The sequence below is a fragment of the Streptomyces incanus genome (assembly GCF_042656345.1).
Lineage (GTDB): Bacteria > Actinomycetota > Actinomycetes > Streptomycetales > Streptomycetaceae > Streptomyces > Streptomyces incanus.
In genome coordinates this window covers 9,197-63,228 of sequence record NZ_JBHSPC010000032.1, presented here as the reverse complement: position 1 = coordinate 63,228, position 54,032 = coordinate 9,197, and the positions used below count along the sequence as shown (strand labels likewise).

The following is a 54,032-nucleotide window of genomic DNA, read 5'->3' as shown; positions in this document are numbered from 1 at the left end:
CGATCGCCCCAGAGGAACTGCAGACCCTCACCCTCGCCCTGCGCGGGCACCTCGAGCTGCTGGTCGTCGACGTCGAGGTTGCGGCCCGTAGCCTGCCCGCGGACGGCGCGCCCAGGGCGTGCGTCATGGCCGCGGCCGGCGAAGCCCGCATGCGTCTGCGGCTGGGCGCCGGAGACAACCCCGCCGTGCGCATGTCCGTCGCGATGCGGCTGGCCCGCTCCGTCAACGCACTGTGCACCCACCTTGAGCGGCTGACCGTCCGCCAGCCCTAGCTCCCGGGGCCCGCCGGCGGACGCCCCGGGCCAGCCACCATGCCCCCGCTGCTGGCTCACCCCGACGCCAGTAGCGGGAAGGAGCGGCCGCCCTCGCCTCCCCCGTGGCGGGGCGGCCGCATCCAACAGATCTCCGTTCCGGCGGAGTGTCCGCAGTTGGTCACCACTGGGAGAACGCGCCAATATGGCGGATCTCCCACCAGAAGGGTCACACCGATGAAGCGTCTCATCGCTCGTGTCTGGCGCGCGATCCGCCCGATCCAATGGCGTGTGCTCTGGTTCGCCCATGCCAAATTCATGGTCGGCGTGACCGGCATCGTCCGCGACGATCAGGGCCGCGTGCTCCTCCTGCGTCACCGCATGTGGCCCGAAGGTCGCCAGTGGGGTCTGCCCACCGGCTACGCCCAGTCGGGCGAAGAGTTCGGCGCCACAGTCGTCCGCGAGGTCCGCGAAGAGACCGGCCTCGAGGTCAAGGCCGGCCGCCTGGTGCACCTGCAGTCGGGCTACCGGCTGCGCGTCGAAGTCGCCTACGAGGCACACCTCGTCGGCGGCGACATGAAGATCGATTCATTCGAAATCCTGGAGGGCAAATGGTTCTCCCCCAGCACGCTGCCGCACGGGATGCAGGACTCCCACCGGCAACTCATCACCGGCTCGACACCGGCCTGATCCGCCTCGCGCCGCACGAGACGCTCGTCGGAGACTGCGCCGCGGTCGCCGACGCTCTCGCCGCGTGGCGCACCGATCCGACGACGCTGGTCGCAGCACACCCCGCTCATGTGTTCCGGCCCCTGTCGGAGCGGCTCGACCGGTGGCGGGCGGCGGGCGTCGACGTGGCGCCGTTCCACGCTGGCCTGTACCTCGCCCGCAACCGCTACAACCAGCTCGGCCTGCGGCACATGCTGCCGCTGGACCGGGTCCTCGTCGGCGCCGAGTCCACCCACGGCGGCGCCTTCGGCGGATTCCATCACAGGGATCAGGGCTATCGGCACCTGCAGATGGCGGCCCTGATCACCATGTACGGGCCGATGCAGCAGGACACGCCCGCGGATCCCGGGCTGGCCATGATGGACGTGCTGCGCGCCTACGCCCATGACTGCCTGCACTATGGCTCTGCCCGCCGGTACGTCCTCGTGGACGGCCAACCGACGCGCACCCAGTACGGAGTCAACTGGCGGCGGCCCAACGGCCGGACGTACTCGGCCGCCGACCCGCAGGACGCTTCGCACACCCGCAACTTGGGTGTCGTCATGGAGGGCGCCTGCGACCGCGAGGCACGGCGGATCACCCGCCACATCGCGGCCCGCTACGGGATCACCGGCCCCAGCTCGCCGGCCGACCCCGGCTGGTGGGCGTACCGCGACGTCACCGGCCAGCTCAACGACGGCGAGCCGCCGGCGATCGATGGCGAGGCAGGCGCCTACGTGACGTCGATGGGCCGCTATGAGCGCGGCGTGAATCGCCGGTACGCCGCCTGGCTGACCGAGTTCGGCTCGGGCGAATCCGAGGACCTGCACGACCTGGTGCTCACTGCCACGGTCAACGGAGACAGCAGCAGCCTGTGCCACTGGCTGGACAGCAGGCACGGACCGGGAACGTTCAGCGGCGCCTTCCAGGCCGACGGCTACTTCGCCCTCGGCGCCTAAGCCGCGGCCCGACCCCGTGCCCCGTCGGGGGCGGGCCGCAGCCACGAGAGGCCCCCAGGCGCTCCTCTGGCGCCCGGGGGCCTCCCGCTTGCCCCGCTCTCACCTTCGGGGCGTAGGCGCGTCCAGGGCCGCCTCAAAGCCCCGGACTGCCCTGGTCTCAGACCACCACCGTTCGGTTCAGCATGTCGTCCATGGCCAGCGCGTCGAGGACGCTCTTACGGGAGGCGACCTCGGTGACCGCGGCGCGGTAGTGGAGGTGCCGGTCGCCGCCGTTCTTGATGGTCTGGCTGTTGCTGATGCGCGTGGCGGTGGCTGCCGCGGTGGCGCGAACAGCCCCGGCCATGCGGACGGCTGCAGCCCGAGCCTGCGGGACGGTGGCCTCCACGCCGCGGGAGAAGCCCAGTCCGGTGAAGCGGCCCAGGCCCTCGAGGACTCGGGACGGCGACTTGATCTTCAACTCGACCTTGATGGTCTTCTGGATCGCCTTGGCGATCTTCGCCATCTGTGCCTCGATGGCCTTCTGCGTGGAGGCGAGGCCGGTGAGGTAGCCCTTGCCGGAGTTGGCGCCCGCGTCGTACATGGCGTCGGCGGCGTCCTTGCCGAACGCCGTGGTGGCCTTGTCGATGGATGCCTGCACCGTGTTGATGCTCTTCAGCTCGGCCGGTGTCGCGTCGACGAGGGCCTGAGCGTAGGCGGCGCCCTGCTCCGGGCCTGCGCTGATGAGCTGCTGCAACAGGCTCTTGTTGAGGCCGCGCTTGTTGAGGAGCTGCAGGTTCTTCCCGAACGTCTTCAGCTGTCCGAGGCGTACCTTCAGCCCGCCCAGGATGCCGCTCGCGTCGAACGTGTTGCCCGCGTTGGGCAGGCCGGTCATCGACGTGAATCCGGTGGCCTGCTCCGTGGCACTCTTCGCGAGTTCCTTCGCCGCCGTGATCTTCGCGGCGATCGCATCCCTCTGCTTCGACAATGCCTGGAGCTGTGCGTTCGTCTTGCTGATCTGTGCGAGGAGCTTGTTGTCCAGGGTCGTCTTCACGCCCTTGAAAGCATTCTTCACCGCCGTCGCGACGCGGGTCATGGCCGTGTTGATGGACGCGGCCGTACCCGCCAGGGACTTGAGGAAGTCCCCGCCGACGCTCGCGGCGAGCGGTCCGGTGTCGATGCGCTTCCCGGCGACCTTGATGACCCCGCCCTTGGCGTAGCCACCCGAGCCGAGCCCGCGGTTGACGCGAACGATGCCGCCCATCGCATACCCGCCCGGCCGGTTGTACGCCCGGCCCAAGCTGCCATAGGTGCGCAGCGCGTACCGCATCGAGGCGTACACGTTCGCCAGCGGATCCGTGCTCACCCCGTACAGCTTCGGCCCGGTGCCCTTGTAGCGGCCGGCGAACGCCCGGAACGTCGGCTCGATCACCTGCATCAGGCCCACGGACGGAGTGCCCCGCTGCCAGTTACTGTCCGTCTTGTTGACCGCGCGCGGGTTGCCGCCGGACTCCTGGTTCATCCGCCGCAGCGTCGTGTTCACCAGGGACATGGACTGATTGAGCTGCCCCAGAGCGGTACGCACCGTGCCCGCCCACCGCTGCACACCCTTACCGCCGACGTCCCCGCCACCCGACAGGTAGCCCATCGGGTCGACGGTGCGCCCGTTCACCCTGGCTTCGAAGTGGAGGTGCGGGCCGGTCACGTTGCCCGTCGCACCAACCGCGCCGACCCTCGTGCCCTTCGTGATGCCGTCCCCTGCTTTGGCGACCATCGACGACATGTGCGCGTACAGGGACGCCAGCCCGCCGCCGTGGTTGATGGTGACGTGCTTGCCGTAAGGCCCGCCGTTTTGGGCCGTGGCGACGGTGCCGCTGTCGGCGGCCACCACCCGCGTGCCCGTCGCCGCCGGGAAGTCCAGACCCGTGTGCCGACCGCTGGACCACATCGACCCGCGCTTGCCGAACGGAGTGCCATACGGGGCCTTCACCGGCTTCATCCACTGCCCGGACGCCTCCGGGATGTCCTCGCCCCGGATCCACTCGATCGCCTCGTCGATCAGATGGATCGGGGCCTGGCCGATCATCCCGGGATACGTGTTCTTGTTGTCGCCCAGCGCCTTGAGGATGCCCTTCTTGACGGGCTTGAAAGCCGTCTCCGCCAGGTCCGCGAAGCCGCCGCGAACCGCGTCGGCGCCCGCAGAGAGCGCGTCCCCGACCTTGCCCGCGATGCCCGATCCGACGCTCCGGATGCCGGAGAAGATGCCGCCCTCTGCGAAGCCGCGGAACGGGGCCAGGGAGCGGCCGGCCATCGCCGCCTGGTTCACCGCGAACAGCCGCGCCCGCTCATACGGATCCCGCATCGCCTCGCTGACGTACACGCCCTCCCCGCGCCGCATGGGCACGAGCTGGTCGTCGCCCTGACGGAACGTCGAGTAGCCCGGCAGCACGCCACCGCGGGCGAAGCCCTTCGGCATCGGCATCTCGTCAAGGGAGCCGATGTTGGGCAGCTTGGCGGCCGTGGCGTTCCACACCGCAACGACGCCCTTGTTGTAAACCGTCTCAATCCAGAACTTAATGGGCGCCTTGACCAGGTCCTGAATGCCCTTCCACGCCTTACCGACGCCGTCTCGGATTTCGCGGAACATTTCCTTCAGTCGGTCGCCCCAAGAGGCGATCCCTTCCCGCACCAGCCGCCGCGCCTCGGAGGCAATCGACCGGACCCGGCCCCAGAAGTCTTCCCAGATCTTGACCGCGCCGTCCTTCAGGTCGCCGAAGAAGCCGACGACATCGTTCTTGATGTCGCGGGCGATGCTGGTCAGCCACTTCCACAGCTTCTTGAACCAGTTGAAGGTGCCGTTGACGATGTCGGGGATGATCGAGTGGCCGAGGAGGATGTCGAACAGCTTCTTGAACTGGTCGACGACCCACTTCACGGCGACTGTGCACGCGTCGACGAACTTCGTGAACCAGCCGATCACCGTGTTGACGATCGGAACGAGGAACTTGATCGCCCCGCCCAGCACCTTGGTGAGGAGCCCGGCGAGCATGACGATCAGCGGCATCAGTGGGGTGAGCACCTGCATGGCGAGCGTGATCAGCGACAAAGCCAGCTGCGTCAGCGGCGGGATCAGCGGCAGCAGGGCCGGATAGAACTGCGCGAACACGGGGGCGAGCTGGGCGAAGAGATCGCCGAACATCTGCACGGCGGGGATCAGCGCCATGATGACCGGAGCAAGGAACTCGACGACTGCGCCAAGGATCGTGATGAGGTTCTTGCCCATCAAGTCGATGACCGGTGCGACGGCTTCGAGGATCACCCCAACCAGGTCACCGAGCGGCTGCAGCAGCGGCAACAGCAACACCGCCACGTCGGCGAACACCCTCGCAATGTCGTCGAGGATCGGCATCAGCGTCTCGATGACGGGCAGCAGGGCCTTGCCCAGGGACTCAAGGACCGTGGCGAGGATCGGCCCCAGATCCTCCGCCAGCTTCTGCATGATGGGGGCGGACGCCGCGAGGATCGGCATCACAGCCTGGATCGCGGCCCCGAGCCCGCCCGCAACAAGCTTCGCGACCGCATTGAGCGCCTTGAAGATCGCCGTCAGCGCCGCCTGTACCTCGGGCATCTCGACGACGCGGCGGATCTCCTTGATGGCCGCCCCGATGACGCCGAAGAAATCGCCACCCGCGGCACCGGCCGCCTTGAAAATCCCGGCGAAGATTCCGCCCAGGTCGGCGAGGACTCCGCCGAACTGCACGGCCACATCCAGGGCGGTGGAGATCGCCTTCTCGAGGCGGCCGTCCTCGAAAGCCTTGCCCAGCTTCTTCATGGTCCGGTCCATGGCCTCGCCGATGCCACCGGTGATCCGGTTGAAGGCGGGCTGTGCGGCCACGGACAGCTGGGCGAAGCCGGTGACCATCTGGCCGGGGACGCGGGACAAGTTGCCGAGGTTCTGGCGCAGCCCGTCGAAGACCTTGCCGAGCGTCCCCGTCTTCTCCAGGTTGGACACCGCGCCGAGGGCGTTCTTGCCCATCAGGTTGAGCTGATCCGCGGCGCCCATGAGACCCGTGCGGACCGTGGGCAGGATCTGCGTACCCACCTGCTGAAGGCGGGCGCCGAGCCCGGAGAACAGGCTGTCCTGGACGTCGAGTTTCATGTCGCGCCAGGCGGGCGCCATCTCCCGCAGCGTGTTGACGAAGCCCCGCGCGTTCGGACTGAGCTTGTCCATCGCCTCGGAGAACTTCGTCGTCTGCGCGGCAGCATCCTCGTGCGCTTCGGCGATCTGCCGGACCGCGTCGGCGACGGCCCGCTGCGCGTCGGCGATCTGGCGCTGCCCGTCCACCTGCGCCTCAGTAACACCCCGCTGCGCTTCGACCAGGGCCCGCTGCCGGTCGGCGACCTGCTCGTCCGCGTTGGCGATCTGCCGCTTCGCGTCGGTGACCGTCTTCGAGCCCTCCACGCCGGCCTTGTTCGCGGCGGCCGTGTCCTTCTCCAGGCGGGTCATCGCGATGCGCTGGTCCTCGACGGACTGCAACGCCCGATCCCGGGCGAGTTCGGCCTGCTGGATCTGTAGCTGGGTGGCTTCCGGGTCGGAGCGGATCGCCTGCAGGTCAAGTTCGGCCTGCTGGACTGCGAGGGCGGCCTCTTCCTCGGACAGGCGGCCAGCCTTCAACTGCTGGTTCATGTCCTGGAGGTCGCGGATCGCCTGCTGGCGTGCGGCGGTCAGATCCTGCTGGGCGCGGCGGGCATCACGCTGGGCGCGGGACAGGTCGCGTTCGGAGTCGGTGACCTTCTGCTGTGCCTGCTCGATGCGCTGGGCGGCCTGCACCCGGGCGTCCTGAAGGGACCGCTGCGCGCGAGCCAGGGAGCGCTGCGCGGTCTCGACCTGCCGGGTCGCGGTCGCCGCTTGCTTGGCTTCACTCGCCACCGGATTGAACGCCGCCTTGATGGCGTCACCAACACCAGACGTACCGACCTTGATGGCGGCGAAGGAACCGATCAGCAGCCCGAGAGCCGGCGCAGCCGTGGCGGCGAGCGGACCCATCTGCGCGATGACGGAGCCGAGAGAAGCGATCGCAGGCAGCGCGGACAGGGCCGCCCCGGCGAGCATGGTGATCCGGCCGCCGAGCATGCCGATTCCGCCGGCGCCTCCCCCGCCGCTACTGCCGAGGCTGCCGAGCCCGGCCGTGAGTGCGCCGAGGCCGGTCGACCGGACCCGGATATTGGCGGTGCGGTCCCGGGCGGCATGGTTGAGGGCCGTGTTCGCGGCGGCCGTGTCCGCGCGGGCCTGCACGGTCATCTGCCTGCGCCGGGTCAGGTTGGCGAGGGAGTCCGCAGCGACGCGGGTGTCGACGTCGACACCGATACGGACCTGGCGGCGCTGGGTGAGGTTCTTGATCTCCTGCGCACCCACCCGCGTGTCGACGCTCGCCCGGATGTTGACGACGCGGTCGGCGCACAGCTTGTCGAGTTGCTTCTTCGCCCGGTCGTGCGCCGCCTGCTGAATCTTCGGCAGGACGTCGACAGTCCGCTGCCCGAGGAGAGCGTCGAGCTTCGTCTTCGCCGTCGCCTCGTCGACGTCCACCGACACCTTGACCTTGCGGTCCCGGGTGAGCCGGTCAAGGGCCGCCGTGGCGGCCTTGTCGTCGAGATCAGCAGTGACGGAGACGGTGCGGTCCGCGGTGAGCTTGTCCAGCTTCGCCTTCGCCGACCCGGTGTCGAGGCCGATGTCGAGCCTGATCGTGCGGGCGGCCGTCAGCTTGTCGAGGGCGGTCTTCGTCGCCGCCGTGTCGAGGTCCAGGCCCACCTTCACGACCGGCTTCATCTTCGCGACGGCGCCCCGCACCTTCGCGGTGATCGTGTCAGCGATGACGTCGCCGGCCTTGATGGCGCCCGGCCGGACCGCCTTCGGCAGCTCCTCGAGCAGGGCTGGCCCGACCTTGGACGTGTCCGGGGTGATCGATACCCGCGTCCGTCCGACGACGGTTGCCTCTGCCATGCCCGCACTCCTGCCATTCGAAGGCGGTGCCCGCGTCCCAGGACCGACCCAAAGGAGAACGCGGGCACCTAGCACACGAGTGTATGACCTAGGAGGTCATTTAGCCTAGGATTCAAAGTCTGGAAGGGCGGTACGCGATGGAATCGAAGGCGCTCATACGGGTTCGGCGCACACCTCCGCAGGGCCTCGGGCCGATGCTCCGGGCAGCACGGGAGCGGGCAGGGCTCGGCCAGCGAGAGGCGGCCCGCCGGACCGGCCTCACCCATGGCTACCTGTGGCTGCTCGAGAACGGGCAGCGCACGCCGTCCATGGCGGTCGCCGAACTCCTCGCCGACGCCCTGGCCCTGACGCTCGAGGAGTGCAAGCAGCTGTACGCCGCCGCGGTCGACGACGCCGGCCGCAGCCACCCAGCCCGCGCCAGCGCATGACCATCGCGCCATCGAACCGAGGAGAGCCGCCATGGCCCGAACGAACCTGCCCTACACCCAGCTCGCCCCGAACAGGCACAACGCCGACCCGGCCGGCACCACCATCGACGCCACCCTCGTCACCAACGGCGTCGTCATCAACGCCGCCGACTTCGAACGCACCCTCCTGCGCGTGAGGAACACCGCGGGCAGCAGCAAGACCGTCACCGTGCGAGCCGGTGACAGCAGCGCCGCATGGATGGCCGCGCAGGGCGACCTTGCCGCCCCCGTCGCCGCCGACAACGGCGAGACGTTCCTCGGCCCGTTCACCTCGGCCCGCTTCCAGCAGGCTGGCGGGAAGCTGCACGTCGACTTCCAGTCCGGCACCACCGGCACGATCACCGCACTGAAGCTGCCCCACCTCATGTGACCGCCGCATGGGGCAGCATGACGAAGGGGTACACGCCAGCGTGTACCCCTTCTGACTTACTTCCCTCGAGGAAGCCTGTTGCGGCTCACAGGCCCATGACGGGGTTGTCCTCCCACGGGTCGCCTTCGTCGAAGTAGCGGGCCAGGGAGGTCGAGTTGTCCGCCCATCCGCCCTGCCGTGCGATGCGGACCATCGGCGCCCCGCCGCGCTGGGCTGCCGTGGCGAACCCGCGGCGCAGCGAGTGGCCGCGCCACCGCCCCTCGAAGCCGGCCGCGGTCGCCAGGCGCTCGATGACGTCGGAGGCGGCATCCGCGGTGAGCCGGCCGGACGGGTCCCCGATCGGCTCACCGTGCCGCACCATCGGCGGAGCGATCCGGCCGTGCCGGTCGATGCGCACGAACAGCGGGCCCTCGGTACGGCCCGCCTCACGCATCGCGGCGATCAGGGACCGCAGCGCACGCACCGGACACGTCGCAGGGCTCTTGCCGTAGGGAACAGCCGACTCCGTGAACTTCCGCATCTTCACCCGGTAGATCGACAGCAGGTATCCCTCGTCGCATTCAACAGGTTCGCCGATGTCGATGCCGACCAGCTCCGAGGACCGGGTCGCCGCGGAGTACCCGAGCAGCAGCATGGCCGCGTCCCGCTTCCCGATGAGCGTGTCCCGGTCGATGGTGTCGAGCATCTTCCTCAGCGCGGGCGGCAGCGCGGCCTTCACCTGGCGCTGCTTTCCGCCGGGCTTCTTGTCGAGGGCAAGCTGGTGCTTGTACCCGGCGATGACCGTGCGGGCGCCCTTCGTCTCGGGCTTGGGCAGGTTCAGTTCGGCGTGCATCGTGCTGATCGCCGACAGCATCCGTTCCAGCGAGCTCGGCGCGGAGGGGCGGCCGGTGCGGGGCCGCGGGGTGAGCGTCAGGTGCGTGACGTACTCGACGAGGAGATCCTGTGTCGCGGGCAGCGGCTGTTCGCCCCGCTCCGCACACCACCTGATGAACGCCTCGCGGTCTTCGCGGTACGCCCTCCGGGTGGAGTCGGCGCGGCCGGCGGCGAGCGCGGCTTGCGCCTCGGGCGACAACTGCCTTCGTGCGGGCAGGCTCGCCGGTTCGCGGCGCTCGATCTCTGTCATGAACTCCCCCTCGAACGAAGCCCGTTCAGGCTCCAGAGAATAAAGATTATCAGGAGCCAGAGTGATTCCCTAGGAGGTCACCCCCCAAGACGCGAAAAGGGCCCGCCTGGTGGACAGGCGGGCCCTTTTCGTATCCCGTGGGGGCTAGGTGGTGGCGGCCGTCTCGAGGGCCTGGGCCTGCAGGAGCGTCAGCGTTGCCGCCCGCGGATCCGGCGAGCCCTCACCCTCCATCACCGCATCGAGAGCGCCCACCCAGCCGTGAGCCAGCCCGATCACGACCGAGCCGGCCGTCTCCGGGTCCACACCGGCCAGCACATCCGCCATCGCCTGCGAGTCGTCACGGGCCGCCGCCAGACCGAGCGCCAACACCAGGCGCTGAACCTCCCCGACGTCCGGGCCGCTCACAGCTCCGCCCCGCCCGCCGGCTGGCCGCTCGAGCCCTCGGGGTGCGCGGCGTCGTAGTCGACCAGCTTGCCCTCCGCCCGGAACTGCGCCAGATCCTCCGAGGACATCAGGGCGACGTGCTCGTCGCCGAACTGGAAGTTCGCCCGCGCCGGCGCCTCCGGCTCCGGCTTCACCGGATCGTCGTCGCCCGCCAGGTGCGCCACCAGCTGGCCCGCGTTGAGCGCCGCCACCTTGCCCTCAGCCGGCAGGGCCGCAACCTCGGCCGCGGACAGCTGCACGACCGGCCTGCCGGTCGCCGGATCCGTCGGCACCGTGTACGGCCGTGCGTGCGACGTCGGCGCGTTCATGTAGTCGCTCAACTGCCCGGCGCGCTGCGCCCTGTCGATCTCCGACGGCGACATGCCGGCCAACTGCTGCGCGTTGATCTGCTCCGGCATCAGGCCGCCTCCCCGCTCTCCACCGCGGCGCGCGCCGCCACCACCAGGGGCTGTGCCAACCCCGTCGTCTCCTCCACACTCCGGGCCTCCGCCCGCGGCAGCCCAGTCAGGACCAACTCGACCTCGTGATAGCCCATGAAGTTGCTGGACAGCCTGGACAACTGACGGAAGGCACGCACCCGCGAGAGCCGACCCACCACCCGGGTCACCATCGACTCGGCCTGACAGTCGCCCGCCACGAACCGCTCACCGTCCACCTGAACAACCACCTGCGGCGGCCCAGCCAGGACGTTGCCCTTCATGCCGAGCCGCTCGAACACCTCCCGATGCCGCACGATGGCGGCCTCACGGGCGTCACACACCGCGGCAAGGTCATCGAGCGCGACCAGAGCCGCCCCGTACTTCTGCGCGATCACCGCCACCGAGCCGGCCGCCAGGTCGGCGCGCGCCGCGTCGAGGGCACGGCGGCGCTCGTCCTCGAGGGCCTGCGCCTCCGCGGCCCTCAGCTGCTTCTCCGCGCGCTCCTGCTGGAGCGAGGCGAGGCGGAGCAGGCCGTGCTGCTGCCCCAGCTCCAACGCCGCGACTTCCTCATTGCCCTCACGCACACGCTCTTCGAGCGCCTCGACCAACGACACGGCCTCCCGTCGCTGCCGCTTCGCATCGTCCAGCCCGGCCTGCGCCTCGATCAGTCCCTCACTCATGCCGCCGCCTCCGCCTCAGTGATCAGCCATTCACGGCCGACCCGGCGGGCCGGCACCCGGCCCGCCTTCGCAAGCCGACGCGCGTACTGGACGGAACAGCCGTGCCGCTCAGCCCAATCACCTGCGCTGACCTCCACACTGGCCGATCCCGCAACACCGGTTTCGCCGGGGAAACCGCCAGGGGTGCGGACTAGCTCGCACCCTTTCTCGTCGTCGGCGCGGGCCGCCCCGTACAGCGCCCAGAACGTGGCGTAGACAGCAGGGGAAGGCGTGCCACCGTTCGCCTGGATTTCCGCCGTCAAGTCCCGCGCCAGACGCCTGAGTACATCGCCCGCAACCGACGCCGGTATGACGACCGAGCCGTCCGCCCGCAGCAGCCGAGCCGCACCCGGGGGCAGATCACGCCGCACCATCAGAACCCCCTCCGTCCAGCTGCCGCAGCATGCGTGCCGCAGCCGGCGAACCCTGCCGAACCAGCTTCCGCAACGGCCGCCGCAACGCCGCCTCCTGCCTGGCCCGCGCCTTACGGTTCCGCTCCGACCCGGCCGCCGCTGCATTCGCATCCGACGCCAACCGAAGCAGAACCTCCGTCGCTTCCGCCGCGATCACCGGCACCCGGGCCAGCGTCTCCGCATCACTGCGGTGGCCCTCCCGCAGCAGACCGCGCAGCGCCTTCCGGTACTGCGCCCATGCCCGGTCGAGTTCGTCCCTGCCCTCGAAGGGCGCCGGCCGCCGGCCCGGCTGCTGCGCGTTGTCCTGGGTTTCAGACATCAGAATCTCCTCGTGCATGCGCAGGCGCCTGCGCGCGTGTTGGGCCGGTACCGGTCCCCCGGCCTGCACCCTTCACGGGCCAGCCGGGTGTCGGGGTGTCGTTCGTGAGGTCCCTCGAGGGCCTGGCAACCGTGGGCGTATCCCCACAGTTGGGTTGAGACGTTGCCGTCTGGGCAACAACTGGGCCGTCAGCCGTGGGCGTATCCCCACGGCTGGCCTGGTGCCGGAGCCGTGCGGCGTGCCGTCGTGCGAGGCCGCGCTGCCTGGCTGCGGCGAGTTCTTGACGCTGCCGCTGTTCGCGGTCGCGGCGGGCTCGGGCGGCTTCTATCTGGGCTTGTACGCGGTCCTCGACGGACGCGAGGGCCGCGGCGATGAGCTCGGCGCTGCTTGCGCTGCTCATGGTCTCTCCACGTTCCGGGCGGGGGCTGAGGGAGACTGGGGATGTAGGCCGGGCCCGAGTCCCGCGGGCCCGGCCGGTGTCGTGCGGGTCAGATCAGTTGGGGCTTGTGGATGATGCGGACCGAGCTACCGCCGGCCGCAGGTGCCTGCATCAGGGAGGTGACGGCCCTGAGCTCCCGACGTCGCTGCTCGAGCAGGGCGTCACTGTGGCGGATGTCGGACTTGATGGCGGTCAGGGCGCCCTGCAGGTCGAGCAGTTCGCGCGGCGCGGCCGGCTGGTCGCGGAGGGCGTGCTTCAGCAGGGCCGGCCGGTCGCGCACGAGGACGAGTTCGGGTGTGCGTTCCACCCAGCCCAGGCGCTCGAAGTCCTGCAGGGTCTGACCGAACGCCTTGGACGTCTTGTTCTTCCTGGTGCTGATCTGCTCCCCGCGGGTCCGGCGCTGGCAGGCCACGGGGCCGCGCTGCTTCGTCTCACCCGCGGGCAAGAGTGCTCGGAGGGTGCTGCGCTGGACGGCGTCCATGCCGAGGGCGGCCAGGGCGAAGGCGAGTGTCCGTCGGACACCGGGCGTCTGGTGCTGGTCGATCTGCGAACCGGCGTGGTTGGTCACTGCTGCTCCTACAGGTCCTTGTCGTAGACGGACTCGTCGGTGGGGTCGCGGTACGGCTGGTAGCCGCCGCCAAAGCCGTTCTGGTAGACGCTCCGGTCTTGGGGGAGCTCGTAGTTGCGGTGGCCGTTGCGGGCCACCATCGGCGGGGATGCGGTGGTGACCGCTTCCTCGGCTGCCAGTTGTCGGGCGAGGTCCATCCAGCCCTTGACGCGTCGGTCGCCGGGCAGGACGTCCTCGCCGACCTTGTCGGGGTGGCAGCGGGGGCAGGGCTCTTTGGTGAAGCTCATGGGGTCGGTGCGGAACCGCACGTTGTACTGGGCGGCAGGGTTGGCCCTGACGCAGGTGTCGCACACGGGCGGCAAGCCGGGCTTGCCGCTCTGCTGCACGGCGTCGGGGTGGCAGTCGGGGCACGGCCCGCCGAGCGGTGCGGTGCGCAGGCTGACGTCTGCGACCGCCCGGGGGTCGTGGAAGCAGTCGGGGCCGATCGGCGGCAGTCCCGCGGCGACCGCCTCGGCCTGGCCGGAGTCGGGCAGCCGGTCGGGGTTGAGCCGGTGCAGGTACAGAGCAGCAGCAGAGCGGACGTTGGGGTCGTCGGAGATGTCGAGATACCGGCGGAGCCCGCGCTCCGACCAGCCGGCGGTGAAGGCGGCAGCAACGAGCGCGCACAGCTGCTGCTGCTGCCGCTTGTCGAGCACCTTGCCCCGAGAGTCGAGTCGGCTGACGAACGCCTCGGCCCGGGTGCGGTTCTGGTCTTTGTCTTCTGAAGAAGAATCCCCGCCGCCGCCTCCTCCCTCCTCGGTCGTGTCGATGTCGGCTCGGCTCGAGGAGTCCTCAGCCACGGGGGTGGTGGAGGAGGTGCTTGATGAATTACTACGTGATGGAACTACGTGATGGGGGAGCGCCTGGGCGCTCCCTTCAAAACCGGAAACGCTCCCTTCAAAACTCGGATCGCTCCCTTCAAAAACTCCGGACGCTCCCTTCAAAGGATCGGGAAGGGAGCCGTCAGGCGCTCCCTTCAAGGAAGGGTCCGGAGCGTTGAAGGGAGTCTCAGGCGCTCCCTTCAAAGAGTCGGGGTCGACCGGGGAGCCGTCAGGCGCTCCCTTCAAGTCCTCTGGGGAGTCTCCAGGCGCTCCCTTCAAAGGATCCGAGGCGCTCCCTTCAACCCCGGCAGCCCGGAACGGAGGCGCTCCGAGGATCTCCATGCGGCGCTCCCAGACCGGCTGAGGCACCGAAGCGGCGTACACGGACGCGCGCACGATGGTGGTCCCGTTGGGGCCCCGGCGGGCCCCGCCGCGGGCCACCTGGATCAGCCAGCCTTCGGCGACGGCCCAGCGCAGCAGCTTCGCCCACGTCTTCTCGTGCGGACCGAACATGGCCAGGCCGGCGTTCCCGGGCCGGACCCTGCCGCCGTCGGCGCTCATGAACACGCCGATCGGCAGCAGCTTGAAGTTCGTCGGGGGCGGGACGCTCATCAGCATCAGCCGCTCCCACTCGAACCGACCCACGCGAACGGGGTCCTTCTCGTCGCTCACTGGCCACCCCCGGCCTGCGGGTTGCGGCTGGGCAGGTCAACCTGCCGGCCGTTGATGTAGTGGCGCCACCAGCCGGGCCGTCCGGGTATGGCGACGGGCGGCCAGCCAGGGGCGGCTTGTACAGGACGTGTGGTCACGTGCGGTCCTTCGCGAGATGCGAGACGGGGCGGGGGCAGGCGTCCCGCGCGGACGTTGGGCAGGTTGCTGGTTAGTGGAAGTCCCGCAGGTGATCGGGGATCGGCCCCAGGTGGACCTGGTGCCGCGCTACTTCCGAGGACGGGACCGGCTCGGTCATGTCGAGCTCGATGCCGTAGAGCCGGGTGCGGGAAGTGATCCCAACGGAGCGCGAGGCCAGCCGCAGCGCGGGGCTCACGTTCCGCCGGATCTCGGCGCCCCACGGGCCTGCGAGGGCCATCCGCAGGGCGACCTCCCAGTTGCACACCCAGATGTCGACCTCTTCGCCACTACTGGTAGAGGCGCGGAAGGACGCGACGCGCGGGAGTCGGCCGGATCGTTCGGCGTGGCGGAGTTCGGCGTCGCGGATCTGTTCCCACTCGGCGAGTGTGAGGCCGGTCGTCCGCTGCACGTTGTGGGCCATGAAGGCTTCGTGGTGGGTCGCGTGGTCGCCGCCCCACATGAGCTGTACCTCGCCGAGCCCGAGGAAGTTGGTCATGTAGCCGGGGTCGGCGGGGGTGGCGCCGTAACGGTCGGCGAGGTCGAGGAAGGCGAAGACCGGGCGCTGTTCGGCCTCGGTCGTCTCGCCGGCCGCGATCGCTTCGCGAAGTGCATCGCGGAGCATCTGCGACTTCGACTTGAGGGAGGGAGGAGGGGCGTCGTGCCCGGCGGCATCGTCTGCCATGATGAGGTGAGTCCTTTCGTTGAAGCCCTGGGTCGCTGGCGAGCGATGAGCCCGGGGCTTCGGCGTGTCTGGGCTGGGGCCCCTGCCGCGCTGGTGCTGAAACACCGGCGGCCTGGTGGGGGCCGTTCTCATGCGGCGTCGTCGGCTGCGGGCTGGTCGAGGGTCGGCGCGAAGATGTCGCGGAGCTGGACCTTCTCGCTGTCGGTCAGCGGACCGCGGGCGCGGACGGCGCGCTTGATGAAGTCGGCGGCCGACTCGTCCGGCATCGGGCGAACCCAAAGGGTGCCGTCCTCGACGTACATGTAGGGCCGCTCGTCGCTGGTCATCAGGCGACCTCGGTGACTTCGTGCCGCTCTGCGAGCCAGTCGAGCACCGCGCTGAGCGGGTACCGCACCCTGCCGCCGCGGCCCGGCGACAGCTTCGTGTACCGCGGGCCCATGCTGCTAGCCCGCCAGTTGGCGAGCGTCTTGGGGGAAACGTTGATCATCTCTGCCGCTTCCTGCGGCCTGAGCTGCTTCTCTCCAGGCGGGTCGGCCATCAGCCGTCCGGGCATGACCATCTCCTTTGATTGTCGGACGCATCACTTTGATGCGTCGACGAATCGAGAGTATCCCCGACTTGCCCGCGTATCAACTCTGAGTTGTGCACGCATCATTTCGATGCGAAGGTGGGCGCGTGGCAGACGAGAAGAAGAACCCTCTGGGGCCTGTCGGTGAGCAGGTCCGGCGCAACACGGCCCGGCTGCGGGAGGCGCGCGGCCTCACCAAAAAGGATCTGTCTGACCGGGTGACAGAGATGGGTAGGGCGGTCCCGCCGCTGGGCGTCTCCCGTATCGAAGCCGGTGCCCGCCGTGTCGACGCGGATGACCTCGTCGCCCTCGCTGTGGCATTGAACGTCTCTCCGCTCACGCTGCTTCTGCCCGATGCGTGGGATGACGAGTCCGTATGGCTGGCGGATCGGAAGCGGGTGCAGTCCCGCACGGCGTGGCTGTGGGGGCAAGGGCTGGCGCCGGCCGAGGACATGCCCGCAGCCGTGGAAGATGAGTCTGCGGAGACTGTGCAGCAGCGGGGCCGTGACTACTACAAGACCGAAGAGGAGTTCCGGGCACTCGCCCTGCCGACGGAGCGCCGCCGCGCGGCCGAGCATCCCGCCAACCGGGAGGCGCAGGACTTGGCGGAGATGGTGTCCCGTCTCGTACAGGTGGCCGGAGTGTCCGTGGGCGGAGAGTCACCGTCCGTGCGGCGTGCACTCCGGGCCGCGCGCCTGCGGCTGCGGAAGCTGGACGCCGAGCTCGAGCAGATCGAGATCACGGCCGATGACCTCGATCGCCTCAGTCAGCCGGATCAGTAGACCGGCAGTCGATCACCCGAGAGCCCCGCCGAAGTCGACCCGGCGGGGCTCTTTCGTGTCTCGGGGACTGACCTCCTAGGGGATCACTCTGACTCCTGAGAACATTTCTTCTCTGTAGTCAGGATGCGTGGCTAGGAAGGGAGTTCGCGGCCGTGCCATCCGAGCTCGACCGTGGTGTGGTCGAAGCCGGGCCCGCGGCGGGACGACGGGTGGATCCTGGCCCGGAACTTCAGGGCCTCGAGGGCGCGCCGCTTCTGCTGCACGGTGAGCGCCGGCCACTTCTCCCGCGCCTGTTCCCCCATCAGCCCGTCGAGGGCGGTCAGGTCGATCGGCTGCAGCCGCCGCGCCTCCGCCCGCGCCTCCTCGATCTGCCGGCTGAGCTTCTGCGTGATGCGGCGCATCATCTCCCGGGTGATGGCGCCGTCCGCGTAGTCGTCGGCGGCCTCGCTCTGCCGCAGCCGCAGCGCCTCGGCTCGCTCGATCGCGGCCAGGGCGCCGGACGTGTCGCCCTTGAAGATGTCCGCGGCTTCCGGGTCGGCGAGGATCTCGACGGCGATCGACTCGATGTGCCGGTCGAGGGCTTCCTCGTTCCGCCCCACGCACCCCTTCTCCGCGCACACGTAGGTCGGCCGTTTGATGCCGCGCTTCGAGTTGCCGCGCATCGCGACGCTGATCGGGCCGCCGCACGGGCCGCAGGTGCAGACCTCCCCCCACGACAGCAGGTGCATCCGCTGCCCGGGGCGCTCGCTACCGCCTGCCCGCTCGGCGAACAGGTCGGTGATCCGGGCGTGCTGCTCCTCGCTGATGAGCGCGGGCCAGGCCGCCGGGTAGTCGGCGCCCTTGTAGGAGCGGATCGCAACGTTCACCTTCCGCGCCGCGATCTTCTTGACGCTGGACTTTGACCAGCGTTGCCCGTCCTCGGTCTGCCCCAGGGCCCGCCGCTTGCGTTTCTGGCCGGCACCCGGGGCGGGGATGCCGCGCTCGTTGAGGTCGAGCGTGACGGCGATGACGGAGTCACCGGAGAGCAGCCGCTTGACGATCTCGCGGACGACGGCGGCCTGCTCGAGGTGTTCGACGTCGCGGAAGCCGATGACGCGGCCGGCGTCGTCGTGCTCGTACACGCGGCGCCAGCCGTAGGCGACGGGCCCGTTGGCGCGACCTTCCTCGGCCCGCTCGAGGGCGGCCCGCGCGACGCGCTCCGACTTCACCTCGGACTCGGCGGTGTCGGACTCCCCCAGGTTCGCGAGCTGCGAGCGGTCGGACGCCTTCGCCATGTTGAAGTAGCCGCCGCTCTCGAAGGCGACGAACGCCTTGACCGCCCGCAGGTCCTCGATGGCCTGGGCCCGCTCAACGCGGCGCCTCCACAAGCGGGACGGGTGGTAGGCGCCGATGATGACCCGCACGCCGGGCTGCCGGGCCGCAGCGAGGGCCGCGGCCATCATCGCGTCATACTCGGGGCGTTCCTCGCCGGTGTGGGCGCTGACGTCGTTCTCGGTCCATTCCCCGGCGATCTCGCCCCCCAGATCGTCGGCGGCCCACCGTCGCAGGTCTTTCATCTGCCGGCCGACACCGCGACGCTGTTCCCGCGGGTCTTCGGAGATGCGGGCGTAGAGGAAGATGAGGATGCGCAGCTGGGCGACGAGTGCAGTCATGGCTAAGTGTTACCCACCCAGCGCCCCCGGGATTTCCGGGCGGTGTGGGCAACACCCACAAGGACCCGGAGGCGTTCGCCTCCCTGATCCACGACGTCGAGACGAAGATCTTCGACGTGCTCCCCGACGAGACCTGGGTCTACCCCGGGCACGGCGACGACACCACGCTGGGCGCGGAGCGCCCGCAGCTTCCCCGGTGGCGCGCGCGGGGCTGGTGAGCGGCGGCCGGGTGTCCCGGCACAGGCGCCGGCCCGGGTGAGCCCCGTCCTCCAGAGCGGGTTTCAGGGGGCGCCGCCCCTCAGGGCCTGTCCGGCGGATCACGCCGAAGGCGCGGGGGCCGACACGCCCACCCCCCAGCGGCGTTGTCGTCGGTTGCCGACTCCCCCGAGCTCTCGGCTTCTCTCCCCCACTCTCGGCTTCTCCCCCACTCCCGACTTCGCTCGAGCGGGGGACCCCCATGAGCAGGGGGCACCCCCTGGCGTCGACGCCCTCCTCCGCCGTGCGGCGGCACGCATCAGCCCCCACTCGCCCCAGCCGGGCGGATACCGCCCCTTGCCTCCGACTCGAGCCGCCGGACAGGCCCTACGCCCGTGCCCGTCCGGTGCCGGCCAGCGCCGCGATCCGCTCCACCGCGAACACGTACCCCTGCACCCCGCATCCCGCGATGACCCCGTCGGCCCGCAGCGAGACGTAGGAGTGGTGCCGGAAGGACTCCCGCCGGTGGATGTTGGAGATGTGGACCTCCACCACGGGCAGGCCGTCGCAGGTGTTGAGGGCGTCCAGGATGGCGACGGAGGTGTGCGAGTAGGCACCGGGGTTGATCACGATGCCGCAGTGGTTCAGCCTCGCCTCGTGGATCCGGTCCACCAGCTCGCCCTCGTGATTGGACTGTCGCAGGTCCACCGTGCCTCCGTGTGCGCCTGCCGCCTCGGCGCACAGTTCCTCCACGTCGGCGAGCGTCTCGGAGCCGTAGATCTCCGGTTGCCGCTGTCCGAGCAGGTTCAGATTGGGGCCGTTGAGAATCATGATCGGGGCATCGGCCAGGCTGCGGTGCACAGTTCCTCCGGTCCGTTCGGAAAAGGTCGGGAAGAGTCGGAAAGACGTCACAAAGAGAATGAAGCGGGTTTGCGGCAGCCGTCACCGGGACGCCGCTCGGACCGGTCTATCACGGTCCGGCGGGCGGCTTCCCCGGGCCCGATATGCCAACGGAACCGCCTCCGGGTGGTGGTGCGCCGGCGCGTGGGTCCGCGCCTGACACGCCCCCGCCCGGAGGCGGTTTCGGAGTCGGCACTACGGATTGATCGCCAGTTCGAGATAGGCCGCGAGGATCACCAGGTGCACCCCGCCCTGGAGTGGTGTGGCCCGGCCGGGGCGAACGGTCAGGGCGCCGACCACCACCGTCAGGGTGAGCAGCACCATATGGGTGTTGCCAAGGCCCAGGACGAGCGGGCCGGAGAGCCAGAGGGAGGCTATCGCGACCGTGGGGATGGTCAGGCCGATGCTGGCCATCGCCGAGCCGAGCGCGAGATTCACACTGGTCTGCACCCGGTTGCGCTGTGCCGCGCGCACTGCGGCGATGGTCTCGGGAAGCAGGACCAGCAGCGCGATGATCACACCGACGACGGCGTGGGGGAGGCCGGCCGACTTGACACCGGACTCGATGGCGGGCGAAACGCCTTTGGCCAGGCCGACCACCCCGACCAGGGCCAGGCCGAGCAGCCCGAGGCTGATCATGGCGGTGCGGGTGGAGGGCGCGTCCGCGTGGTCGTCCTCCGGCTCCACGACCGGCTTGGGCTTGCCGGGCTTGACCACGGGCAGGAAGTAGTCACGATGCCGGACGGTCTGTGTCGTGACGAACAGGCCGTAGAGGATCAGCGAGGTGACCGCGGCGAAAGTGAGCTGCACCCCGGAGAATTCCGGGCCCGGCTTGCTGGTGGTGAACGTCGGCAGCACCAGGGTGAGGCCCGCCAGTGTGGCCACCGTGGCAAGCGCCGCGCCGGCGCCTTCCGGATTGAAGGTGGCCGTGCCGTGACGCAGCGAGCCGATCAGCAGACTCAGGCCGAGGATGCCGTTACAGGTGATCATCACGGCCGCGAAAACGGTGTCCCTGGCCAGGGACGCGGTATCGGGTCCGCCGTCGATCATCAGGGTGACGATCAGCGCGACCTCGATGATCGTGACGGCGACCGCGAGGACCAGTGAGCCGAAGGGTTCACCGACCCGGTGGGCCACCACCTCCGCATGGTGCACCGCAGCCAGCACGGCTGTCGCCAGCACCACGACCGCCACGGCGATGACCGCGCCGGACAGTTCGCTTCCCCAGGTCAGAGCCAGGAGAACCACCGCGAGCACGGGCACGAGGGTCGTCCATCGCTCGCCGATCGTTCTGATCCAACCGATCATGCGCGGCTCTCAGCCGTGAAGGAACCCTGGCCTTCGGTCACTCGCCGCCCTGTGGACTCACTTGTCATACTGATCACTTTCACATCCACGCCATCACCAGATACCAGTGCGTGCGAGCGGTCCCGCCGCTGTCCGGCGGCCCCGCTCCCTTGCATGACCCTTGTCGTTCCGAGGTTGTCGTCGTCTCGCATGATCTCCTCTGCTGGCTGGAGGGACGGTCCCTGACGGACGGCAGTGAGCGTGACCGACATACCTTCCGCCGGTTGTTGTGGTGTGCTCCGGCACGAGACGGGCAGATGCCGGGAGCGGTGCGCGACTCCGCGTCGCGCCCGCTCCCGGGCCTTGCCTGTCCGTCTCCGGACGGACGGGTCAGACGTCGATGCTGTCCTTGTCGGGGCCCTCGCCCCGGCCCGTCCCGGCCTGGTCCTTCAGGGCCTGCTGCTTGGAAGCCCTGAGGCTGGTGAGCGTGGTGACGACGAGGACGCCGCAGATCACGCCCAGCGACACCGGGATGCTGATCTCCGGAACATGAACCCCGGACTCGTGCAGCGCGTGCAGCACCAGCTTCACACCGATGAAGCCGAGAATGATCGACAGTCCGTAGGACAGGTGGACCAGCTTCCGCAGCAGACCGCCGATGAGGAAGTACAGCTGCCGCAGCCCCATGAGGGCGAACGCGTTCGCGGTGAACACGATGTAGGGGTCCTGGGTCAGACCGAAGATCGCGGGGATCGAGTCGAGCGCGAAGAGCACGTCCGTGGTGCCGATGGCGAGCATCACGACCAGCATCGGGGTCATGACCCGCTTGCCGTTCTGCTCGATCCACAGCTTGGTGCCGTGGTACCGGTCGGCCACGCCGAACCTGTGCTCGGCGGCCTTGAGGAGCTTGTTCTCCTCGAACTCCTCGTCCTCCTCGTCGGAGCGGGCCTCCTGGATGAGCTTCCAGGCCGTGTAGATCAGGAAGGCACCGAAGATGTAGAAGACCCACGAGAAGCTGGCGATGATCGCGGCGCCCGCGACGATGAAGATCGTCCGCAGCACCAGGGCGATGAGCACACCGACGAGGAGCACCCGCTGTTGGTACTGCGACGGCACCGCGAACTTCGCCATGATCAGGACGAAGACGAACAGGTTGTCGACGCTCAGTGACTTCTCGGTGATGTAGCCGGCGAAGAACTCTCCTGCGGGTTGTCCCCCGCCGAAGACCAGCAGGCCGAGCCCGAAGAGCGCGGCCAGGACGATCCAGACGATGGTCCAGATCCCGGCTTCCTTGATGGAAACCTCGTGCGGCTTGCGGCCGATGAAGAAGTCGATCGAGATGAGGGCGACAAGGCCCACGATGGTGAGGACCCAAAGGGTCGAGGAAACTTCCACTGCGCCTCCGGCAGATACGTCTCACGGAAAATGTCAGCGTCGTCGCTGCCGGAGGTCTCTTCCACCCAGGTCTTCAGCGCTTGTGAGCACCAGAACAGACCCATGGGCCGACGCCCCGGGATCAGGTCTGATCCGTATTGACGGGGTCGCCGCACAGACAGGGAGTACTCCCCTCCGTGCGCGAAACTTTACCTTCATCACCAAGGTTTGGTAAAGAGCGAGGTAAAAGAAATCCCAAAGCACCAGGTGGGAGGCGGTCGTTCGAGGACATGGTCCAGGAGATGGGACGCCGTTGCGGCGTTTACGGACGCTCGGTCACGGGTCCCCGGTCAGGGGCGCCATGCCCGGCGGGCCTCGGCCACCCGGGTGAGCACCTGCTGGAGGACCTGGCTGCCCGGGGGCACGAGTGGGGGCTCGTACGTCCAGGCGTGTCCGACCCACGGGTCGGCCAGATGACTGTCGGCCACCGGGGTCAGCCGCAGCAGGGAACGCCACAGGGGGTCGAGCAGCGGACCGTATCCGGCGGACTCCTCCCGGTCGGCGACCATCATCAGGTGGACGCCGACGGACGGGCCCTCGTCGGCGAGGTAGCGCAACTGGTTCACGGCACGGTCGTCGAAACCGTGCGGGAAGTCGTTGACGATCAGCAGCTGCTGGGAGGTGTCGAAGCCGGGCGGCAGCGCGTCGGCGGCTCCGCCGCGCAGCGCCATCTGCACCAGGTCGACCTGCTGGGTGAGCCGGCCCAGGACATCCGCGACGCCCGCCGCGCCCTGTGCGGGCGGAGCCGCCAGCACACCGCTCCGCGTCAGCGGTACCAGCGACTGCGCGCCCGCTCCGGCCGGGTCGACGACGTGCACGGTGAACTCGCCCGCCGGGTAGACGGCGAGCAGGCGTGCCGCGTGTGTCACCGCCGTCTCCATCGCGAGGCGCCGCATGTCAGGAGCATCGGTGAACGACTCGTCCAGGGCGTCGGTGCGGCCGCTGTCGATCCACAGGCCGCGCTCCAGCGGCAGCCGGAGCAGCATGGGGATGCGGATCCGGTCGGCCTCGGGCAGCCGGAGGTCACCCAGCCGCAGCGCCATGGGAATCTCCATCGGCACCCGGTAGGCGTGCCAGACGGGGTTGTCCCAGCGGGCGTACGCCGGGGGCAGGGCGGGTTCGACGACCTCGGCCTCGGCGACGAGCTGGGCGAGGTCACGGTCGAGGGCCTCCCTCGCCCGGTCGACGAGCTGGGCCTGCCGGGCCCTGGCCGCCTCGCGCGCGGCGTCGCCCTGACCGCCGATCCGGCTGCGCGGGTCGGACAGGACCTGCTCCAGCTCCTTGTCCATGCGGGACTCGGCGAAGTCGACGGCGCTGCGGTAGGCGGCGGTGGTGCGGGCCAGGTCCTCGAACATGCCCCAGACCTGGTTGTAGAGCCGCTCCTCCATGGACCAGCCGGTCGCGTCGCCCGCGACGGGCTGCGCGGGCTGTCCCGGCGGGGCCGGGGGCGCGGTCGGCGGGGGCGGCGGGGCGGCGTTCTGCCGGCGGGGGTGGCTGTAGTCGATCGGGCCGCCGGCCGTCGCCGCGGACGGATCCGCGGCTCCCCCGGGGTACGCCGGATGCGGTCCGTCCTGGCCCGGCGATCCGGCCGGCTGACCGCCGTACGTGGACGGCACGGGGCCGGGGACATCCTGGGGTGCGGTGCCGGCGCTCTGGTCGGGGTGGTGGGCCGGGGTGGCCGTCCGGCGGGAACGGTCGCCTTCGGAGGGGCGGGCAGGTGGCGCCTGCACGGAGCGGGCGAGGCCCCGGGTGACCGCTTCCTCGATGTGGTCCGCGAGCTGCTGTGCCCGGGGCAGTGCCTGGTCGGTGAAAAGTTCGGCCAGGCCGCCGGCGTACCCCTGGCCGACCGCGCGCACCTTCCAGGCTCCCTGGCGCCGGTAGAGCTCCAGGGCGATGACGGCCGTTTCGGCTTCCAGGCCGGTGATGGTGTAGCTGGCCACTTCGGTGCCGTCCAGCCCGGTGACCGCGACGAAGGGCGCGGCGACGGCGCCGAAGCGGGTGGGGCCGTGGCCGCCTGCGAGGGCGGGCAGGGCGAGCAGCACGCTGACGCGGTGGATCGCGTCGGCCAGGGCGTCCAGGTCGACCGCGAGCCGGTGGTCGGCCGTGGCCTGCCGCGACACCTCCAGGCCGGGCCGGGTGGGCGCGCCCGGGTGGGCCACCCACTCCACCCCGTGGATCCTGCCGTCCTCGTCGCCGAGCGCGGCCACGGTCACGACCGGCGTGCCGGCCGAGACCCGGATCTCGAGACGGGACTGGGAGAGGGGGTGGTTCTGTCCCCGCACCAGCTCAGCCGTCATCGCCCTCGTCCCCCTGTGTCGCGTGCTTCGCGTGTGTCGCTCGTGTTCTGTCGTGTGTGACGCGCCGCCGGTGAGCGGCGCCCGGACCGTCACATGTGACGGTCCGGGCGCCGCTCACCGGCCCCGACGGGGCAGGCCGACGCTTCAGGGCTGCGGGTACTCGACCGGGTGCCGCTGCGGATGCTCAGAGCACCGGCAGGATCGCCGGCATGAGGTCCTGGAAGGTGCGGCCGTTGGCCGGGTTGCCGAGGGCCGTCATCGTCCAGCCCGTGCCCGAGCGGTGCACCTTCGCCATGAGCTGGGCCGTGTAGGCACCGCCGCCGGCCAGCGTGTAGCGGGCGAGCTCCTGCCCGTTGGTCTCGTCGACGAGACGGCAGAACGCGTTCTGCACCTCCTGGAAGGTCTGGCCCGTGAAGGAGTTCACGGTGAAGACGATCTGGTCGATGTGGACCGGGACACGGGACAGGTCGACGAGGATGGCCTCGTCGTCGCCGCCCTGGCCGACGCCGCCGACGAGGTTGTCACCGGTGTGGCGTACGGAGCCGTCGTCGCTCACCAGGTGGCGGAAGAAGACGACGTCGACCGGCTGCTTGTCCGCGAACAGGACGGCGGAGGCGTCCAGGTCGATCTCCCGGGTACGCGAGCCGAACAGGCCGCGGCGGGGGGCTGCCTGCCAGCCGAGACCCATACGGACCGCGGTCAGGCTGCCGCCGTCGTTCTTCTGCAGACTGATGGCCTGACCCTTGGTCATGTTGACGGTCACGCGCTGATTCCCCTCTCGGACTTTCCCCTGTTGCCGCGAAACCGCGGATGCCCAGAACCCTACGCAGGAGCGCCGACGGTGACGCACCCCGGTTCGCACTTTGTGTCGGTCTTGCAACACAGCCCGTGCCGGGCGGGCACCGGGCCGGCACACGGCGCCGTCAGGACAGACCCACCTCCCGCATCTGCCGCAACTCCTTCTTCATCTCGGAGACCTCGTCGCGCAGCCGGGCCGCGATCTCGAACTGGAGGTCCGCGGCGGCGGCCCGCATCCGCGCGGTGAGCTCCTCGATCTGCTCCGCGAGCTCCGCCGCGGGCCGGTCGGTGGGCACCGGCTCGGCACCCTTGGCCCTGCCCTTCGCGCCCTTGGCCGCCTTGGTGCCGAGGGCGGGCACGGGGGCCTTGGTCCCGCCGCCGTCCTTCTTGCCCTGGCGGTAGCCGGAGCCCAGCAGTTGCTCGGTGTCCACGTCCTCGCGGGCGATCTGGGAGACGATGTCGTTGATCTTCTTGCGGAGCGGCTGGGGGTCGATGCCCTTCGCCCGGTTGTAGGCGACCTGCTTCTCCCGGCGGCGGTTGGTCTCGTCGATGGCCTTCGCCATCGCCGGGGTGATCTTGTCGGCGTACATGTGGACCTGGCCGGAGACGTTGCGCGCGGCGCGGCCGATGGTCTGGATCAGGGAGGTGCCCGAGCGCAGGAAGCCCTCCTTGTCGGCGTCGAGGATCGCGACCAGGGAGACCTCGGGCAGGTCGAGTCCCTCACGCAGCAGGTTGATGCCGACGAGGACGTCGTACTCGCCGCTGCGCAGCTCCCGGAGCAGCTCGACGCGGCGCAGGGTGTCGACGTCGCTGTGGAGGTAGCGCACCTGGATGCCGAGTTCGAGGAAGTAGTCGGTGAGGTCCTCGGCCATCTTCTTGGTGAGCGTGGTCACCAGGACGCGCTCGTCCTTCTCGACGCGCGAGCGGATCTCGTGCACCAGGTCGTCGATCTGGCCCTCGGTGGGCTTGACGACGACCTCGGGGTCGACCAGGCCGGTGGGGCGGATGATCTGCTCGACGACGCCGTCCGAGCGGGAGAGCTCGTACTGGCCGGGGGTGGCCGACAGATACACGGCCTGGTCGATGCGCTCCTGGAACTCCTCCCATTTCAGCGGGCGGTTGTCCAGGGCGGAGGGGAGCCGGAAGCCGTGGTCGACGAGGGTGCGCTTGCGGGAGGCGTCGCCCTCGTACATGGCGCCGATCTGCGGCACGGTGACGTGCGACTCGTCGATGACGAGGAGGAAGTCCTCCGGGAAGTAGTCCATCAGGGTGTTCGGCGGGGAGCCGGGCAGACGGCCGTCGAAGTGCATCGAGTAGTTCTCGACGCCGGAGCAGCTGCCGATCTGGCGGAGCATCTCGAGGTCGTAGGTGGTGCGCATCCGCAAACGCTGGGCTTCCAGGAGCTTGCCCTGCTTCTCCAGTTCGGCGAGGCGCCCGGTGAGCTCCTTCTCGATGTCGTTGACCGCCCGCTCCATGCGTTCGGGGCCGGCGACGTAGTGGGAGGCCGGGAAGACGTACAGCTGCTGGTCGTCGCTGATGATCTCGCCGGTGACCGGGTGGAGCGTGGAGAGCGCCTCGATCTCGTCGCCGAACATCTCGATGCGGACGGCGAGCTCCTCGTAGACCGGGAAGATCTCGATGGTGTCGCCGCGGACGCGGAAGGTGCCCCGGGTGAAGGCCAGGTCGTTGCGCGTGTACTGGATGTCCACGAAGCGGCGCAGCAGCTCGTCCCGGTCGAATTCCTCGCCGACGCGCAGCGGCACCATGCGGTCCACGTACTCCTGCGGGGTGCCGAGGCCGTAGATGCAGGAGACGGAGGCGACCACGACGACGTCGCGGCGGGTGAGCAGGGAGTTGGTCGCGGAGTGGCGCAGCCGCTCGACCTCCTCATTGATCGAGGAGTCCTTCTCGATGTAGGTGTCCGACTGCGGGACGTACGCCTCGGGCTGGTAGTAGTCGTAGTACGAGACGAAGTATTCGACCGCGTTGTTCGGCAGCAGCTCGCGGAACTCGTTGGCCAGTTGGGCGGCCAGCGTCTTGTTCGGCGCCATGACCAGGGTGGGGCGTTGGAGCTTCTCGATCATCCACGCGGTGGTGGCGGACTTGCCGGTGCCGGTCGCGCCCAGGAGGACGACGTCCTTCTCGCCGGCTTCGATGCGCCGGGCAAGGTCGGCGATGGCCGTCGGCTGGTCGCCGCTGGGCTGGTAGGGGCTGACGACCTCGAAGGGCGCCACCGTGCGTTCGATCTGGGAAACGGGCCGCATGTCACCCACCGTACGACCCCCCGCTGACAACGGATCCCGGTCAGCGTTTCTGCGGGGTGCGGGCGCGGTGCTCGACGGGGCCGCGGGCGCGCAGCCGCGGGCGTGTCGGGTGCGTCGGGGAGGAGTGGCGCCGGGGGTGGGCGGGGATGCCGGGCTTGTGCTCGACGGGTACCGGGCCGGGCCGGCCCGTGATCACCAGCGGGTCGAAGATCACCACGATGCCGGCCAGGACCAGGAGGGCGAGCGGGCCGAGCATCATGGGCGCGAGCAGGGCGGCCGCGGATTCTCCCGTGGTGGGGTCGGCCGTCCCGTGGACGTGGACCTCCAGGGCGGCCATGCCGGTGTAGTGCATGCCGGTGACCGCGAGACCCATGACGACGCTCGCGCCCACGCTCCACAGGAATCCCTTGGCCTGCGCGGCCGCCCACAGGGCGGCGGTCGCGGCGGCCATGGCGATGGCGACGGACGCGGCGACGGTGAGGGTGTTGTACTCCAGCTGTCCGTCGAGGCTCATGCTGGCCATGCCCAGGTAGTGCATGGAGGCGATGCCGAGGCCGGTGATGGTGCCGCCGGTGAACAGGGCCGTTCCGGTGGCGCCCCGGTAGCCGACGATGAAGATCCCGATACCCACCATGACGACGGCGACGGCCAGGCTGGCGAACGTCATCACGCGGTCGTAGTGGATCGGTGTGCTTTCGATCGTGAAGCCCATCATCGCGATGAAGTGCATCGTCCAAATGCCGGATCCGATGGCCGCCGAGCCCAGGGCGAGCCAGCCGGGGCGCCACGACCCGGTCACGACGAGCGGCCGGGTGGCGCATCTCAGCCCCAGTGCGCCACCGAGGCAGGCCATGAGGAAGGCCACCACCGGTGTGACCAGACCGTAACCGAATCCGTCGACCGTGCTTTGCATGCGCGGCTGCCCTTCCCGCCCTTTGCGTCCCGGAATTCCCGGTTGTAAACCCCCTCCCAGGACCGCGTCGGCGGTCAGGGTTGACGCAGAGAGTATGACCTCACCGGAATGGTCGAACGACCATCCGCCGAAGAAACACGTCCTTGCCCCACTTGTGCGGTACCGGTGTGCGCAGTTGGGGCAGGCCTGTTCAAACTGTGGTCATCCCGCGCCCGCCCCCTGTCGACTCCCTGCTGTCACAGTTGAGCTGTCCGTGATGTTCCGACCGGACGGTGATCCGCCCGACGCCGGCCGATCACCCGGCGATGATCCGCCTTCCCGCCGATGGACCGACCCGCTCGACGCGAGGAGTACGCATGCACGCGCGCACCGTTGCCGCCTCGACCACCGCACTTCTGGGGACCGCCGCCCTCCTGCTGCCCCTCTCCCCCGCACGTGCCACCGGCAGTGACACGCTCCCCCTGGTCGTCGCCCACCGGGGTGCCTCCGGATACGCACCCGAGAACACTCTCCCGGCCGCCGACAAGGCGGCGGAGCTCGGCGTCGACTGGGTGGAGAGCGACGTCCAGCGCACCAACGACGGCGCACTCGTCGTCCTGCACGACGACAGTCTGGCGCGCACCACGGACGTCGAGGAGGTCTTCCCCGGCCGGTCCCCCTGGAAGGTGAAGGACTTCACCGCCGCGGAAATCGCCCGGCTCGACGCGGGCAGCTGGTTCGGTTCCGCGTTCGCGGGCACGCGCGTGCCGACGCTGGAGCAGTTCGTCCGGCGGCTCGAGCGGCACGACCAGAAGCTGCTCCTGGAGATCAAGAGCCCCCAGCTGTACCCCGGCATCGAGGGCGAGACCCTGAAGGTTCTGAGCAACGAGGGGTGGCTCGACGGCGCGCATCTGAGGAACCGGCTGGTCGTGCAGAGCTTCAGCGCGGACAGCGTGCGGACGGTTCACGAGCTGAAGCCCGGGGTGAAGACCGGCTTCCTCGGTGCGCCTCCCGTGAAGGACCTGCCCGAGTACGCGAACTTCGCCGACCAGATCAACCCCTCGCACACCTCCCTGTCCATCGGTTACGTCGCCGCCGTCCAGGGCTTCCGGGGACCGCACAGCAAGCCTCTGGAGGTCCTCACCTGGACGGTGGACGACGCGGCCGCGGCCCGGCGGGCCGCCGGGTTCGGGGTCGACGGGATCATCAGCAACAAGCCCGACGTGGTGCGGGACGCGGTGGGCGGCTGATCTCTCCTCGCCCCTTCACACCCCTCGCCCCTTCACACCCCTTGCCCCTTCACGCCCCTTGCCCCTTCACGCCCCTCGTACCCGATCGCCTCCGGCCCGCCGCTCTTCACGTCCGGCGTTGTCAGTGGCGGGTCGTACGGTGGGGCGCATGGACAGCCATGGGCAGTACGAGCAGCGGGTCGTGTGGGCCGTCGTCAGCACCGGCATCGGCCCGCTGCTGCTGGCCGCGACCCGTGAGGGCCTGGTCAACGTCGTGTTCCACGCCAGGGACGAGGTGCGCGACAGCGCGCTGGAACGGCTGGCGTCCCGGCTCGGCACCGAGCCCGCCGAGGACCCCGGCTCCCCGCTGCTCACCGAGGCGATACGCCAGGTCGAGGCGTACTTCGCGGGTGAGCGGCGCGATTTCGACCTGCCCCTGGACTGGTCGCTGATCTCCGGCTTCAACCGAAAGGTCCTGAACGAACTGGCCTCCGGCGTGCCGTACGGCACGGTCGTGGGGTACGGCGATCTGGCCGGCCGGGTCGGCCGGCCGGAAGGCGCCCAGGCCGTCGGCGCTGCGATGGGCGCGAATCCCCTGCCGGTGGTCGTGCCCTGTCACCGGGTCGTGGAGAGCGACGGCGGCATCGGTGGGTTCGGGGGCGGGCTGGAGGCCAAGCGCCGGCTGCTCGCCTTGGAGGGCGTGCTGCCGGAGCCCTTGTTCTGACGAGCGGGATGTCAGTCGTAGTGCCGTGCCTCGAACACGTTTCCGTCGGGGTCACGGAAGTAGAAACTGCGCCTGGCGAGGCCGCGGGCGCCGAAGGAGTCGTGCGAGAGGTCCGTCATGGGTACGGACTGTTCCTCGAGGCGGCTGCGGAGAGCGGCGAAGTCGTCGGCGGGCAGCGACAGACAGACGTGGTTGACGGGATGGCCGGAGGCTTCGGCGGCGCCGGGCAGCATCGTCATGCGCTCCGCCATGGCGAACGGCATGAGGTCGAGGATGGTCTCCTCGTTGACCCGTACCGAGGGAAAGGGCGCCTCTCCCACGGAGAAGTCGGCGAGTCTGACCGGTTCCAGGCCGACCGCCTTCGTGTAGAAGCCGGCGGCCGCGATCGGATCGCGTACCCAGAGGACGACGTGGTCGAGACGTGCTGTGTTCTCCGTCATGTGTCCCAGGCTCCGCGAGATCCACCGCGGCTCGCAAGGGCCTGTCCGGCGGATCGAGTCGGAGGAACCCGCCGGTGCCTGCCCGGCTGGGGTGAGCGAGGTCTGGTGCGCGCAGACGCACGGCGGAGGAGGGAGCCGACGCGGGCCCTTCCTGCTCGAGCTCGGTCGAGCAGGAGGAAATCGGCGAGTGACGGCAGCGCGGCTGGGGGGAGTGCGTGCCGGACCCAGCGTCTCCGGCACGGTCCGCCGGACAGGCCCTGGGGGTTTGACCTGCCACCTGGCCCGCCAGGGATGAGGGAGGAACGACAGACGGGAGGCGGCACGTGATCCTGACGGTGTCCGAAGAGGTACGGGAGGCGATCGCCGCCCGTCGGCCGGTGGTGGCCCTGGAGTCCACGATCATCGCGCACGGGCTGCCCCGGCCGCGCAATCTCCGGGTGGCGACGGAGCTGGAGGAGGCGGTGCGGCAGGGGGGCGCCGTTCCCGCCACGGTCGCCGTGCTGGACGGGCGGCCCCGGGTCGGCCTGGACAAGGAGCAGCTGGAGCGGGTGGCCAGGGAGGACGGCATCCGCAAGCTCGGCCATCGCGACCTGCCGCTCGCGGTGGCGTCCGGGGCGAGCGGTGCCACCACGGTGTCGGCCACCGCCCTGCTGGCTGCGCTCGCGGGGGTACGGGTGTTCGCGACCGGCGGACTCGGTGGGGTGCACCGCGAGTGGACGGTGACCCAGGACGAGTCGGCCGACCTCGGGCTGCTGGCGCGGACCAGGATCACGGTGGTGTGCGCGGGCGTGAAGTCGATCCTGGACGTACCGGCAACGCTGCAGCGGCTGGAGACCCTGGGAGTCGCGGTCGCCGGGTACGGCACGGACCGCTTCCCCGGCTTCTATCTGTCGGACTCGGGGCACCCCGTGGACTGGCGGCTGGACGCGCCGGAGCAGGTGGCGGAGGTGATGCGGGCGCAGGACGCCCTCGGCGGACCCGAGTCGGCGCTGATCGTGGCCAACCCCGTGCCCGCGAACGAGCAGTTGGATCCCGGGCTGCACGCCCGTGTGCTCGACGAGGCGCTGCGGGCGTGCGAGGAGGAGGGCGTCACCGGTCAGGCGGTCACTCCGTTCCTGCTCGACCACCTGGTGCGGCACACCGACGGGGCCTCCCTCACCGCCAACCTGGCGGCGGTCCGGGGCAACGTACGGCTGGCGGCCCGCATCGCGACGGCCTGGACCGGGGCGTGAGGCGACGTGACGGCGGCGGTCCCGGGTGACAGAGACGGCAGCGCTGCCCGGGCGGGCCGTGCGGCGGGGGCGACCGGCGCCCGCTCCGGCACGGGTGCCCGTGCGCGGTCCGGTGCGCTGCTGGTCATCGGTGACGTCATCACCGATGTGGTCGCCCGGCACCGGGGGCCGCTCGCCCCGGGTACGGACACCGCGGCGGCGATCCGGACGGTGCCCGGCGGCGCGGGGGCCAATGTGGCCTGCTGGGCGGCGTGCTGGGGCGACGCGGAGGTGCGGCTGCTCGGACGAGTGGGCGAGGACGCGGCGGCGTGGCACACGCGGGAGCTGGCCGCCTGCGGAGTACGTCCCCTGCTGGTGGTCGATCCACAGGCGCCGACCGGGACCGTGATCTGCCTGGTCGACGAGGGCGCGGCGGCCGAGCGGACCTTCCTCACCGACAGTGGCGCCTCACTGCGGCTCGAACCCGGTGACTGGTCGGACACGTTGCTGGACGGGGTGGCCCGGCTGCATCTGTCGGGCTATCTGCTGTTCAGCGAACCGGGTCGGGCGTTCGTGGCGGTGGCTCTGAAGGCGGCACGAGTGCGGGGGGTGCCGGTGAGCCTGGATCCGGCGTCGGCCGGTTTCCTCACGCGGCTGGGCGCCGACCGATTCCTGTCCCTCGTCGAGGGCGTCGACGTCCTGCTGCCCAGCCGTGACGAGGCATGCCTGCTCACGGGATTGCCGGGGGCTGCCGACGCGGCGGCGCGGCTGAGCCTGCGGGTCCCGTTGGTCGTGGCCAAGCAGGGGGCCGAGGGCGCGCTGCTGGCCCGGTCCGGCCAGGTGTGCGCCCGCGTTCCCGCCGTAGCGGCGACACCCCGGGACAGCACGGGCGCCGGCGACGCCTTCACGGGCGCGTTCCTCACCACCCTCATGGCGGGCGCCGATCCACAACACGCGGCGGCGGAGGGATGCAGGGCGGGTGCGCTGGCGGTGCGCCAGGTGGGAGGCCGCCCGCCACCACCGACCTGACGACCCGGGCCGGCCTCCGCCGGCCGCCGACACCGTCCCTCGTAGCCCGTCCGCCGTCCGCCGTCCCCCGTTGCCAGGCCGAGATCATCGGGGCCGTTGCCAGGTCCAGGGTGTCGGCGATGACGTCGGCGAGGTGGCGGTCGATGTCCTGGGCGGTGGCGATGCCCGCGGTGACGAGCTGGTCCCGGGCCGGTCGGACGGTGGCGGACTCCAGGGCCGCGCCGGCGGTACGGCTACGGCATGGTCACCGGCGTCGTGTCCGTCGCGTGTCCGCTGCCGTACCGGGCCTTTCGGCGCAGCCGCCGGCTCTGACACGCAGGGCATCCGCCGCCGCACGGGCGCGGGGCGCCGCACGGCACACGGGCGCGGGGCGCGGCACGGCCCGCGTTCAGCCGGACGGGACCCTGGCGTAGACGCTCTCGGCCCAGGTGGCGAGCTGGTCTTCCGTCAGGTGCTGGGCGAGGTCGGCTTCGCTGATCATGCCGACCAGGCGCTTGTCGTCGACGACGGGGAGCCGGCGGATGCGGTGTGTCTGCATCTCCCGGAGGACCTCGCCGACGTCGGCGTCCGCCGCGATCCAGCGCGGTGTGCCCTTGGCCATCTCGCCTGCGGTGACCCTGGCCGGGTCGTGGCCCATGGCGACACAGCCGACGACGATGTCGCGGTCCGTGAGGATGCCGCAGAGGCGCTCGTTCTCGTCGCTGATGGGCAGCGCGCCGACGTTCAACTCGCGCATCAACTGGGCGGCGCGGTCGAGCGTCTCGTGGGCGGGGATCCACTGGGCGCCGCGGTGCATGATGTCTCCGGCGGTGGTCATGAGATACCTCCCGGTGCCGGACGGCCGGCGCGGCGCGGGGCGCACCGCGAGTACCGGCGTCCTTCATTGTCGTCGTGTCACCAGGGCCCCGCACCTTCGCCCGGCCTCAGCCGTGCCACGCCGGGTGGCGGGGGTCGTCGGCGCGTACCAGGACGTCGGCGGTGCCGGCCGGGCCGGTCTCCCGCTCGTAGCGCTCGAAGGCGGGCAGGGTCCAGTGCCCGGACTCGGGGGTGCGGCGGCGCAGGGCGCCCGGCGAGAGCGAGACGTGGACGCTCAGGTCGAAGGGGAACCAGTGCCGCAGGAGGAGCGGGCCGTGCAGCAGCAGTACCCCGCCGGGTGGGAGCGGGACGTAGGAGCTGCGGGTGGCCCGGTCGGTGGCGGGGTCCCACAGGTCGGGCAGGACCCGTCCGTTCCCGCCCGGTTCGAGGGGGCCGAACACCTCGCGCCGGAGGGCGCCGGTGTCGTACCAGCCGTCGTAGTACGACTCCACGTCCTGGTGGCCGTACTCCAGCCGGACCGAGGCGGGACGCAGGAAGCCCTCCGCACCCACGACGAGGGAGGGGCACCCGCGGACGCGCAGGGCCTCGGCGACCCGTTCGGCGAGGTCTTCGGGACGGGCGGCCGGGGCGCCGTCGAAGGCTACGCGCGGCCAGGGACCGCCGTCGGACGTCTCCAGTGTCGCCACACGCTCGGCGAGGAGGTCGCCGAGCCGGTCCCAGGTGATCGCTTCGAATCGCACACCGCCATGATGCGCGGGCCGGCTGGACGCCCGCGCATGGCCCCGCGACGCTCGGCCATGGGCGCCGGGCCCGGGTCCGGCTTCACTGGTGGTGACAGGGGCCGCCGGGAGGAGGTCCGGCCGGGGACGGACGGGAGCCGACAACGTGATGGATGGACCGTACGTCGTGCCGACGGTGCTGGGCGTACTCGGGACCGGGCTGGTGGCGGGAGCCTTCTGCGCCTTCTCGACGTTCGTGATGAGGGGGCTCGCGGCGCTGCCGCCCGCGCAGGGGGTGGCGGCGATGCGGTCGGTCGACGTGGCCGCGGTGCGGGCGCCCTTCATGCTGGTGTTCCTCGGCTCGGCGCTGCTGTGCGCGGCGATCGCCGTGGTGACCCTGGTGACGGGGCCGGACGAGGGCGCGGCGTGGCTGCCGGCCGGCAGCACGCTGTACCTGTTCGGCGGGTTCGGGGTCACCGTGGTCGCGAACGTGCCGCGCAACAACGCTCTGGCCGGGCTCGATCCCTGCACCGCAAGGGCCGCCGCGTACGGGACCGCATACGTGCGCGAGTGGACGCGGTGGAACCACGTGCGCACGGTCGCCTCGACGGGTGCCGCGGTGGCGTACGTACCGGCTCTCACCTGACGGCACGCGGACGGCACGGAAAGCGCCGCCGGCAGGCCTGCGGGTGGGCATGAGCAGTCGTATCGTGGCCGGAGAGCCCCGGAGCCCAATGGGAACGCCAGGTCCGAAGCGACAGGTCCGGAGACAAGAGACGCCGGGGGTGAAAGCCTCCCGGCCCCCGAGCAGTGCCGTCCGACCACGAACGGCCTGTCACTCGCGTACATGAGGAAGAGCGCAAGGAAGACGGCCATGGCCGATCCCAAGGGGTTCCTGACCACGCCGCGCCAGGAGTGGCCGCGCAGGCCCGTCGGGGAACGGGTCCGGGACTGGAACGAGGTGTACGTCCCCGGCGCGCTGCTGCCCATCGTCGGTCCGCAGGCCGACCGCTGCATGGACTGCGGCGTCCCCTTCTGCCACGAGGCCTGCCCGCTGGGCAATCTGATCCCCGAGTGGAACGACCTGGTCGCGCGCGACGACTGGCGGGCCGCGGCGGAGCGGTTGCACGCGACCAACAACTTCCCCGAGTTCACCGGCAGACTGTGCCCGGCGCCCTGCGAGGCGGGATGTGTGCTCGCCATCAACCAGCCCGCCGTGACGATCAAGAACGTCGAGTGCGCCATAGCCGACCGGGCCTGGGAGGAGGGCTTCGCCGGGCCGGCCCCGCCGGACCGGCTCTCCGGCCGGACGGTCGCCGTGATCGGCTCGGGTCCCACCGGACTGGCCGCGGCCCAGCAGTTGACCCGGGCGGGGCACACGGTCGCCGTGTACGAGCGGGACGACCGGATCGGCGGGCTGATGCGGTACGGCATCCCCGCGTTCAAGATGGAGAAGCGTCATCTGGAGCGGCGCATCGAGCAGATGCGGGCCGAGGGGACGAAGTTCCGTACGTCCACGACGGTCGGGCGCGATGTCGACGCCGCCGGGCTGCGGGCGCGTTACGACGCCGTGGTGATCGCCACCGGGGCGACCGCGTGGCGGGAACTGGACGTTCCTGGACGGGAACTGACCGGAGTTCACCAGGCCATGGAGTATCTTCCCCTGGCCAACCGGGTGTGCGAGGGGGACCTGAAGACGTCCCCCCTGTCCGCCGCGGGCCGGGATGTCGTCATCGTCGGGGGTGGTGACACGGGCGCCGACTGTCTGGGCACGGCCGTGCGGGAGAGGGCCGCGTCCGTGACGCAGCTGGACATCTACGACCGGCCGGGCGGCGAGCGCGACGAGGACACCGAGCCCTGGCCGACGTACCCGAAGCTGTACCGGCTGTCCGGCGCGCACGAGGAGGCCGGTGTGCTGCGGACGGCACCGGAGGCGGCCGAGGACTCCGACGCGCGGCTGTTCGCGGCGTCCACGCTGCGCCTCACCGGCGACACGGACGGGCGGGTCCGGGCGTTGCACCTGGTCGGGGTGGACGCGGAGCGCCGCGCTCAACCCGGTACCGAGCGTGTCCTGCCCGCCGGCCTCGTCCTCCTCGCGCTCGGCTTCTCCGGACCCGACCAGGAGGACGGGCTCGTCGCGGGGCTCGGTCTGGAACTGGAGCCGCGCGGCACGATCGCGCGCGACGCCGGCTTCGCCACGAACGTGCCGGGTGTGTTCGCGGCCGGGGACGCCGCCCGCGGGCAGTCGCTGATCGTGTGGGCGATCGCCGAGGGCCGGGCGGTGGCGGCGGCCGTCGACCGTCACCTGACCGACGGCACCACCCGGCTCCACGCCCCCATCGGCCCGTACGACCGCCCGATGACGGTGTGACGCCCACCGACGGGCAGCGCCCGCCCCTCGCACTGCCCAGGGTCTACGCCTTGCGCCCCACCGCCCCGTACCCCGGGATCACCCCGTCGTCCTGGCCGGGTACGGGCTCGCCCAGTTCGGGGTGCCACAGGTGGGGCACCTGGACACCGGGGTCGACCAGATCGAGGCCGGCGAAGAGGTGGGTGAACTCCTCGCGGGAGCGCAGGGCCAGTGTGACGCCCGCGGCCTTGAGCTTCTCGGTGGCCGCCTTCGATTCCTCAGGGGTGAAGTCGGACGTCGCGTGGGAGAGCACCAGGTAGCTGCCGGAGGGCAGATCGGCGAGCAGCCGGCCGACCAGCTCGTGGGCGCCGTCCTCGTCGGAGATGAAGTGCAGCAGCGCGATGAGGGAGAGCGCGACCGGCTGGTCGAAGTCGAGGACCTTCCGCGCACCCTCCAGGATTCTCTCCGGCTCGCGCACATCGGCCTGGAGGTACTCGGTCACCCCCTCGTCGGTGCCGCGCAGCAGCGCGCCCGCGTGGGCCAGCACGATGGGGTCGTTGTCGCAGTAGACGACGCGCGCGTCCGGTGCGATCTCCTGGGCGACCTGGTGGAGGTTCGGCTCGGTGGGGATGCCGGTGCCGATGTCGAGGAACTGACGTACGCCCTGGCCGGCGAGCCAGCGCGTGGCGCGCTGCATGAAGGCGCGATTCACCCGCGCCATCACGGGCACCCTCGGGTCGAGGGCGAGCATCTGCCGGCCCATGGCCTCGTCGACGGGATAGTTGTCCTTGCCTCCGAGGTACCAGTCGTACATCCGCGCGGTGTGCGGCTTGCTCGTGTCGATCTCGACGGGGTGCTGTTGCCCGGTCATGACGAACTCCGTAAGTGTCTGCAACTGTTAGTGATCAATTTCAGTGCCGAGCCAGTGTGGTGGGTGGAGCGGGCGGGGGATGCCCGGAACAGAGTGCTGCGCGGGGACGAGGGTGCGTACTCAGCAGGGAGGAAGGGAAGGGAGGCGGGAGGGGGGAACAAGCAACATCGGGTGTATGCCGGGAAGCAACGGTAGGACGGTCGACAAGGGTCAGGACAGCAGGAAATCCGCCTCTCCCGCTTTGGCTCCTTCGATGAAGGCCGTCATCTCGGCCGAGGTGTAGATGAGCGCCGGTCCGTCCGGGTCGGTGGACTGCCGTACGGCGATCCGGCCGTCGTCGAGCTTCATCGCCTCCAGGCAGTTGCCGCCGTTGCCACCGCTCCAGGGCTTGTGCCAGCCCTCGCTGCCCAGCTCGTGCGCGGGCATGCCGTTGTAGATCCGCCCGGTGCGGGCCCGGGGCGGGTGCACCGGCAGGGGGGAGGACAAGGACAGGGACAGGGGTTTGATGTGGTTCATTCACAGCTCCTTGCGGAGATCCCTGAGGATCACCTTCGTGCGATGTGCTGTAGCGGCCTGCGCCGCCATGCGGTCCATGACCTCGAGGTGGGTCGCCACCTCGGCACGCGCGTCCAGGTAGACGGCGCCGGTCAGGTACTCGCTGTAGACCATGTCCGGCAGTTCGGGCATGGCGAATCGGAACAGCACGAACGGCCCGTACGTGCCGGGGTGCGGTCCGCCGGCGAACGGGGCGACCTGCAGTGTCACGTTGGGCAGCTTCGTGGCCTCGAGAAGCCTGTCGATCTGGGCACGCATCACCTCCGGGCCGCCGACCGGACGGCGCAGCGCCGTCTCGTCCATCACGACCCACAGCCGGGGCGCGTCGTCACGGGTGAGCAGATCCTGCCGTTGCATGCGCAGGGCGACGTGCCCCTCGATGTCCTCGGGCCGGGTCTGCCCGATGGCCCCCGAGCGCAGCACGCCCCGTGCGTACTCCTCGGTCTGCAGCAGACCGGGGACGAAGTGGGGCTCGTAGCTGCGGATGAGCGTAGCCGCGCCCTCGAGGCTGACGTACATCGAGAACCAGCCGGGCAGGATCTCGTGGAAGCGCTGCCACCAGCCGGGCCGGTTGGCGTCCTCCGCCAGCTGTACGAAGGCGTCGGCCTCGCTGTCGGAGACCCCGTAGGCCTTCAGCAGAAGCTGGATGTACGGGATCTTGAGCGCGACCTCGGCCATCTCCATGCGCCGGATCGTGGCGGGGGCGACGCGCAGGACGCGTGCGGCCTCCTCACGCTTGAGGCCGGCGCTTTCCCGCAGATCCAGCAGGCGCCGGCCGAGGACGACCTGGCCGACCGTCGGCGCGGACCGCGGTTCGCTCACGCTCCACCTCCACGAAAAGGGTTTCCTGACGTTCCCGAAGCTGACAGCTCCGACAGCCCCGACAGCCCTGCGGCGCCAACCCAAGACCACTCGAAGGTTTCTTCGATGACCTCAACTGGCGCCGCGCGGGGTGCTGTTACGAGCAGTGTGCCACGGCCGTCCAGACCGTCACACGGCACTCTGGACTTTTCAGAGTGACACTTGCCAAGTGTGCACGGCGGGGCGATAGTGGCAAGCGTGATTCCGTCCGTGCCCTTAGGAACAGACGCCGCTGCGCGCCCCTTCGGTCTTGGCCCCGCCTCGGGAGCCGCCGACCCCGCAGGGGCTGCTGTCCAGCGCCGGTTCCGCTTCGAACTGGCCGCCCATCCGGGTTCTCCCGCGCAGGCCAGACGCCTGACGAGGGCCCGGCTGACCGGCTGGTCGGTGTGCGAGGACACCTGCGACACAGCGGCTCTGGTCGTCTCCGAACTCGTCACCAACGCCATCGTGCACACGGCGAGCAGCCACATAGTCTGCGAGCTGCACGACGGCGACGAACTGGTGCGCATCGCCGTGCGGGACGAGGGCTGCGCCCCCGGCCGGCCCCGTGCGAACACCCGGCGGCAGCCGGAGGAGGAGCACGGCAGGGGACTGCTTCTCGTCGACGCCGTGTGTCACGCCTGGGGCGCCCACGAGCAGGGCCCCGGGCTGCTGGTCTGGGCCGAGCTGCCCCGTAAGGCCGACGCACCGCCTCCGTCCGACGGGCCGCGGAACGACCTCGGCTGGGGCGAGCGCCCCAAGCCGGGCCCGGCCGATGGCCAGGACGAGGGCGGGGAGCCCGAGCAGCGGCACCACCGCGATGCGGCCCCGACCGCTCCGCGCACACCTCCTCATCAGCGCATTCATCAGCACACGGCCCCGCACCAGTACCGCCGGGACGGGGGACGGGTGTGACGGGCGCTCGGACCGCTCGGCCCCTGAGCCTGAACACGCTGGTGCGCCTCCAGCGCGGGCCGCGGACTCCCGCCGCACCGCTCCTGCGCCTGCCCGTCCCCGAGGGGATGACGGCGCCGATGGGCTGCGACGCGGTGGCGGTACCGGCCCGTTTCGGGCCGCTTGTCATGCCTCGGCTGCCACGGGTGGGGTGCGTGTACGCCGATGAGGCGCACTGGTGGTGGCTGGTTCCGTCCGATTCGGACTACGCCCTGGAGTGGCCCGCCCCCGCGCGGTACGACACGGGGGCCGTCGTACCGGACGCCCCGGACCTCCCCGGCCTGATCCACCGCCCTGACGGCACGCTTCCGTACACTCCGCCGATACCGCTCTACCTGGCGGTGTGCCGCCTGACGGACACGACCCCGAGCTGGTCCCGCCCGGTCACCGCGTAGGGCTCCCGGGCCTTACGCGGCGCGCTTCGCACCGCCGTGCCCCGTGCGGGCTCACGCGGCCGCGTCGGCGCTGCCGTCGCCACCGCGGACGATCACCAGGAACGTGTCGGTCGTGAGGTCCATGACGACCTCGGCGAGCAGGCCCTCCATGCGTCGTGCCCGCGCGAACTCCTCCGCGGGCCAGGAGCCCCGCGGGCCACCCGCGGGAAAGCGTTCAAGCACCGTTCGCCCGTTCACCTGCTGCCTCTCCTTCGGCGTTGCACTCGTAGAGTCAAACGCCGACGGCGGGAAAACGCCTCGCTCAGTGACGCTACTGAGACGTGGTTGACACCCGTTCACCCTCAGGAGTGGGCGAACTCTCCACTCTCTCGAACATGTGGTCACTCTCTGCACGAGGTTCCGCACTCATCGCACTCGTCTCGTTCGTCTTACCCGTCGTACTCGTCGTGATAGCGGATGCGCTCGCTGCCCGCCGGGGCCCCGAAAGCCGACGCGCGCCCCTCGGGGTCCTCCCACTCCTCCTGCCTGCCGAGCGCCGTGAGGTCCAGCAGGCTGGTGGTCGAGCCGAGTCCGTCGAGGCCGCGTTCGTAGGTCGAGTACGTGTGGAAGACGCGGCCCCCGTCCCGCAGGAAGCAGCTGAGGCCCGGCCGCTCGACCAGCTCTCCGTCACGCTCGAGGGTGACCTCGAAGTCCTTGTTGAAGTCGTCGGCGTAGGAGGAGTACCAGGGCAGCGTCCAGCCCATCCGCGCCTTGAACGGAAGGATCTTCGGGTACGGCGCCCGGGAGACGGCCGCGAAGGTGGTGTCGCGGGCCTTCAGGTGGGCGAGGTGTCCGATCTGGTCCAGGAACCCGGAGCAGCTGCGGCACCCGGTGTCCCACTCGGGCGCGAACATGAAGTGGTACAAGACGAGCTGCCGCCGCCCCTCGAACAGATCGGACAGCCCGGCCTTGCCGTCGCCGCCCTCGAACACGTACTCCCGGTCGATCCCGACCATGGGCAGCCGGCGCCGCTCGGCGTTGAGCGCGTCCTTCGCGCGGGTGACGACCTTTTCCTTGACCAGCAGTTCCGCACGCGCCACGCGCCAGTCCCCGCGCGAGACGATCTCCGGAAGCGACATGGTTCCTCCTGTGCAACAGTCCCGTTGCAAGGAGTGACCGGCGCCGTCACCGGAACTCATCGCAACTCGCCCGCCCGGTTCCGAAATTTTTCGCACCGGTCGTGCGGGCGCGGGTGCGTCGGGAATCACCGGCCGCTCACGGCCGCACGGACCGCGCCCCATCATCGGCTCGCCCGGCGACGGGCAGCTCCGGCAGCCGGACCCCGACGCGCTCGCGGCGCCGGTCGAGGGCGTCCCGGAGTTCGGCGAGCTGCTCGGCGTGACGGGCGTCGAGCCGTCCCGTGTCGTCGAGGTGGACGGCGCAGGCGGTGGTGGTGTCGACGAGCCGTTCGAGGAGGGCGGCGAACTCGTCCGCGCCGTCGGCGTGCCGGGCGAGCGCGGAGAGTTCGGCGGAGGCGAGCGCGATGGCGCCGCGGGCCTCGGCGAGGGCGCGGTAGGCCTCGCGGCGCAGGACCCAGCGGGCTGCGCGGTCGCCGGACCCGTCCAGCACATGGGCGAGGTACGCGTACGCGGCGTCCCCCGCTTCCGTGAGCCGGACCCGGATGGCGCCGCCGCGCCGCACGGGCATCGGCAGGTGTCCGACGACGAGCACGATGGCGCAGGCCAGCAGTGTCTCGCCGATCCGTGCCACGGAGGCCTGCGGTTCACCGCCCACCATCACCAGGGCGAGCACGAGCACGGTGATGACGGTGGTCTGCGCGGCGAAGTGCCGGGCGGCGACCGGGATGAGCGCCCCGCTGACCGCCACCAGCGCGATGAGCCCTTCCGGCCGGGGCAGCACGGCGGCGAACCCGGCGAACAGGAGCGCCCCGAGCACGGTTCCGGCAGCCCGGTTCAGCACCCGCGAGGCGAGCGGTCCGAGGTCGGGCTTGACGAGGAAGACGGCGGTGACGGGCAGCCAGTACCAGTACTCGTGTTGCCCGTACCAGCGGGCGTGGTACAGGGCCTGGGCGACGGCGACGCTCACGCCGAAGCAGAGGGCGACCCGCAGGCCGTACTCCTGTCCCCGGGTGCCGAGGAGGGTACGGGTGAGAGCGGCGCGGGACCGGCGGCGCGTGTGCAGGTCGCCGCCGTCGGCCCGGTCGAAGGCCACGGCGGCGCGCAGGAGGGCGTCGTCGAGGGCGCGCAGCGCGGGGACGGACCGGGAGGGTGCGGGCAGCGGCCCGCTGGGGACGCCGCCGCGTACGGCGACGGCGAGCCGCCGGGGCCCCTCGGACGCGCGAGCCGGTACGGCCTCCCCTGCCCAGGCCAGCGCGGTCGCGGCCTCCGCCAGCGGCAGCGCGGCGGCGTACTGCGCGTGCAGTCGCCGTTCGGCCGCGGAACCGGCGTACCGCCGCAGCCGGGGTCCGGCGAGCACGTCCTGGGCGTGGTCGAGGGCGGCGGTGAGCGCGGCGCGCCGCGCGGTGGCGGTGGGTGAGCCGGTGGCGTCGAGCAGCGCGGCGACGGCCTCGTACACGCCGGCCACGGCATGCCGCTCGCCGTCGAACCGGAAGTCTCCTGCGAGGGACCCCGGAGCGGGCAGCGCCAGCCGCAGCAGGAGCAGCCACGCGGCTCCGGCGAGGAAGGCGAGCGCCCGTTGCCCTCCGGGTTCGGGCAGGGGCATCCCGGCGCCGACGGCGGCCCCGACGAGCAACTGGATCCCGGCGGCGGAGCCGATGGGACCCAGCGCGCTGACCGCGCCGGCGACCAGCCCGCACCCGGTCAGTGTCAGCGTCAGCAGCACGGCCGGGAGGTGGTCCCCCGTGTACGTCCCGACGAGGAGCCCGGCCGCCCCGGCGAGCGCGGGCACTCCGATCCGGCTGACGGAGACGCGTCGGCTGCCCGGCCGGTCGTTGAGCCCGGCGAACATGGCGCCGATGGCGGCGACGACGCCGAGGGTGGGCCACCCGGCGAGCACGGCGGCGACCAACAGGGGCCCGCCGCCCAGCGCCCCCCGCGTGACCGCGCTCCACGGGACCGGTCCGCGCTGGGCCCGCAGGGCGTGGGCGAGCCAGAGAGGTACGGCGGGCGTGCTGCGGGACACGGTGCTCCAGTCGTCTCGTCGGGGCGGGGCGGGGTCGGGCTCGCGGGCGACGGTGACCGGGCGGGGGCGCGGTGTCCACGGTAGGCGGGGTTGCCTGAGGGAAGGGAACGGTCGCGTTTCCGGGGCGTGACGATGCGAGCAAAGAGTGCGTTCTGAAGGAACGCGGTCCGTGATGCGCTTGTTCCGTGGGGTCCCGCAGGACCGGGGTCGCTCGTCCCTCCCATGGGCCCGGTCCACCTCGAAAAGTCGCCGGACGGGAGGCCCGCGGCGGTGAAGGTCGTCAAGGCGTCGGTGGTCGACTCGGAGATCCGGCTGCGGTCGCCCGAGGCCGCGGTGCAGCGAGAAAAGGTGCGGCGGCCGCGCACGCTCACTTCCAGGCCCGCCCGGACCCCGAGATCGCGGCCGGCCGCTGGTCGCCGTCGCAGTCCTCGTAGGCACGCCGGTGCCCCGTGACCCAGGTCGGCGGTCACGGGGCACCGCGACGCTCTTCGCTCTACGCGGTGTGCCCTGCGGCGAACCCGACGAACTCCGCCCACGCCTCCGGCGCGAGGCCGAGCATCGGGCCTGCCTTGTCCTTCGAGTCACGTACGCACAGGACACCGCTCCCGGCGGCTACCTCAACGCACTCTCCACCGTCCCCGGCGCTGTAACTGCTCTTGAACCACGCCAGGTTGTCGAAGTCTCGCCCGGTCGTTTCCCCGCTCATCCCTCTCCCAACAACTTCTCGATCAACGAGAGCGATTCAGCCGGTGTGAGCGCCTGCGCTCGGAGACTTCCGTACGCAGCCTCAAGCTCCCGGACCTTCCCGCGCTCGGTGTGGACGTGGCTGTCGCCTTGCACCTCTGTGTAGGCGATCCTCCGCTCATCCCTGGTCTCCATCAAGGTGAACGGACCGGCCAGTCCTGCATGTTGCCTGCGGGAGAGGGGCATCGTCTGGATCTCGACGTTCCGCTGCTCCCCGGCCAGCATGAGGTGTTCCGTCTGGCCCCGCCAAACGGTCTCGCCGCCGAGTGGGCGGTGCAGCACCGCCTCATCGATCACGAAGGTCAGGTGCGGTGCCGGGCGTCGGGCGAAGATGTCCTTCCGCGCCATGCGGGCGGCGACGCGCTGCTCGATGATCGCCTCGTCCAGCAAAGGGCGCCACATCGCGCACACGGCACGGGCGTACTCCTCGGTCTGCAACAGTCCAGGGACGGTCCTGGTGGCGTACACGTGGAGTTCGACCGCCTGTGCCTCCAACCGCGCCGCGTCCCGGAAGAACGCCGGATACTGCGCCCGAGCCACCTCCGCCTTCCCCGCCTTCAACAGCCCACCCGCGTCCAGCAGTTCATCCGCCTTGTCGATGAACCTCGGCGGGGGTGCTGGACGAGTTCCACACCTACGACGGCGCGCAGGGCACGGCCCGGCGCAGCAGGGCTTCGGCGTCCGCGACCGCCCGGACGAGAGCGTCCGGGCTCCGCGTCAGGCCTTCCGTCAGCGCGTCCACGTCGGTCAGCCCCGCCCGCCCGACCAGCCCCTTCTCATTCGTCACCCACTCCCCGCGCGCCGCCATCACCGCGTGCGCGGTCTGGGTCGCGGCGACGGCGATGGCTCCCGCGACCTGGGTGACGGCGCCCTTGGGGGCGTGGCCGGCCTTGGCGTAGGCGAGGGTGGCGGCGGCCGTGCCGTACCAGCGGGGCGGGGCGGTCTTGCGCAGGGCCGGTGGGTAGGCGGCGGGGCGGGGCAGTTCGCCGCGCAGGGTGCGGTTGATCGCCAGTTCGGCGACCAGGAGGTACGTCGGGATGCCGGCGAGGTGGAACATCAGCGGCTCGACGCGGAAGCGGCCCTGCTCCGCCTCGGCCAGTTCGTGTTCGACGACGTCGAGGTCGCGGTAGTGGACGTCGACCCGGCGGCCGTCGATGGTCAGCCAGCCGCCGCCGTTGAACACGCCGCCGCCCCAGCCGCCGATGTCGGACACCTCGCCCTCCCAGCCGACCGCGCGCAGGTCGTCGGGGTCGAAGGCGCCCTCGCCCCGGTAGTACACGGCCAGGTCCCAGTCGCTGTCGGGCCGATCGGTGCCCTGCGCACGTGAGCCGCCGAGGGTGACGGCGCGGACGCCGGGGAGGGCGGCGAGCCGGTCGGCGGTCATCTCGAGGAAGGCCTGGTCCGGGAGGGAGGGCAGGGGCACGGACACTGCTGGGTCTCCTGACAGTCAGGGGTGTGCGGGTGTGCGGGTGTGCGGGTGTGGACGGTACCGGTGCGGCTCGGCTCGGGCGAAGGGAAATTCGGGTGCGGCGGCGGATTCGGCGCCCGCATGATCGGGAGTTCGTCCGTCGTGCCTCGATTCGGAGATCCCTCATGATCCAGCGCGTCACCGTCCCCGGTCTCTTTCCGCCTCCCCTCTACTCACATGCCTCCGTCGTCGAGGCGGGCACCAAGCTGGCGTTTCTCGCCGGGTCGGTTCCGCTCGACGCCGGCGGGAAGCTCGTCGGGGAGGGGGATCCGGTGCGGCAGGCCGAGCAGGTGCTGGCCAACCTCGAGGAGCAGGTGCGTGCGGTGGGAAGCGACCTGTCACAGGTGGTGTCGACGGACGTGTACGTCGTGAGCGGTGAGCCCGCCGCGCTCTCCGCCGTGTGGGACGTCGTCGAAGCGTCCGGGCTGAGTACCGGGCCGCACTCGTCGACCCTGCTCGGTGTGGCCTGCCTCGGTTACCCCGGGCAGCTCGTCGAGATCACCGCGACGGCCGTCGTGCCGGACGCGGCGGCGGAGTCGTGATCATCGAGGACCGGGCGGTGGACCTGCGCCGGGCCCTGCCCGCCGACTCCGCCCCCGCGGCCGGCGTCTGGCTGCGGTCGTTCGCCGCGGCCCTGCCGGGCGTGGTCCGGCCCCGGTCCGACGACGAGGTGCACGGCTGCTTCCGTCATGTCCTCGTGCCGCTGCGCGAGACATGGGTGGCGGAGACGGAGGGCGGGGACGTCGTCGGCGTGATGGTGCTGGAGGACGAGGAGCCGGCGCAGCTGTACCTCGCCCCCGAGTGGCGCGGGCGCGGACTGGGCGACCGGTTCGTCGCCCTGGCCAAGGAGCACCGCCCCGAGGGCCTTTTCCTGTGGACCTTCCAGGTCGACGGGCCCGCGCACCGCTTCTGCGAGCGGCACGGTTTCGAGGCCGTCGAGTGGACCGACGGGAGCCGGAACGAGGAGCGGGAGCCGGACGTGCGGTTCGTGTGGCGGCCGTAGAGCGGGCGTGGGGCGGCCTCCTGTGGGAGGCGCACCCTGTGGGGCACCCGCCGCACGCGTACGCGTCAGGCCTCGGTGCGCGCGTACCTGTCCGTCGCCGCCACCAGGACGTCGTCCCCGACGGCCCCGGCGTCGTGGCCGGCCTCGTCGACGACCGTCAGCTCGGCGTCCGGCCAGGCGTGCTGGAGCCGCCAGACGATGCCGAGCAGATTGCCGAGGTCGAGGCTGCCCTGGACCAGGGTGCCGGGGATGCCCTTCAGCAGATGCGCGTCGCGGAGGACCACGCCTTCGTCGTTGCCCTCTCCGAGGAAGTGGTCGTTGCCCCAGTAGTGGGTGACGGTGCGGGCGAAGCCCCTGCGGAACACCGGGTCCTGGAAGCGCGCGACCGAGTCCGGCGGCGCGGGGATGATCGCCGTCTCCCAGTCGGTCCAGGCCCGTGCGGCCCGTTCCCGGACCTCCGGGTCGGGGGACTCGAGCAGCCTGTTGCAGGCGGCGGCGAGGTTGTCGTCGCGTTCACCGGCGGGAAGTTCGCCGACGAAGCGTTCGAAGGCCTCCGGGAAGATCTTCCCCAGCCCACGGGTCAAAAGGGCCACCTCGGGGTTGGAGCCGGTGGCCACCCCGGTCAGCACCAGCTCGGTCACCACCCCGGGGTGCGTCTGCGCGTACCGCAGTCCCAGCGCCGATCCCCAGGAGATGCCCCACACCAGCCACCGCTCGATGTCCAGGTGGGCGCGCAGCCGCTCCAGGTCGGCCATGAGGTGGGCGGTCGTGTTCACGCTCATGTCGGTGGCGTGGTCGGCCGCGCTCGGTGTCGACCGTCCGGCGCCGCGCTGGTCGAGGAGCACGACGCGGTACGCGGCGGGATCGAAGAAGCGGCGGAGACCGGGGCTCGCGCGACTGCCCGGGCCGCCGTGCAGCACCACCGCGGGCTTGCCGTGCGGGTTCCCGCAGGTCTCCCAGTACACATGGTTGCCGTCGCCGACGTCGAGCATGCCGTGGTCGTACGGTTCGATGTGCGGGTAGAGGCCCATCGGGACACCGTAGTGCTCATGTCGCGAGGGCTCCTCTCCTTTCCGGGTGGGCGCTCCCGTCATTTCCGGGTGGGTGCTCCCGCCGCTTCGGCCGCCGTGCGCAGCACCTCCCGCAGCATGGCGGGGGTGAGCTTGCCGGTGAAGGTGTTGCGCTGGCTGACGTGGAAGCAGCCGAAGAGGTGCAGGTCGTCGCCTTCCGGAGCGGGAAGCGTGACACGGGTGCCGTGGGCGAAGGCCGGGCGGGGGCGGGGTACGGTCCAGCCCGCCTCGGCGAACGCGGGCAGGGCGGCCTGCCATCCGAAGGCGCCGAGGACGAGCGCGGCCCGCACCGTCGGCCGCAGGAGCCGCAGCTCCTGGAGCAGCCAGGGCCGGCAGGTGTCCCGTTCCGCGGGGGTCGGTTTGTTGGCGGGCGGGGCGCAGTGCACGGGCGAGGTGACGCGTACGCCGTACAGTTCCAGACCGTCCTCTGCATGTGCGGAGGTGGGCTGCGAGGCGAGACCGACGTCGTACAGCGCCTCGTACAGCACGTCTCCGGAACGGTCTCCGGTGAACATCCGCCCGGTGCGGTTGCCGCCGTGCGCGGCGGGCGCCAGCCCGACGATCAGCAGCCGGGCGTCCGGCGGCCCGAATCCCGGCACCGGCCGTCCCCAGTACGTCCAGTCGGCGAACGCGGCGCGCTTGGTACGGGCGACCTCCTCCCGCCAGTCCGCCAGCCGCGGGCAGGCACGACAGCCGGCGATACGCCGGTCGAGAGCGGAGAGGCTCGGTGAGACGTGTGCGCAGGAGGGGGCAGGGGGATCGGGGAGGCCGCTGGGATCCATGACTCCACGGTAGGACGCGCCGCCCAGCCGTCCCTGACTGAGGGCGCCCACAAGTCCGCGGATGCCGGCCGACCGGCACCGACGGCTCCCCCGACCGGCGCCGAGGGCTGCCCCAGGCCTCTCGGCCGGCTCCCCTGCGGCGACCGAAATCCCTTCTCACCGGGCCGCCCCGGAGGACTAAAGTCGGGACCATGGCTTCTGAGGGTGCGGAGTACGGCAGGACGCGTGGCGGCGGGGACACCGCGAAGAAGGCGGCCCCCACAGGGGAAACCGCTTCCGCGCCTCCCTCCGCGCGCGCTGACGAGGTCTCCCCCGACTCGGGCGGGACAGCCGCTCCGGACCCGAAGACCGCCGCCGCCGTGGCTGCTGCCGAGGCCGCCGGACCGCAGAGCGGCGAGACCGTCCGGACCGACAGCTGGATCTGGTCCGTACGCCTGGTCAAGACCCGTTCCCTCGGTGCCAACGCCTGCCGCGGTGGCCATGTACGCGTGAACGGTGAGCGGGTGAAGCCCGCGCACTCGCTGCGCGTCGGTGACGAAGTGCGTCTGCGGCATGACGGGCGGGAACGGGTCGTCGTCGTCAAGCGCCTGATCCGCAAGCGGGTGGGCGCCCCGGTCGCGGTCCAGTGCTACATCGACAACTCCCCGCCGCCCCCGCCCCGCGACGCCGTCGCCCCGGCCGGCATCCGGGACCGCGGCGCGGGTCGCCCGACCAAGCGCGACCGCCGCGAGCTGGAACGCCTCCGCGGCCTGGGCGGCCCAGGGGGCCTGAGCGGCCCTGACCTCCCCGGTGCCCTCGAAGGATCCGACGCACCGGCCGAGGCCGGCGGCCGTGGCCGGCGACCGGCCTCGAAGAAACGGCAGCGGCCCTGAACGACCGGCGGCGCACGGTACCGGGGCGGTCCCTGAGCCCAGGCCGAACCCGGGGATGCCCCGGACGCCGCCCCGGCGGGCACTCCCGTCTTACCGGGGCCGAACCACACCGCCGGGGCCGGCCCGCACCGCTCTCCCTCACCCCTGGCGGCGCACCAGCCGCAGCAGGTCAGCGTTGTGCTCCCGTCGTACCCAGGCGATGAGCACGAGCGGCACCATCAGAAGGAGCGGGGTCATCGCGTACTGACCGTCGAAGACGACGATCTGCACCACGCACGCCCCCACCATCAGCGCGCTCAGCCCGACCGCGGCCGCCGACTGCAGCACCGGGACCAGCAGGCCGATCGCACCTGCGAGTTCCAGCACGCCGATGGCGTACATCCCCGCGCTGCCCCAGCCCATGTCGTCGAAGGGCTCGACGGCCGAGGCGTGCGCGATGAGCTTCGGCAGGGCACTCGCGAAGGCGAAGAAGAGCGCGAGCACCACCTGTACGACGCGCAGCGCGACACCGGCCCACCGCCCACCGGCGGACGCGGAGGGGGACGCGGACGGGGTGGAAGCGGCGGATACGGCAGGGGTGGTGTGCTCGGACATGGTGTCTCCTGCGGGAAGCGGTCGGTGTCGCTGTCGTAGAGGTAGACCACCCCTCGCCCCCGAACTCATCGCCGACCAGGCGGGATTCCGGGGTTTCCGCTCAGTCAGCGGTCGCCGCCGCCACCGCCCTCACCCAGATCCCGTCCTCCGTCAGGTACCGGTCCACGCGCAGCCCCTCCTCCCCCAGTGCCTCCTCGAACTGCTCCTTCGTCAACGGCCGCGACCGGAACGTCTGTGTCCACACCGCGTCCGGGAACACATACTCCGCGTGCACCGCGTCGACCCCGTCGCCGACCGGCTCGGCCGACACGATCCGCGCGGTGAAGCCCGCCGGGTCCACCCGCTCGCGCGGCACGTTGGTGTGGTAGTCCTCGCCCTCCCGCTGGATCAGTACGCACCCTCCCTCCGCCAGATGCCGCACGCAGGTGCGCAGCAGCCCCCGCCGCACCTCCGCGTCGCCCGCGTGTACCAGGAACGAGGCGAGCAGCACCACGTCGAACGTCTCGTCCAGCCGCAACTTCTCTATGGGGCCGCATAGGGTCCGCGCCCCGCGCACGCGCTCCAGCATCTCGGCGGACTCGTCCACGGCCGTGACCGTGAATCCGCGCTCCAGCAGTGCGTGGGTCATCCTGCCCACGCCGCTGCCCAGTTCCAGGACGCTCGCGCCCTTCGGCACCGCGGCGGCGATGATGTCCGGCTCGTCCCCGACGGACAGCCGCGAGTACAGCTCCACCGCGCAGCCGTCCGGGGTGATCGCCCCGGGGCCCGTCCCCTCGTACCCTTCACGCATTTTCAGCTTCATGCCCGTCCAACGGACCGGATCCGCAAGCCCGTTCCCACTACCCTCCCGGTTCACTCGACCGAGTGACGGCTGGCCTTCGGGGGACGCGGGAGTCGTTCCCGGCGGTCCGGAGTACCGTGAGGAGGAGAATGGCGGTGATGCGATGCGTACGGGCAGTGAGCCGAGGACCGCGCGCAGTGCGCTGCGCATGCGGTTCTGGCTGAGCGTGTGGGGCGAGGTCTGGACGGTCTTCGGGACGGTGGCGTTCGCGCTCGCCGGGTATCCGGGCTGGGCGCTCGTCTGCGCGCTGCTGTGGCTGGTCGTCACCATCGACCTGATCGTGATCGTCCGGCACCTCCGTCAGGGGGCGCACTACCAGCCGGGCCGCGACGTGCCCCCGTACGAACCGCCGAGGGACACGCTGTGACCGGCGAACCAGGACCTGTGACCCGGCGGACGCCGTGACCGGGGTCGGGGAGCGGCGCGGACCCGCCCGGATGCCGTCCCTGCTGCCCGCCCGGCTGCCGTCCCGGCCGCCCGCTCAGTTGTCGTCGAAGCGCGCGGCCTTCAGGTACTCCGGGTTCGGGTCCAGGGCGGCGGCCAGCCGGAAGTGGCGCCTGGCGGGGTCGGGCCGGCTCTGCCGCTGGTAGGTGCGGGCGAGCGCGAAGTGCGCGAAGGCGTTGTCCGGTTCGCGCTCCAGGACAATGGAGAACTCGAGCTCCGCGGGGCGCAGCTGGGCCGCCGCGAAGAAAGCACGCGCGCGCAGCAACCGCGCTGCCGTGTTCTCCGGGTACGCGTCGATGACCCCGTCGAGCAGCTTCACCGCACCCCGCGGGTCCCGCGAGGCGAGCAGTTGCTCAGCGGCACGGAAGTCGATGACATGCGTCTCCGGTGTACGTCCGGTCGAACCACCGATCTCGGGCACAGCTGCATCCTTCCCTCGCCGAACCGGTTCAACGCCCCGGCCGGGGGCCCCTATTCCCGCGCGGGCCGCCGGTCCGCCCCCGCCCGGCGTACGAGCTCGGCCCATATGTCCTTCACCCGCCGCGCCAGCTCGTCCAAGGGCACGTCGTTGTCGAGGACGATGTCCGCGATCTCCCGGCGCTGCTCGCGCGTCGCCTGGGCGGCCATCCGCGCGCGGGCGTCCTCCTCGCTCATGCCGCGCCGGCCGACGAGTCGCTCGAGCTGGGTCTCGGCGCTCGCGTCGACCACGATCACGAGGTCGTAGAAGGACGCGAGGCCGTTCTCCGTGAGGAGGGGGACGTCGTGGACGACGACGGCGTCCTCGGCGGCGGCTTCCTCCAGCTCTCGGGAGCGTGCGCCCACGAGGGGGTGGACGATCGAGTTGAGGAGGGCGAGCTTCCCCGCGTCGGCGAAGACGATCGCGCCGAGCCTCGGCCGGTCCAGGCTGCCGTCCTCGGTGAGGATCTCCTCGCCGAAGGCCGCCACGACCGCCGTGAGACCGGGTGTCCCCGGTGCGACGACCTCGCGCGCGATGCGATCCGCGTCGATCAGTACGGCGCCGCACTCGACGAGCAGCCGAGACACCTCGCTCTTGCCCGCACCGATCCCACCGGTCAGTCCCACCGTCAGCATGTCCGAAAGCTTAGGGCCTGTCGCCGCCGGCGCCCCGGGCGGGACCCGGCACGCGGCGCCGGGCGGAGCGCGAAGGCCCCCGGCGTCCCAGTCGTCTCAGATATCGCCTTCGCGCTCCGCCAGGAACCGCTCGAACTCGAGCCCGATCTCGTCCGCCGACGGGATCTCCACCGGCTCGGCGAGCATGTTGCCCCGGGTTTCGGCACCCGCGGCGGCGTCGTACTGGTGCTCGAGGCCCTGGATGAGGGCCGTGAGCTCCTCGTCGCCCTCCTGCACCTGGCGGTCGATCTCGGTCTGGGTGCGGTGGGCGTCGGTGCGCAGGGAGTGCGCCACACCGGGCAGGACCAGGCCGGTGGCGGCCGTGATGGTCTCCAGGACGGTCAGCGCCGCGTCCGGGTACGCGGAGCGGGCGATGTAGTGCGGCACGTGCGCGGCGACTCCGAGCACGTCGTGTCCGGCCTGCATGAGCCGGTACTCGATGAGGGCCTCGACGCTGCCGGGCACCTGCGCCTCCTCGAAGGGGCTGCTGTGGGCCGGGACGAGGTCGGTGCGGTTTCCGTGCGGGGTGATGCCCACGGGGCGGGTGTGCGGGACGCCCATGGGGATGCCGTGGAAGTTCACCGCCAGGCGGACGCCGAGCCGCTCCACGATCTGCCGCACCGCGGCGGCGAACCTCTCCCACTCCACATCCGGCTCCGGCCCGGACAGCAGGAGGAACGGCGCTCCGGTGGCGTCCTGGACCAGCCGCACCTCGAGCGTGGGTACCTCGTAGTCGGTCCAGCGGTCGCGGGTGAAGGTCAGCAGAGGGCGGCGGGCCCGGTAGTCGACGAGCCGGTCGTGGTCGAACCGGGCGACGACCTGGTGGGGCAGCGAGTCGAGCAGCCGCTCGGCGATCTGGTCGCCGGTCTCGCCCGCGTCGATGTATCCGTCGAAGTGGTAGAGCATGACAAGACCGGCCGATTCCTGGGCGAGCGCCATGTCGACGACAGCCAGTCCCTTCGGCTCCCATGCGTACAAACCCTGCGGATCAAGCACAGTGACCGCCCCTCCTCGTGTTTCCTAGTGGACAACGTGACGCGCGGCACCGGCATTCCCGGAGTTCACCTTCGAATGCCCGCGTTCTCACGGGACTTCACGCGGAGCACCGCCCTCCGGCACCGGCCCGGGCACCGGCACCGGCCGGCGGGGCAGCCTCCCGGCCGGTCGGATCAC

At 71.0% G+C, this 54,032-nt stretch carries 57 protein-coding genes and 3 pseudogenes (1 of these 60 cut by a window edge); 19 read left to right on the top strand and 41 right to left on the bottom strand.

Going from position 1 to position 54,032, the window contains the following annotated elements; all coding sequences use genetic code 11:
• The 3 genes from ACFP2V_RS12135 to ACFP2V_RS12125 form a co-directional block, all read left to right on the top strand.
• Positions 1-272, top strand: partial view of a DUF6415 family natural product biosynthesis protein gene (locus tag ACFP2V_RS12135; protein WP_381209814.1) — the 3' portion only. 112 nt of this gene lie to the left of the window's left edge; only the last 272 of its 384 coding nucleotides appear in the window; its start codon lies off the left edge, out of view; it ends in the stop codon at positions 270-272.
• 216 nt (positions 273-488) lie between these two features.
• Positions 489-941: an NUDIX domain-containing protein gene (locus tag ACFP2V_RS12130; RefSeq protein WP_381209812.1), complete on the top strand. Its 453-nt coding sequence runs from the start codon at positions 489-491 to the stop codon at positions 939-941.
• Complete coding sequence (locus ACFP2V_RS12125) at positions 863-1,918, top strand: hypothetical protein (RefSeq protein ID WP_381209809.1); 1,056 nt, start codon at positions 863-865, stop codon at positions 1,916-1,918. The genes ACFP2V_RS12130 and ACFP2V_RS12125 overlap by 79 nt, the downstream gene beginning before the upstream one ends.
• Before the next feature lie 157 nt (positions 1,919-2,075).
• Here the strand turns inward: ACFP2V_RS12125 and ACFP2V_RS12120 are convergent, their stop codons facing one another.
• Positions 2,076-7,895: a peptidoglycan DD-metalloendopeptidase family protein gene (locus ACFP2V_RS12120; RefSeq protein WP_381209806.1), complete on the bottom strand. Its 5,820-nt coding sequence runs from the start codon at positions 7,893-7,895 to the stop codon at positions 2,076-2,078.
• Positions 7,896-8,089: 194 nt separating this feature from the next.
• Here ACFP2V_RS12120 and ACFP2V_RS12115 point away from each other — a divergent pair, with 194 nt between their 5' ends.
• Both ACFP2V_RS12115 and ACFP2V_RS12110 read left to right on the top strand, forming a co-directional pair.
• Positions 8,090-8,323: a helix-turn-helix domain-containing protein gene (locus ACFP2V_RS12115; RefSeq protein ID WP_381209803.1), complete on the top strand. Its 234-nt coding sequence runs from the start codon at positions 8,090-8,092 to the stop codon at positions 8,321-8,323.
• 31 nt (positions 8,324-8,354) lie between these two features.
• The gene (locus ACFP2V_RS12110) at positions 8,355-8,732 is read left to right on the top strand and encodes a hypothetical protein (protein ID WP_381209801.1); all 378 of its coding nucleotides are present in this window, start codon (positions 8,355-8,357) and stop codon (positions 8,730-8,732) included.
• 85 nt (positions 8,733-8,817) lie between these two features.
• On the opposite strand, the gene ACFP2V_RS12105 is transcribed toward ACFP2V_RS12110, so the two are convergent.
• From ACFP2V_RS12105 to ACFP2V_RS12050, 12 genes are all read right to left on the bottom strand, one after another.
• Positions 8,818-9,855 carry a tyrosine-type recombinase/integrase gene (locus ACFP2V_RS12105; protein ID WP_381209798.1) on the bottom strand — a complete coding sequence of 346 codons (1,038 nt, stop codon included), beginning with the start codon at positions 9,853-9,855 and terminating at the stop codon, positions 8,818-8,820.
• A gap of 144 nt (positions 9,856-9,999) precedes the next feature.
• Positions 10,000-10,260: a hypothetical protein gene (locus ACFP2V_RS12100; protein ID WP_381209795.1), complete on the bottom strand. Its 261-nt coding sequence runs from the start codon at positions 10,258-10,260 to the stop codon at positions 10,000-10,002.
• Positions 10,257-10,697: a hypothetical protein gene (locus tag ACFP2V_RS12095; RefSeq protein WP_381209792.1), complete on the bottom strand. Its 441-nt coding sequence runs from the start codon at positions 10,695-10,697 to the stop codon at positions 10,257-10,259. The genes ACFP2V_RS12100 and ACFP2V_RS12095 overlap by 4 nt, the downstream gene beginning before the upstream one ends.
• A complete protein-coding gene (locus ACFP2V_RS12090) occupies positions 10,697-11,398 on the bottom strand; it encodes a hypothetical protein (RefSeq protein WP_381209789.1) in 702 nt (233 codons plus the stop codon). The genes ACFP2V_RS12095 and ACFP2V_RS12090 overlap by 1 nt, the downstream gene beginning before the upstream one ends.
• Positions 11,395-11,811 (bottom strand): helix-turn-helix domain-containing protein, encoded by a 417-nt coding sequence (locus ACFP2V_RS12085; protein ID WP_381209786.1) that lies wholly within the window; start codon positions 11,809-11,811, stop codon positions 11,395-11,397. The genes ACFP2V_RS12090 and ACFP2V_RS12085 overlap by 4 nt, the downstream gene beginning before the upstream one ends.
• On the bottom strand, positions 11,798-12,169 hold the full coding sequence (locus ACFP2V_RS12080; RefSeq protein WP_381209784.1) for a hypothetical protein: 372 nt from the start codon (positions 12,167-12,169) through the stop codon (positions 11,798-11,800). Before ACFP2V_RS12080 ends, ACFP2V_RS12085 begins: the two co-directional genes overlap by 14 nt.
• Before the next feature lie 488 nt (positions 12,170-12,657).
• Complete coding sequence (locus ACFP2V_RS12075; RefSeq protein ID WP_381209781.1) at positions 12,658-13,176, bottom strand: hypothetical protein; 519 nt, start codon at positions 13,174-13,176, stop codon at positions 12,658-12,660.
• A gap of 8 nt (positions 13,177-13,184) precedes the next feature.
• The gene (locus tag ACFP2V_RS12070; RefSeq protein ID WP_381209778.1) at positions 13,185-14,015 is read right to left on the bottom strand and encodes a hypothetical protein; all 831 of its coding nucleotides are present in this window, start codon (positions 14,013-14,015) and stop codon (positions 13,185-13,187) included.
• Between the two features lie 689 nt (positions 14,016-14,704).
• On the bottom strand, positions 14,705-14,845 hold the full coding sequence (locus tag ACFP2V_RS12065; RefSeq protein ID WP_381209775.1) for a hypothetical protein: 141 nt from the start codon (positions 14,843-14,845) through the stop codon (positions 14,705-14,707).
• A gap of 71 nt (positions 14,846-14,916) precedes the next feature.
• The gene (locus tag ACFP2V_RS12060; protein WP_381209773.1) at positions 14,917-15,567 is read right to left on the bottom strand and encodes a hypothetical protein; all 651 of its coding nucleotides are present in this window, start codon (positions 15,565-15,567) and stop codon (positions 14,917-14,919) included.
• Between the two features lie 128 nt (positions 15,568-15,695).
• A complete protein-coding gene (locus ACFP2V_RS12055) occupies positions 15,696-15,893 on the bottom strand; it encodes a hypothetical protein (RefSeq protein ID WP_381209770.1) in 198 nt (65 codons plus the stop codon).
• Positions 15,893-16,120 carry a helix-turn-helix transcriptional regulator gene (locus tag ACFP2V_RS12050; RefSeq protein ID WP_381209767.1) on the bottom strand — a complete coding sequence of 76 codons (228 nt, stop codon included), beginning with the start codon at positions 16,118-16,120 and terminating at the stop codon, positions 15,893-15,895. The genes ACFP2V_RS12055 and ACFP2V_RS12050 overlap by 1 nt, the downstream gene beginning before the upstream one ends.
• Before the next feature lie 122 nt (positions 16,121-16,242).
• Here ACFP2V_RS12050 and ACFP2V_RS12045 point away from each other — a divergent pair, with 122 nt between their 5' ends.
• The gene (locus ACFP2V_RS12045) at positions 16,243-16,917 is read left to right on the top strand and encodes a helix-turn-helix domain-containing protein (protein WP_381209764.1); all 675 of its coding nucleotides are present in this window, start codon (positions 16,243-16,245) and stop codon (positions 16,915-16,917) included.
• A gap of 131 nt (positions 16,918-17,048) precedes the next feature.
• Here ACFP2V_RS12045 and ACFP2V_RS12040 read toward each other — a convergent pair whose 3' ends face one another.
• The gene (locus tag ACFP2V_RS12040) at positions 17,049-18,569 is read right to left on the bottom strand and encodes a recombinase family protein (RefSeq protein ID WP_381209761.1); all 1,521 of its coding nucleotides are present in this window, start codon (positions 18,567-18,569) and stop codon (positions 17,049-17,051) included.
• A gap of 32 nt (positions 18,570-18,601) precedes the next feature.
• Between ACFP2V_RS12040 and ACFP2V_RS12035 the strand changes: the two are divergent.
• A pseudogene (locus ACFP2V_RS12035) lies at positions 18,602-18,787 on the top strand (MBL fold metallo-hydrolase); the annotation flags it as partial.
• Between the two features lie 364 nt (positions 18,788-19,151).
• Here the strand turns inward: ACFP2V_RS12035 and aroQ are convergent.
• The 7 genes from aroQ to ACFP2V_RS12000 form a co-directional block, all read right to left on the bottom strand.
• Positions 19,152-19,625: a type II 3-dehydroquinate dehydratase gene (gene aroQ / locus ACFP2V_RS12030; protein ID WP_381209758.1), complete on the bottom strand. Its 474-nt coding sequence runs from the start codon at positions 19,623-19,625 to the stop codon at positions 19,152-19,154.
• Positions 19,626-19,859: 234 nt separating this feature from the next.
• Positions 19,860-20,972, bottom strand: a complete 1,113-nt coding sequence (locus tag ACFP2V_RS12025; protein ID WP_381209755.1) for a calcium:cation antiporter — start codon at positions 20,970-20,972, stop codon at positions 19,860-19,862.
• Positions 20,973-21,341: 369 nt separating this feature from the next.
• Positions 21,342-22,346 carry a TerC family protein gene (locus tag ACFP2V_RS12020; RefSeq protein ID WP_381209752.1) on the bottom strand — a complete coding sequence of 335 codons (1,005 nt, stop codon included), beginning with the start codon at positions 22,344-22,346 and terminating at the stop codon, positions 21,342-21,344.
• 329 nt (positions 22,347-22,675) lie between these two features.
• Entirely contained in the window at positions 22,676-24,682 is a 2,007-nt protein-coding gene (locus ACFP2V_RS12015) for a TerD family protein (RefSeq protein WP_381209749.1), read from the bottom strand.
• Between the two features lie 184 nt (positions 24,683-24,866).
• Positions 24,867-25,445: a TerD family protein gene (locus tag ACFP2V_RS12010; RefSeq protein ID WP_109380045.1), complete on the bottom strand. Its 579-nt coding sequence runs from the start codon at positions 25,443-25,445 to the stop codon at positions 24,867-24,869.
• A 160-nt stretch (positions 25,446-25,605) separates the two neighbouring features.
• Positions 25,606-27,744: an excinuclease ABC subunit UvrB gene (gene uvrB, locus ACFP2V_RS12005; RefSeq protein ID WP_381209745.1), complete on the bottom strand. Its 2,139-nt coding sequence runs from the start codon at positions 27,742-27,744 to the stop codon at positions 25,606-25,608.
• A gap of 40 nt (positions 27,745-27,784) precedes the next feature.
• Complete coding sequence (locus tag ACFP2V_RS12000; RefSeq protein ID WP_381209742.1) at positions 27,785-28,657, bottom strand: MHYT domain-containing protein; 873 nt, start codon at positions 28,655-28,657, stop codon at positions 27,785-27,787.
• Positions 28,658-29,013: 356 nt separating this feature from the next.
• On the opposite strand from ACFP2V_RS12000, the gene ACFP2V_RS11995 reads away from it, so the two are divergent.
• Both ACFP2V_RS11995 and ACFP2V_RS11990 read left to right on the top strand, forming a co-directional pair.
• Positions 29,014-29,886 carry a glycerophosphodiester phosphodiesterase gene (locus ACFP2V_RS11995; RefSeq protein ID WP_381209739.1) on the top strand — a complete coding sequence of 291 codons (873 nt, stop codon included), beginning with the start codon at positions 29,014-29,016 and terminating at the stop codon, positions 29,884-29,886.
• Positions 29,887-30,034: 148 nt separating this feature from the next.
• The gene (locus ACFP2V_RS11990) at positions 30,035-30,589 is read left to right on the top strand and encodes a methylated-DNA--[protein]-cysteine S-methyltransferase (protein WP_381209736.1); all 555 of its coding nucleotides are present in this window, start codon (positions 30,035-30,037) and stop codon (positions 30,587-30,589) included.
• An 11-nt stretch (positions 30,590-30,600) separates the two neighbouring features.
• Here ACFP2V_RS11990 and ACFP2V_RS11985 read toward each other — a convergent pair whose 3' ends face one another.
• The gene (locus ACFP2V_RS11985) at positions 30,601-31,029 is read right to left on the bottom strand and encodes a VOC family protein (protein ID WP_381209733.1); all 429 of its coding nucleotides are present in this window, start codon (positions 31,027-31,029) and stop codon (positions 30,601-30,603) included.
• A gap of 323 nt (positions 31,030-31,352) precedes the next feature.
• On the opposite strand from ACFP2V_RS11985, the gene ACFP2V_RS11980 reads away from it, so the two are divergent.
• Both ACFP2V_RS11980 and ACFP2V_RS11975 read left to right on the top strand, forming a co-directional pair.
• Positions 31,353-32,261 (top strand): pseudouridine-5'-phosphate glycosidase, encoded by a 909-nt coding sequence (locus tag ACFP2V_RS11980; RefSeq protein WP_381209730.1) that lies wholly within the window; start codon positions 31,353-31,355, stop codon positions 32,259-32,261.
• A 117-nt stretch (positions 32,262-32,378) separates the two neighbouring features.
• Positions 32,379-33,269 carry a carbohydrate kinase family protein gene (locus tag ACFP2V_RS11975; protein WP_381210356.1) on the top strand — a complete coding sequence of 297 codons (891 nt, stop codon included), beginning with the start codon at positions 32,379-32,381 and terminating at the stop codon, positions 33,267-33,269.
• Positions 33,270-33,336: 67 nt separating this feature from the next.
• Here ACFP2V_RS11975 and ACFP2V_RS11970 read toward each other — a convergent pair.
• The 3 genes and pseudogenes from ACFP2V_RS11970 to ACFP2V_RS11960 all read right to left on the bottom strand — a co-directional run.
• Positions 33,337-33,495, bottom strand: a pseudogene (locus ACFP2V_RS11970) (SAM-dependent methyltransferase); the annotation flags it as partial.
• Positions 33,496-33,657: 162 nt separating this feature from the next.
• The gene (locus ACFP2V_RS11965) at positions 33,658-34,086 is read right to left on the bottom strand and encodes a CBS domain-containing protein (RefSeq protein ID WP_381209727.1); all 429 of its coding nucleotides are present in this window, start codon (positions 34,084-34,086) and stop codon (positions 33,658-33,660) included.
• A 106-nt stretch (positions 34,087-34,192) separates the two neighbouring features.
• A complete protein-coding gene (locus tag ACFP2V_RS11960; RefSeq protein ID WP_381209724.1) occupies positions 34,193-34,825 on the bottom strand; it encodes a nucleoside/nucleotide kinase family protein in 633 nt (210 codons plus the stop codon).
• Between the two features lie 145 nt (positions 34,826-34,970).
• Between ACFP2V_RS11960 and ACFP2V_RS11955 the strand changes: the two genes are divergently transcribed.
• Both ACFP2V_RS11955 and ACFP2V_RS11950 read left to right on the top strand, forming a co-directional pair.
• The gene (locus tag ACFP2V_RS11955; protein ID WP_381209720.1) at positions 34,971-35,450 is read left to right on the top strand and encodes an anthrone oxygenase family protein; all 480 of its coding nucleotides are present in this window, start codon (positions 34,971-34,973) and stop codon (positions 35,448-35,450) included.
• A gap of 228 nt (positions 35,451-35,678) precedes the next feature.
• Positions 35,679-37,175, top strand: a complete 1,497-nt coding sequence (locus tag ACFP2V_RS11950) for a glutamate synthase subunit beta (RefSeq protein WP_381209717.1) — start codon at positions 35,679-35,681, stop codon at positions 37,173-37,175.
• A 43-nt stretch (positions 37,176-37,218) separates the two neighbouring features.
• On the opposite strand, the gene ACFP2V_RS11945 is transcribed toward ACFP2V_RS11950, so the two are convergent.
• The 3 genes from ACFP2V_RS11945 to ACFP2V_RS11935 all read right to left on the bottom strand — a co-directional run bounded on the left by ACFP2V_RS11945 (position 37,219) and on the right by ACFP2V_RS11935 (position 39,402).
• Positions 37,219-38,025: an SAM-dependent methyltransferase gene (locus ACFP2V_RS11945; RefSeq protein WP_381209715.1), complete on the bottom strand. Its 807-nt coding sequence runs from the start codon at positions 38,023-38,025 to the stop codon at positions 37,219-37,221.
• A 210-nt stretch (positions 38,026-38,235) separates the two neighbouring features.
• Positions 38,236-38,451: a DUF397 domain-containing protein gene (locus tag ACFP2V_RS11940; RefSeq protein ID WP_381210353.1), complete on the bottom strand. Its 216-nt coding sequence runs from the start codon at positions 38,449-38,451 to the stop codon at positions 38,236-38,238.
• A 90-nt stretch (positions 38,452-38,541) separates the two neighbouring features.
• Positions 38,542-39,402: a helix-turn-helix domain-containing protein gene (locus ACFP2V_RS11935; protein WP_381209712.1), complete on the bottom strand. Its 861-nt coding sequence runs from the start codon at positions 39,400-39,402 to the stop codon at positions 38,542-38,544.
• Positions 39,403-39,603: 201 nt separating this feature from the next.
• Between ACFP2V_RS11935 and ACFP2V_RS11930 the strand changes: the two genes are divergently transcribed.
• Positions 39,604-40,335, top strand: a complete 732-nt coding sequence (locus ACFP2V_RS11930) for an ATP-binding protein (protein WP_381209709.1) — start codon at positions 39,604-39,606, stop codon at positions 40,333-40,335.
• A complete protein-coding gene (locus tag ACFP2V_RS11925) occupies positions 40,332-40,769 on the top strand; it encodes a hypothetical protein (protein ID WP_381209706.1) in 438 nt (145 codons plus the stop codon). Before ACFP2V_RS11930 ends, ACFP2V_RS11925 begins: the two co-directional genes overlap by 4 nt.
• Positions 40,770-40,820: 51 nt before the next feature.
• Here ACFP2V_RS11925 and ACFP2V_RS11920 read toward each other — a convergent pair whose 3' ends face one another.
• The 6 genes and pseudogenes from ACFP2V_RS11920 to ACFP2V_RS11895 all read right to left on the bottom strand — a co-directional run bounded on the left by ACFP2V_RS11920 (position 40,821) and on the right by ACFP2V_RS11895 (position 46,038).
• The gene (locus tag ACFP2V_RS11920; RefSeq protein WP_381209703.1) at positions 40,821-41,006 is read right to left on the bottom strand and encodes a hypothetical protein; all 186 of its coding nucleotides are present in this window, start codon (positions 41,004-41,006) and stop codon (positions 40,821-40,823) included.
• A 191-nt stretch (positions 41,007-41,197) separates the two neighbouring features.
• Positions 41,198-41,887 carry a DUF899 domain-containing protein gene (locus tag ACFP2V_RS11915; RefSeq protein ID WP_381209701.1) on the bottom strand — a complete coding sequence of 230 codons (690 nt, stop codon included), beginning with the start codon at positions 41,885-41,887 and terminating at the stop codon, positions 41,198-41,200.
• A 136-nt stretch (positions 41,888-42,023) separates the two neighbouring features.
• Positions 42,024-43,910, bottom strand: coding sequence for an FUSC family protein (locus ACFP2V_RS11910; protein ID WP_381209698.1), 1,887 nt, complete (start codon positions 43,908-43,910; stop codon positions 42,024-42,026).
• A 493-nt stretch (positions 43,911-44,403) separates the two neighbouring features.
• A complete protein-coding gene (locus ACFP2V_RS11905; RefSeq protein ID WP_381209695.1) occupies positions 44,404-44,616 on the bottom strand; it encodes a DUF397 domain-containing protein in 213 nt (70 codons plus the stop codon).
• Positions 44,613-45,278 (bottom strand): annotated as a pseudogene (locus ACFP2V_RS11900) (DUF5753 domain-containing protein); the annotation flags it as partial. The pseudogene ACFP2V_RS11900 and the gene ACFP2V_RS11905, both read right to left, overlap by 4 nt.
• Before the next feature lie 10 nt (positions 45,279-45,288).
• Positions 45,289-46,038 (bottom strand): nucleotidyltransferase family protein, encoded by a 750-nt coding sequence (locus tag ACFP2V_RS11895; protein WP_381210350.1) that lies wholly within the window; start codon positions 46,036-46,038, stop codon positions 45,289-45,291.
• A 209-nt stretch (positions 46,039-46,247) separates the two neighbouring features.
• On the opposite strand from ACFP2V_RS11895, the gene ACFP2V_RS11890 reads away from it, so the two are divergent.
• Positions 46,248-46,664 carry a RidA family protein gene (locus tag ACFP2V_RS11890; RefSeq protein WP_381209692.1) on the top strand — a complete coding sequence of 139 codons (417 nt, stop codon included), beginning with the start codon at positions 46,248-46,250 and terminating at the stop codon, positions 46,662-46,664.
• On the top strand, positions 46,661-47,125 hold the full coding sequence (locus ACFP2V_RS11885; protein WP_381209689.1) for a GNAT family N-acetyltransferase: 465 nt from the start codon (positions 46,661-46,663) through the stop codon (positions 47,123-47,125). Before ACFP2V_RS11890 ends, ACFP2V_RS11885 begins: the two co-directional genes overlap by 4 nt.
• Before the next feature lie 65 nt (positions 47,126-47,190).
• On the opposite strand, the gene pip is transcribed toward ACFP2V_RS11885, so the two are convergent.
• Together pip and ACFP2V_RS11875 are read right to left on the bottom strand one after the other, a co-directional pair.
• Positions 47,191-48,156 carry a prolyl aminopeptidase gene (pip, locus tag ACFP2V_RS11880; protein ID WP_381209686.1) on the bottom strand — a complete coding sequence of 322 codons (966 nt, stop codon included), beginning with the start codon at positions 48,154-48,156 and terminating at the stop codon, positions 47,191-47,193.
• A 59-nt stretch (positions 48,157-48,215) separates the two neighbouring features.
• Complete coding sequence (locus tag ACFP2V_RS11875) at positions 48,216-48,977, bottom strand: uracil-DNA glycosylase (RefSeq protein WP_381209683.1); 762 nt, start codon at positions 48,975-48,977, stop codon at positions 48,216-48,218.
• 191 nt (positions 48,978-49,168) lie between these two features.
• Here ACFP2V_RS11875 and ACFP2V_RS11870 point away from each other — a divergent pair, with 191 nt between their 5' ends.
• Entirely contained in the window at positions 49,169-49,849 is a 681-nt protein-coding gene (locus ACFP2V_RS11870) for an RNA-binding S4 domain-containing protein (protein WP_381209680.1), read from the top strand.
• A 138-nt stretch (positions 49,850-49,987) separates the two neighbouring features.
• On the opposite strand, the gene ACFP2V_RS11865 is transcribed toward ACFP2V_RS11870, so the two are convergent.
• Together ACFP2V_RS11865 and ACFP2V_RS11860 are read right to left on the bottom strand one after the other, a co-directional pair.
• Entirely contained in the window at positions 49,988-50,443 is a 456-nt protein-coding gene (locus ACFP2V_RS11865) for a DoxX family protein (RefSeq protein WP_381209677.1), read from the bottom strand.
• A gap of 100 nt (positions 50,444-50,543) precedes the next feature.
• A complete protein-coding gene (locus ACFP2V_RS11860; protein WP_381209674.1) occupies positions 50,544-51,233 on the bottom strand; it encodes a class I SAM-dependent methyltransferase in 690 nt (229 codons plus the stop codon).
• A 154-nt stretch (positions 51,234-51,387) separates the two neighbouring features.
• Between ACFP2V_RS11860 and ACFP2V_RS11855 the strand changes: the two genes are divergently transcribed.
• Positions 51,388-51,651, top strand: coding sequence for a DUF6343 family protein (locus tag ACFP2V_RS11855; protein WP_381209671.1), 264 nt, complete (start codon positions 51,388-51,390; stop codon positions 51,649-51,651).
• 114 nt (positions 51,652-51,765) lie between these two features.
• On the opposite strand, the gene ACFP2V_RS11850 is transcribed toward ACFP2V_RS11855, so the two are convergent.
• The 3 genes from ACFP2V_RS11850 to ACFP2V_RS11840 form a co-directional block, all read right to left on the bottom strand.
• Positions 51,766-52,149 carry a tetratricopeptide repeat protein gene (locus ACFP2V_RS11850; protein ID WP_381209668.1) on the bottom strand — a complete coding sequence of 128 codons (384 nt, stop codon included), beginning with the start codon at positions 52,147-52,149 and terminating at the stop codon, positions 51,766-51,768.
• 50 nt (positions 52,150-52,199) lie between these two features.
• A complete protein-coding gene (coaE, locus tag ACFP2V_RS11845) occupies positions 52,200-52,820 on the bottom strand; it encodes a dephospho-CoA kinase (RefSeq protein WP_381209665.1) in 621 nt (206 codons plus the stop codon).
• 96 nt (positions 52,821-52,916) lie between these two features.
• The gene (locus ACFP2V_RS11840; protein WP_381209662.1) at positions 52,917-53,855 is read right to left on the bottom strand and encodes a PAC2 family protein; all 939 of its coding nucleotides are present in this window, start codon (positions 53,853-53,855) and stop codon (positions 52,917-52,919) included.
• Between the last annotated feature and the right edge of the window lie 177 nt (positions 53,856-54,032).

Excerpts from the sequence above, each read along its gene's own strand:
- ACFP2V_RS12105 (WP_381209798.1), bottom strand. The coding sequence starts at position 9,855 with ATGACAGAGATCGAGCGCCGCGAACCGGCGAGCCTGCCCGCACGAAGG.
- ACFP2V_RS12080 (WP_381209784.1), bottom strand. The coding sequence starts at position 12,169 with ATGTCTGAAACCCAGGACAACGCGCAGCAGCCGGGCCGGCGGCCGGCG.
- ACFP2V_RS12115 (WP_381209803.1), top strand. The coding sequence starts at position 8,090 with ATGCTCCGGGCAGCACGGGAGCGGGCAGGGCTCGGCCAGCGAGAGGCG.
- ACFP2V_RS12125 (WP_381209809.1), top strand. The coding sequence starts at position 863 with ATGGTTCTCCCCCAGCACGCTGCCGCACGGGATGCAGGACTCCCACCG.
- ACFP2V_RS12050 (WP_381209767.1), bottom strand. The coding sequence starts at position 16,120 with ATGCCCGGACGGCTGATGGCCGACCCGCCTGGAGAGAAGCAGCTCAGG.
- ACFP2V_RS11915 (WP_381209701.1), bottom strand. The coding sequence starts at position 41,887 with ATGTCGCTTCCGGAGATCGTCTCGCGCGGGGACTGGCGCGTGGCGCGT.
- ACFP2V_RS11855 (WP_381209671.1), top strand. The coding sequence starts at position 51,388 with ATGCGTACGGGCAGTGAGCCGAGGACCGCGCGCAGTGCGCTGCGCATG.
- ACFP2V_RS11890 (WP_381209692.1), top strand. The coding sequence starts at position 46,248 with ATGATCCAGCGCGTCACCGTCCCCGGTCTCTTTCCGCCTCCCCTCTAC.
- pip (WP_381209686.1), bottom strand. The coding sequence starts at position 48,156 with ATGGGCCTCTACCCGCACATCGAACCGTACGACCACGGCATGCTCGAC.
- ACFP2V_RS11895 (WP_381210350.1), bottom strand. The coding sequence starts at position 46,038 with ATGACCGCCGACCGGCTCGCCGCCCTCCCCGGCGTCCGCGCCGTCACC.
- ACFP2V_RS12040 (WP_381209761.1), bottom strand. The coding sequence starts at position 18,569 with ATGACTGCACTCGTCGCCCAGCTGCGCATCCTCATCTTCCTCTACGCC.
- coaE (WP_381209665.1), bottom strand. The coding sequence starts at position 52,820 with ATGCTGACGGTGGGACTGACCGGTGGGATCGGTGCGGGCAAGAGCGAG.
- ACFP2V_RS11995 (WP_381209739.1), top strand. The coding sequence starts at position 29,014 with ATGCACGCGCGCACCGTTGCCGCCTCGACCACCGCACTTCTGGGGACC.
- ACFP2V_RS11875 (WP_381209683.1), bottom strand. The coding sequence starts at position 48,977 with ATGGATCCCAGCGGCCTCCCCGATCCCCCTGCCCCCTCCTGCGCACAC.
- ACFP2V_RS11945 (WP_381209715.1), bottom strand. The coding sequence starts at position 38,025 with ATGACCGGGCAACAGCACCCCGTCGAGATCGACACGAGCAAGCCGCAC.
- uvrB (WP_381209745.1), bottom strand. The coding sequence starts at position 27,744 with ATGCGGCCCGTTTCCCAGATCGAACGCACGGTGGCGCCCTTCGAGGTC.
- ACFP2V_RS12085 (WP_381209786.1), bottom strand. The coding sequence starts at position 11,811 with ATGGTGCGGCGTGATCTGCCCCCGGGTGCGGCTCGGCTGCTGCGGGCG.
- ACFP2V_RS11985 (WP_381209733.1), bottom strand. The coding sequence starts at position 31,029 with ATGACGGAGAACACAGCACGTCTCGACCACGTCGTCCTCTGGGTACGC.
- ACFP2V_RS11905 (WP_381209695.1), bottom strand. The coding sequence starts at position 44,616 with ATGAGCGGGGAAACGACCGGGCGAGACTTCGACAACCTGGCGTGGTTC.
- ACFP2V_RS12095 (WP_381209792.1), bottom strand. The coding sequence starts at position 10,697 with ATGCCGGAGCAGATCAACGCGCAGCAGTTGGCCGGCATGTCGCCGTCG.
- ACFP2V_RS11865 (WP_381209677.1), bottom strand. The coding sequence starts at position 50,443 with ATGTCCGAGCACACCACCCCTGCCGTATCCGCCGCTTCCACCCCGTCC.
- ACFP2V_RS11990 (WP_381209736.1), top strand. The coding sequence starts at position 30,035 with ATGGACAGCCATGGGCAGTACGAGCAGCGGGTCGTGTGGGCCGTCGTC.
- ACFP2V_RS11965 (WP_381209727.1), bottom strand. The coding sequence starts at position 34,086 with ATGACCACCGCCGGAGACATCATGCACCGCGGCGCCCAGTGGATCCCC.
- ACFP2V_RS11870 (WP_381209680.1), top strand. The coding sequence starts at position 49,169 with ATGGCTTCTGAGGGTGCGGAGTACGGCAGGACGCGTGGCGGCGGGGAC.
- ACFP2V_RS12110 (WP_381209801.1), top strand. The coding sequence starts at position 8,355 with ATGGCCCGAACGAACCTGCCCTACACCCAGCTCGCCCCGAACAGGCAC.
- ACFP2V_RS12015 (WP_381209749.1), bottom strand. The coding sequence starts at position 24,682 with ATGACGGCTGAGCTGGTGCGGGGACAGAACCACCCCCTCTCCCAGTCC.
- ACFP2V_RS12060 (WP_381209773.1), bottom strand. The coding sequence starts at position 15,567 with ATGGCAGACGATGCCGCCGGGCACGACGCCCCTCCTCCCTCCCTCAAG.
- ACFP2V_RS12120 (WP_381209806.1), bottom strand. The coding sequence starts at position 7,895 with ATGGCAGAGGCAACCGTCGTCGGACGGACGCGGGTATCGATCACCCCG.
- ACFP2V_RS12000 (WP_381209742.1), bottom strand. The coding sequence starts at position 28,657 with ATGCAAAGCACGGTCGACGGATTCGGTTACGGTCTGGTCACACCGGTG.
- ACFP2V_RS12055 (WP_381209770.1), bottom strand. The coding sequence starts at position 15,893 with ATGACCAGCGACGAGCGGCCCTACATGTACGTCGAGGACGGCACCCTT.
- ACFP2V_RS12130 (WP_381209812.1), top strand. The coding sequence starts at position 489 with ATGAAGCGTCTCATCGCTCGTGTCTGGCGCGCGATCCGCCCGATCCAA.
- ACFP2V_RS11860 (WP_381209674.1), bottom strand. The coding sequence starts at position 51,233 with ATGCGTGAAGGGTACGAGGGGACGGGCCCCGGGGCGATCACCCCGGAC.
- ACFP2V_RS12090 (WP_381209789.1), bottom strand. The coding sequence starts at position 11,398 with ATGAGTGAGGGACTGATCGAGGCGCAGGCCGGGCTGGACGATGCGAAG.
- ACFP2V_RS12025 (WP_381209755.1), bottom strand. The coding sequence starts at position 20,972 with ATGATCGGTTGGATCAGAACGATCGGCGAGCGATGGACGACCCTCGTG.
- ACFP2V_RS11940 (WP_381210353.1), bottom strand. The coding sequence starts at position 38,451 with ATGCCCGCGCACGAGCTGGGCAGCGAGGGCTGGCACAAGCCCTGGAGC.
- ACFP2V_RS11950 (WP_381209717.1), top strand. The coding sequence starts at position 35,679 with ATGGCCGATCCCAAGGGGTTCCTGACCACGCCGCGCCAGGAGTGGCCG.